Origin of the sequence: Corynebacterium sp. HMSC055D05 (genome assembly GCF_001810365.1) — a bacterium.
In the GTDB taxonomy this organism is placed as follows: domain Bacteria; phylum Actinomycetota; class Actinomycetes; order Mycobacteriales; family Mycobacteriaceae; genus Corynebacterium; species Corynebacterium coyleae.
Window position 1 is genome coordinate 210,169 of record NZ_KV801024.1, and the last position, 50,988, is coordinate 261,156.

The window sequence follows — 50,988 nt, forward strand, 5'->3', positions numbered from 1 at the left end:
CCGAAAGATATAGAAAGATATCGGAACAATTCGCTGACCTGGGGAAACGTCTGTAGATGCCTGCCCCGCAAGCCCGCTATATCTTTTCTATATCTTTCAAATCCCAAAAACGGCCCCGAAAACAATTCCCTGGGGAAATGTACAATCGCACCATGGTTACAGAATCTGCCTGGGATGATCTTCTCCCAAACGTGCGTGATGCGCTTCAGGCGATCAATGACGGGGCAACGGCGGACTCGCAGGAGTCGCTCATCTTGGAGTTCAAGGAGGATCCCGCCGCTCGAGGGGGAGGACAGGCGGAGAGGGAGCGGTTCGTCGACAAGTTGGTGGATGAGGCCGTCTGCATGGCGAACGGGGAAGCAGCCATGGGGTACATCGTGGTGGGTGTCGCCGACAAGGTTCCCGGGAGGGAAGCGTTTACGGGTACCAAACTGGATGAAGAAAAGATCACTCACCGGATCTTCGTCAAGACCAATCCCAACATGAACGTCCAGGTCACGACGTTGGATGCGTGGGGCGCAAGGCTCGTTGTTATTCACGTCCCTGAAGCGCGGGCGTTGTACACGCGTAGCGACGGCGCCGCGAAGAAGCGCACCGCAGACGGCCAATTTTCCTGCAAGGAGATGACGGAAGAGGAGCGTCGCGCTATCGACGCGGCACGTCGCAACCCGGACTACTCAAACGGTCCAGCCGATATCTCGATAGACGACTTGCCGTTAGCGGTAGTTGAAGAAGCGCGCAGGATGCTCCGCGAACACCGCAGGACGCGCGGCCTCGATGCTGCCGTCCCTCAGACCACAGCAGGACTGTTGCGGGAACTTGGGCTTTTGCGTGACGACGGCAAACTTAAACGTGCCGGCGAAATTCTCCTGGCCAGTCCAGAACCAACGGACGTTGTTGTGCGCCACCTTTGGCGGACGTTGCCGGGTGAGGAACCCCGGGCGACGTTGATTTCAGACCCGGTCCTGCTGGCACTGCCCCGCCTTCGCCGACTGATCACCGAAAACGGTGACACTGAGATTGAACGGGTCCAGTTTGACGACGGTGAAGAGGTTGCCATCAGCCGTTTTCCCGAGCAGGCCGTTGATGAAGTTGTTGCGAATGCATTCATTCACCGCGACTGGCGACTGCCCGGCCCGGTGGTTGTCGAGCAGTCCAATCGAACGCTTAAAGTCACCTCCCCTGGCCCACTCCCGCCAGGTGTGACCCGGGACAAACTCCTATCTACGTCCTCGGTTCCGCGGAACAACCGGCTGATGGCGGCAATGCGCACGCTCGGCTTGGCCGAAGAAAGCTCTCGTGGTTTTGACCGTATGTGGGCGACCATGCTCCGAACCGGACGCAGTGAGCCGGAGGTTATCGCAACCGATGTGAACGTCCAAGTGATTCTGGCTGCACAAAAACCGGACGTGGACTTCATCAAGGGGCTGAGGCGGCTGTCGAAGCGTTACGGGGAGGTTGTCGTCGATAGTGTGGCGTCCTTGATTGTGTTGTGGCACCTCAACTCCGCAGCACTCATCACGGCAACGACCGCAGTGCAGAAAACCCAGCTCACTTCGCTTGAAGTTAGGGAGCTCATGGACGACCTTGTGGAGCGCGGCCTCCTCGATTCCGTAGCCGACGCAAACGAATGGACACTCAGCGGCGAGGCTCGGAAACTTCTCAACTTGGGCCAGGCTGGCGAACTGGCAACGGTAAGTATTCAGGAATGGATCGAAGCAAAGCTTCTCGACGGCGAAACCCTCCGGTCCGCCGACATCGCCGATCAAACTGGCGTCAGCGTTGCAGAGGCGGGCAGAATCCTGCGACACCTTCGAAGCCTCGGTAGGGCAAAGATTGATCCGGAAGGTCCCCCTCGTGGGCGTGGCACCCGCTGGATTCGCGCGTGAAACTGCGCAGAAAACAATTCCGAAAGATATAGAAAGATATCGGAACAATTCGCGGACCTGCGGCAACTGGCAAAACGGCTCGTCCAAACGCCCGCTATATCTTTTCTATATCTTTCAAATCCTAAAAACGGACCAGAAAACAATTCCCTGGGGAAATGGCGTTCGGGGCGGAGGTCGCAGATAAACAATGCCTGTTCACTACACTGCATAACCATGACTGAGGCGACCCCGCACCGCTATACGGCCGAGCTGGCCAATGAGATCGAGAAGAAGTGGCAGGCGTACTGGCGTGACAACCACACGTTTTACGCACCGAACCCGGTTGGTGATCTTGCTCCGCAAGCGTCGCAAGACCAGGTCGAGCTGCCCAAGGACAAACTCAACGTTCAGGACATGTTCCCCTACCCATCGGGTGCGGGGCTGCACGTCGGCCACCCGCTGAGTTACATCGCGACGGATGTGTACGCGCGCTACAACCGCATGCTGGGCAAGAACGTGCTGCACACCCTGGGTTATGACGCGTTTGGTCTGCCGGCGGAGCAGTACGCCATCCAGACCGGCACCCACCCGCGCACGACCACTGAGGCGAACATTGCCAACATGCGCCGCCAGCTGGCCATGTTGGGCCTCGGCCACGACCCGCGCCGCTCCGTTGCCACCACGGACCCGGAGTTTTATCGCTGGACGCAGTGGATCTTCCTGCAGATCTACAACGCCTGGTTCGACGAGGAGCAGCAGAAGGCCCGCCCGATTGAGGACCTCGTGCGTGACCTCATGTCCGGCGCTCGCCAGACCAAGGACGGCCGCAACTTCCGCGACCTGACCACCGAAGAGAAGCACAAGGCTATCGACGAGTTCCGCCTCGTCTACCTCTCCGACTCCATGGTCAACTGGTGCCCGGGCCTGGGCACCGTGCTGGCGAATGAGGAAGTCACCGCCGAGGGCCGCTCCGAGCGCGGCAACTACCCGGTCTTCCGCAAGCGTCTGCGCCAGTGGATGATGCGCATCACCGACTACTCCGACCGCCTGCTCGACGACCTTGACCTGCTCGAATGGCCGGAAAAGGTCAAGAGCATGCAGCGCAACTGGATCGGCCGTTCCCGCGGCGCGGACGTCGTGTTCGAATCGCCCGCCGGCGACATCACCGTCTTCACCACCCGCCCCGACACCTTGTTCGGCGCCTCCTACGTGGTGCTCGCGCCCGAGCATTCGCTTGTCGACGACCTCGTGGCCGACTCCTACCCCACCGACGTCGACACCCGCTGGATCAACGGCGAAGCCACCCCGCGCGCAGCCGTCGACGCCTACCTGCGCTCCATCGCCGCCAAGTCCGATGTGGAACGCCAGGAAAACAAGGAAAAGACCGGCGTGTTCCTGGGCACCTACGCGGTCAACCCGGTCAACGGCGAGCAGGTCCCGATCTTCATCGCCGACTACGTGCTCACCGGCTACGGCACCGGCGCCATCATGGCGGTCCCGGCCCACGACGAGCGCGACTACGAGTTCGCCACCGTCTTCGGCCTGCCGATTACGCCTGTTCTGGACGGCGACGTGTCCGAAGCCGCCTTCACCGGCGACGCCACCCACATCAACTCCGCCAACGAATCCGGCCTGGACCTCAACGGTATGGGTAAGGATGAGGCGATTGAAGCGGCCCTTGGGTGGGTCGTCGATAAGCAAAAGGGCTCCGAGAAAATCCAGTACAAACTGCGCGACTGGCTGTTTGCTCGCCAGCGCTACTGGGGCGAGCCATTCCCCATCGTGTACGACGAAAACGGCCAGGCGCACGGCCTGCCCGAGGACATGCTGCCGGTCGAATTGCCGCAGGTAGAGGACTACAACCCCGTCGCCTTCGACCCCGAAGACGCCGACTCCGAACCCGCCCCGCCACTGGCCAAGGCCACCGACTGGGTCGAGGTCGAACTGGACCTGGGCCACGGCAAGCAGAAGTACTGGCGCGACACCAACGTCATGCCACAGTGGGCCGGCTCCTCCTGGTACCAACTGCGCTACATCGACCCGACCAACACGGATGCGCTGGTGGATATCGAGAACGAGCGTTACTGGACCGGCCCGCGCCCCGAGGAGCACGGCGCCAACGACCCCGGCGGCGTTGACCTGTACGTCGGCGGCGTCGAACACGCCGTGCTGCACCTGCTCTACGCGCGCTTCTGGCACAAGGTGCTTTACGACCTCGGCTTTGTCACCTCCAAGGAGCCCTACCGCCGCCTGTTCAACCAGGGTTACATCCAGGCCTACGCCTACACCGACTCCCGCGGCGTCTACGTCCCCGCGGCCGAGGTCGAGGAGAAGGACGGCAAGTTCTTCTACCAGGGCGAAGAGGTCAACCGCGAGTACGGCAAGATGGGCAAGTCCCTGAAGAACTCTGTCGCACCCGACGAGGTTGTCGAGGACTACGGCGCCGACACCCTGCGCGTTTACGAAATGTCCATGGGCCCGCTCGACACCTCCCGCCCGTGGGCAACCAAGGACGTCGTCGGCGCACAACGCTTCCTGCAGCGCCTCTGGCGCCTGGTCGTGGATGAGGCCACCGGCGAGGTCACCGTGGTGGACGCTTCGTTGACGGAAGACGACCTCAAAGCCCTCCACCGCACCATCGCCGGCGTACGCGACGACTACGCCCACCTTCGCGACAACACCGTCGCCGCGAAACTCATCGAGTACGTCAACTACCTGACCAAGACCTACCCGTCGGGTGCGCCTCGCGACGCCGTCGAGCCGCTGGTACAGATGGTCTCGCCGCTGGCCCCGCACATCGCCGAAGAACTCTGGTCCCTGCTCGGCCACCCCGAGACCATCACGTTCGAGCCGTTCCCGGAGTTCGCCGAGCAATGGCTTACCGACGACACCGTCGAGGTCCCCGTCCAAATCAACGGCAAAGTCAAGGCCCGCATCGACGTGGCCACCGATGCCTCCAAGGAGGACCTCGAAGCCGCCGCCCTTGCCGACGACCGCGTCGCCGCCTTGGTGGACGGCAAGACCGTAGTCAAGGTGATCGCGATCCCGGGCCGCATGGTCAACCTCGTGGTCAAGTAAGGGTTTCTGCTCGGGTTCTGCTGCCCTACCCTTTCTCATACCCTTCCCAAAAAAGTTCCCCGGTTCGGCCGAATCCGGGGAACTTTTTTGTGCCCGCGCCGATCTGTCCTGGGCGTAGTGAATTTTCTTAGCCCGCCGGACGAAGAAAGTTCCCCGCCCGGGAACTATTTTGCCGGTGATGCCCAAAATGCCCGGCCTGCCTCACCCCGGGCGCCCCGCCGCCTCACCCCGACCCGCGGGCCCGGCCCCACCGCCCCCACCGCCCCGTCCGGCTGACAGATCACGGCGGAATCTGTCAGGCGCCGGTAAACGTGCAGGTCAGAAAACGTTCCTGACAGATTTTGCAGAGTTTGTCAGGAGGCGGCCCGGGCAGCGCCAACGTTCCGGCCCGGCGTCCCACCGCGCAGGGTTGTTAAACTCGGCTGGGCAAAACTGATACCTATCCGATGAAGGAATACATCAATGTCCACTCCGAACAATGACGGCTTCGAGCCGTATCCGCAGCATCCGCAAGGAAGCCACCCGGAGAACGATGGTGGTTACCCGAGCTACGACAGTTACGCCGACCCCGCCGACGCCGGCAACTACGCCGACCAAGCCGGCAACTACCAAAACGGCTACAGCGACTACAGCGCGTTTGAGGTCAATTCGGCGGCGTCGATGGCGGGCAACACGGCGTTGCGGTTCCATGGCCAGCAGTTGACGGACAACGTTCCGGGCGATGGTGTGAGCCCGCACCCGATTAACGACCCGGCGAATAACGGCTGGTCGCATGTGAAGGGCACCGGCAAGCTGAACATTTTGGAGGCGATCGGCTGGGGCTTCAAGACCGTGTTTGGCAACCCGAAGCTGTGGCTGCCGCTTGGCGTGGTTTACCTGCTGCTGAGTGTGGCGGTGCAGTTTGTGCCGACGGTGGGCACCTGGATTCAGGTGGGCGGCACGACGGTGTTCGGCCCGTGGATGATTGGTGCGGCGTTGCAGGCGACGTTGGCGCGCAACCTGAACTTCGGGGATGTGAAGTCGCCGACGTTTGGTAAGACGCTGGGCATGTCGGTGTTGTTGTCGGTCATCGCCATGCTTGGCATGACGGTGCTGCTGACGGCGCTGGGCATTGGTGCGTTTTCGGCGATCGATCCGACGATGATCCCGGAGAACCCGGAGGCGATCATGGATGACCCGGAGACGTTCTTTGCGGTGATGGGCCCGGTGATGGCGGCATTCGGCATTGGTTTGTTGGTGATGCTGCTGATCAGCCCGCTGTTTATGCTGCAGCCGTGGTTCGCGGGTGACAACAATGGCACGTTTGGCCAGGCGTTCACCGGCGGTTTCAAGGCGGGTGCGCGTAACTATGGCCGTCTGTTGGGCTTCGCGGTGTTGGCTGGTTTGATCAACCTCATTGGTGCGATCCCGTTTGGTCTTGGTTTGATTGTGACCTTGCCGGCGACGATGCTCGCGTTGGCGTACGGCTACCGGCAGATTTCGGCTGGTCCGGTGCCGCAGGAGCCTACAGCTTAACGACGACCCTTCCACCGCCCCGGCCCTCCAACAGGGCCTGGCCGGCTTCGATGACGCCATCCAATCCGATTGTTTCGGTGCGGATGGCGTTTGTGTTGAGGGAGGTGTCGAGGAGTGCCCAGGCTTCGTCGCGAAGGTCGTTGGGGGTGTCGACGGAGTTCACGCCGATCAGTTGGGTACCGCGCAGGATGAACGGCAGGACGGAGGCGGGCAGGTCGTTGCCGGCGGCCATGCCGCATGCGGTGGCGACGCCGCCCCAGCGCAGTTGGGCGAGCGCGTTGGCCAGGATGTCGGAGCCGACGGTGTCGATCACGCCGCCGAGGCGCGCCTTCTGCAGCGGTTTGCCTTTGCCGGTGAAGTCGGCGCGGTCGAGGATTTCGGTGGCGCCGAGTTCGCGCAGCCAGGTGCTGTGTTCGTCGATACGCCCGGTGAGCGCCCAGACCTCGTGGCCGCGCTCGGCGAGCAGTGATACGGCGATGGAACCGACGCCGCCGGTCGCTCCGGTGACCAGGATGGGTCCGTCCACGGAGTAGGAGGCGCGCTCGAACGCCGCGACGGAGAGCGCTGCGGTGTAGCCGGCGGTGCCGATGGCGGCGGCATCGTCGGCGGTGAAGCGGGATGGGATGCGGGTGATGTGGGTGTCGTCGATACGCACTTGCGGGGTGTAGCCGCCGTGACGGCGCTCCCCCAACCCACGGCCGTTCACCGTGACCAGCGTGCCGTCTTCGAGGGTGCCCACCGCGTCGATGCCGGGGACGCGCGGCAGTTCGCGCAGGACACCGCGGTTGCCGGACAGTGCCATTGCGTCTTTGTAGTTCAGCGACGAGTGCGAGACGTTGATCAGCGTGTCGCCTTCGCCGGCGTATTCATCGCGGGTTTCTACGATCTCGGGGCCATTGTCAGTAACCAGCAAGGTGCTATTCATGGTCGCCAGCCTAACGTGCGTCTACCGTGGGGCGGGTGAATACGACCAGAAGTACACCGGCAACGGTCGCCGCGGCAGTGGTGACTGTCGTTGTCGTGCTTGCGTTTACGGTGGGTAAGGCTTTCGTGTCGATCCCGGGAGTGTGGGCGGCGGAGTCGCACCAGATCAGTCAGATCCGGCTGAATCCGTTGCAGACGTTCACGTATGCGCGTGTGTGGTGGGGTCCGTGGTTGAACTTGTTCGGCAACATTGCGCTGTTCATTCCGGTGGGGTTCGTGGCGTATCGGGGCTCGATCGTGAGGGCGCTCGCGGCAGGCACGCTGTTCAGCCTGGGCATCGAGACGGCGCAGTACCTCGGCGGGTGGGGGTATAGCGATACGGACGATGTCATCTGCAACACGGCGGGTGCGTTGTTGGGGGCGGTGTGGGCGAGGGTGTCGTCGCAAAGAAACACGATTTTGTGGGTGATCGCTGCGGTTGGGGTGGTTCTCCTGACGGTGTATGCGGCGCTAGGGTTGAGCGCATGAGTGAGCGTGGTTGGTTTACCCGGCGGGTGTTTCCGGATGGCAACGAGCCGGATCCGCGTTTCACCTTGGCTAACGAGCGCACATTCCTCGCGTGGACGCGTACTGCGCTTGCGTTTTTGGCGGGCGGGATTGCGTTGGAGGCGTTTGAGCTTCCGCGTATCGACGACACCGTGCGCTCCATCGCCGCCGCCACCATCATCGTGATCTCAATGGCTATTTCTGCAGGTGCTGCGGTGCGTTGGGTACGGATCGAACGCGCCTTGCGCCACGGCAAACCAATCCCGGCGCCGGCGATCGTGCCGATTCTGGGCATCGGTGTGTTCGTCGCCGCAGTGGTGGTCGGGGTGAGCCTGCTGTGAGCATCGTCGTTGCGGACCCCGGCCTGCAGCCGGAGCGCACCGCGATGAGTTGGACGCGCACCGGCCTTGCCATGCTGGTGTGTGCGGCGACGCTGTTGCGCTGGGCGGATGCCTACCCGGAGTTAATTGTGTTCGCGGTGTGCGCGTTGTCGCTTGGCGCGGTGGCGATCGGGCTGCTGAACCGCCGGCTGTACAGGCGCGACGCATTTGCTCTTGCCGACGAGCGCAGCGCCCCGAACACCGCCCCCATCGCCATTCTCACCGCGATGATGCTGGGCATTGCCGTGGTGGGGCTCTACCTGGTGCTCGCCTGAGTTAACCGGGCGGGGCCAACCGGGCGGGGTCTAGACCTAGCCTTCGTAGTAGGCGCGGTGGAGGTGCATCATGGCGCGGCCTTCGTCGGAAAGCCCGGAGCGGCCCGGTTCGTACTCTTCGACGACGCAGAAGCCGTAAAGCCACGGGATGTAGTCGTCGATGTCGGGGTTGGGCTGGGGCTCGCCGATGAACCAGTCGACGGTGGCGCGCCACAGGTCTGCGCCCATGACGGATTCGAAGAAGCGGCGCAGGTTGTCGGCGTTGGCGGCGACGGCGTCGTCGCTGCTGAGGAAGGTCAGGCCCGCTTTGGTGGGGGTGAGGATTTCGTGGCGTTTCTTTAACAGGCCGGCGTCGAGAAGAAAATCGACGACGGTACCCGGGAACGGCAGCGCTGTGATGTCGCGGATCTCGCGGGATACCTCGGGGGTTAGCTCGCCCACGTTGTAGGGCACGCTGGCGATGAACAGGCTGATCAGGTCGCCGAACACCAAGGTCAGGGAGTTGGGGGCTTCGAGGTCATCGGTGTCGTCGAGAAGCCCTTCGAGCCCTTCGAGCCCTTCGAGCCCTGGCAGGCCGGCGAAGCCGGGCAGGCTGGCCAGTTCGGCGAGTTCGGGGAAATCGGTGCCTTCGCCGAGGACGGAGTTGAAGAAGTCGGTCACGGCCGAGATCATCGCCGGGTTGCGCTCCGGGTGGGGGTCCACGTCCAGGATTTCGCGCAGGCCGGGCTGGGAGTTGATGAAGTTGTCAAAGCGCTCCGCCAGGCCTAGACCCTCGGATTCGGCGGCGGCCATCTCGTCGAAAAACTGCTCCTCGGCGACGTTGGCCATGCGGGAGGCGACCGTGACCGGGTCGGCGAAGGTCAGCCGGTCCAGCATGCGCTCCGGCGGCATGACCGGCAGGAAGCTAAACAGCAAGGTGACGGTGTCCACGTCGGGTTCGATACCGGCGGCGAGCAGGCGGGCCTGGCGGCGGAACTCGGTCATCATGGCGGGGCCGTTGCAGGCTTCGATGACGTCGGGGCCGGCGGCGTCGACAAGCATCGGCGTTGGCGCATCGATGTGGGAGGGGCCGAGGACTTCGACGTGGATGGACCAGTCGGCCGCCGCGTCGTAAATGTAGGTCATCGGCTCCATCTCAGCGACCGTGATGGTGTCTTCGTGCTGCTCACCCGCACCGGGGCTTTCGGCGTATACCTCACGTTGCGTGCCGTGCTTGCCCACGAACAGGTGCGAGGACGCGCCGGAGAACCCGAGGGATGCGTCGATGACCTCGGCGAGCGCGCCGAGCGTCATGTCGGGGTCAACGTTGAAGCAACGTGAGATTTCCGGCGAAGAGTCTTCGACGGTGATCAGCACTGAGACAGTCATACCGGAAACAATACGGACTTTTGCTACACGACGAACAACAGCGCGCACACCACCGACGTGACCATGCCCGCTGCCAACGGCACGAGGGTGCGGCGCACCACGTCAACCGGGTTCACGTTCAGTGCGCCAGCGACGATAAGCACCGCAGCGTTGACCGGGGAAGCCTGGCGCATGGTGTTGGAGGCGGCCCAAATGGAGGTGAGCATCTGCGGGGCGGACACGGCGGAGTCGGCCGCGATGCCCGGCACCATTTCGGAGAACGCGAAGTACGGGGCCACGCCGGAGCCGGTGAGCATTGCCATGACAGAGGTGGCGATGACGAACACCAGCACCATCAGGATCGCAGCACCCGAGGACGCCTGGGCGAGGCTGGTCAGGCCCTCGATAACGCCCATCTGGGTGATGCCTTCCACCAGGATGGCGGCGGCGACGATCAGGGACACCACGCCTGCGGCGCCCTCGCCGAGGCCTTTGAAGAAGTCCTGGAGGGAATCCGCGGCGTAGTTCACGTCGCGCAGGCGGATGGCCTCGATGATCATGGTCAGCATGAGCGACACGACGGTCACGGGGAGAATGCCGGCCTCGAAACCGACGATGTCCAGGCGGTTCAGGATTGCGGAGACGATGATCAGCAGCAGCGGCATCAACGGCAAGATGGCGTAGAAGCCCGGCAGGCCCTCGGCGCGCTCCATGGCTTCGTGGATGCGGCGGTCGGACTCTTCGTGCTTCGCGGCCTCCAGGTCGGCCTCGCCTGCGGCGGCACCGGCTTTGACCAGGTCCTTCTTGTCGCAGCGGTGCTGCCACCACATGTGCACAAACGCGATGACGATCAGGCCCGGGATGGTGGCCTTAGCCACGTTGCCGAAGGTGAACTCGGTGACCGTCATGCCGGTCAGGTCAGCGGCCTGAATCAGGCCCGCCTCCAGCGGGGACGGGGCAATAGTGGAGGCCGTAGCGACGATCGCACCCACCGTCAGCGGAGTCAGCCCGGCAGCGATCAACGCCGGCATGAGCGTGGCCACGAGCAACAGCGCCAACGCACTGGCAGAGGGCACCACGAACGACAGCAGCGTCGCCACCAAGTAGCCGATGGGTACGAGCCAGTAGGAGCCGTTGAAGCGACGCAGCGGGCTAGACAGTGCCACTACGGTCTTTGCGTCGGCGCCGATGTGGCGCATGTAGCCGACGAAACCGAACAGCACCATAATTGCCATGCCGGTGCCGGCGAAACGGGACTTGAACAGGGCCTCGATGATGAGCAACTCGTCGTAGAACGCGTTGCCGGAAGATTCGAACTCGGTTGAGGCGTAGTCGATGCGGCCGGTTGCGGCGGCGATCATGAGCAGCAGCACACCCACCGCGAAGATGGCGGATGCGGCGTGGACTTTTTTGTAAATGAAGTAGCCGACGGCAGCGACGGCCAAGACAGCAATCAGAATATATAGCACTATCCGATTATTGCGCTGTTACCGCATGTCTGCACGGTAAGTGGTCTATATGTGGGCAAGATCTCCCCGGTTCGTGTTACTCGGGAAGACCACCCAACACCAGCACGTGGGTGAAATGCTCGGAACGGTTCTCCAAACCGAGCGTGCGCTCACCCGGACCAATGAGCATGTGGGAGTGAGAGACCACCGAGGAGCGGTTGACCTCGATATCGCCGTCGCAGGCAATGATGGCGTACTCGAAGTCAGGGTTGAGCGTCATCGCAAGTTCAGCGTCCGTGGCAAGCGTCATCTGCGCTGCGACACACGGCGTGAGCGTCTCAATTTCTCCTTTGCGGCCGAACATTTCACCGATGAACACGTACGCCTCGCCGGCGGTTCGAGTGGTCACGGTACGCAGCGGAAACGCCTCAGGTTCGGCGATTTGCTGGCGGGCGGGCAACGCATCTGCCTCGATGAACATCTGCCCTTGAGGGCGGTCCAAATCGTCGCCGGTACGCAGCGAGCCGTTATGGCGCCAGGTCAGGCTGGCCAAGCCAACTGGCGCGTCATGCGGGCCGCTGAGCCCCAGCAAGCAGGTACTGGCGCGCCAGGGCCCAGTATGCAGCTCGATGAAAGTCATACGGGACACACTAGATGATGCGACGCTGCCGAGCTTGCTCTACGGCAGCTGTTCTGTTGTCAACCCCCAGTTTTGAATAGATGTGGATCAGGTGGGTTTTCACCGTGGCTTGGGAGATGAAGAGCTGTTCGGCGATCTCCCGGTTCGACGCGCCCGTCTGCAGTGCGCGAAGCAGTTCAATCTCGCGGGCGGACAGAGCCTCGTCGGGGTTGACCAGACGGTCTGCCAGCACATTCGCCACTTGCGGAGAGAGCACGCGCTTGCGTTTCGACGCCTGCACCACCGCGTCATGCAATTCATCCTCCGGCGCGTCTTTGAGCAGGTAGCCCATCGCGCCGGACTCCACCGCCGCGACCACGTCGGCCTGCGTGTCGTAGGTGGTCAGGATGAGCACCGGCGGCCCGCCCGCCTTGACCAAACGGCGGGTCAGGTCGATTCCGGACGCGCCGGGCATCTGAATGTCGGAGACCACTACGTCCACGCCTTCGGGCACGTCGGCGTCGCCGTCGGCGGCTTCAGCCACCACTTCCATGTCGCCGAACGAGTTGAGAACGGCGCGAAGGCCGGCGCGGACGACCGGGTGGTCGTCGATAAGCATTACGCGCAGCGTCATTGCTCCTCCACAGGCAGTGTCGCGGCGAGGACGTTGCCCTCCACCGAAAGTTCCCCACCGATCTCCTCCACGCGGGCGCGCAGGCCCTTGAGCCCGTAGCCCTCCTTGCCGGAGATGCCGCGGCCGTTGTCAAAGACGTCGATGGTTGCGGTCGCGCCCAGCTTATCCACCGTGATCACCGCCTTAGATGCGCCCGCGTGGCGCACGATGTTGCTTAAGCCCTCGCGCACCATGCGCTCAGCTACCGACGCCGCCGGCTCCGGCAAATCCACCGCGTTGACCTGCACCTCCAGTGGCTCGCCGAGCGCGCGCTGGCGGTCCGACGCTGCCCGGGCAAGGCGCTCCAACCGCACCGGCAACGCCACACGCTGGGGTTTGTCTTCAACCGAGACCGTGTCCGCCGAATTGGCCTTGACAAAACGACGCGCCTCCGCCAGGTTGTCCGCAGCCGTCGAGCGAATCACGTCCAGGGTCTCGCGCGCCGCGGCGTCGTCGCCGAGCTGCTTATCCAGCGCGCGGCCGAGTAGCACGATCGAACTGAGCCCCTGCGCCATCGTGTCGTGCACCTCGCGCGCCAGGCGTGCTCGCTCCTGCGCCACGCCCGCCGCATGCTCCGCCGCGGCGCGCTCCCGCTGGGCCGAGCGCAGATCCTCCGCCATCTGCTTGTAGTGGTCGGCCTCCGCACGCAGCGCCCGGTACGCGTGCACGATGAACACCGCGAGCACCGTGCCTATCGACGGCCCCACCACCGCACCGATATTTCCACCCGGCGCTGCCACCGCCACCAGGGACACACACAGTAAGCCGGCCGCAGCGACCAATTCCCACCATCGCGGCAGGATCACACACGCCAACATGACCAGCGGAAACTCCAGCCACACGAAGTCCGCGGAAACCTGCACCAGCCCCACCCACAGCGCGGCCACAACCCCCAGCCACGCGTACGGCGCCCAACTTGGATAGGCCCGGCCCTCGTAGTGCCACACCGTGCCCGCCATGTACACAGCGGCGAAGACGGTGGAGAGAACGAGGCCGGGCAGGGGGTCGTCGATACGCAATTGCCCCATAAGACCCACCGCTAGCAATACGGCGACCAGCACGTGCAAGCTCACGCGTAACAAATCCAGAATCCGGGTCGTGGACAACATAGGACTGAGCGTAGATCAACCGATCGGTTGATTGGGATTTCAACCGCCCGCCCGATGTGGAACAGTGCAGGTCAAAGCCATAATCGGAGTCATGTTCGTAGGTTTGAGAGAAATGAAGTCGGCCAAGGGGCGCTTCGGGCTGATCGTGGGCACGGTCACCCTGATCACCCTGCTGGTGGTTGTGCTGACCGGCCTGACCGCAGGCTTGGGCAAGCAGAACACCTCAGCACTTGAAGCGCTCGAGCCGGAATCCGTTGTCTTCCAGGACCCGGAAGACCTGTCGTTTACCACCTCGCGTGTGGAGGCTCGCGACGGCATGACCCCGCTTGGCACCAGCCAAATGCTGCTGACCAAGGCAAACGGCGAAGACGCCGCAGTGTCCATCCTGTCCCTGCCGGAAGGCACCGTGCTGCCGGGCGGCCAGACGCTGGGCAAGGACGCGGTTGCCGCGCCGGGCCTTGAACTCAAGCAGGGCGAGGAGATCACCGTCGCCGGCAAGGCCATCACCGTCGGTGCAATCGGCGAGGACCTGGCGTTCTCCCACTCCCCTGTCCTGTGGGTGCCCACGGACTTTTGGAAAGAGATCATGCACACCGACGCCGACGGCACCGTGCTGCTCGCCGACCACGAGGTCGGCGGCGGTGTGTCGTTGAAGGAGTCCTTCGAGGGCCTGCCCGCGTACTCCTCTGAGCAGGGCTCCCTGAAGCTCATCCAGGGCTTCCTCTACGCCATCGCCGCGCTGGTGATCGTCGCGTTCCTCACGGTGTGGACGATGCAGCGCGGCCGCGACCTAGCCATCCTGAAGGCCATCGGCGCATCGAACAAGTACCTGCTCAAGGACGCACTCGGCCAGTCCGCGGTGCTGCTCGGCGCAGGTGCGCTAATCGGAGGCGTGGTCGCCTTCGGCCTCGGGCTGGCGATGCAGGGCGCTGCACCGTTCTCCCTGACCGCACTCACCGCCGTCGCCCCGCCAGTTGCCATCTGGGCGCTCGGCATGGTCGGCGCGCTGATTGCCACCCGCTCCATTACAAAAGTTAACCCGCAGCAGGCCCTTGGAGGTGCCGCATAATGCTTGAACTGAAAAATGTCACCGTCGCCTTCCAGGACGGCCAGGAAATGCGAACCGTGCTGGACAACATGAACTTCACCGCCAAGCCCGGCGAGCTGACCTTCATTGTTGGCGAGTCCGGCTCCGGAAAATCCACCATGCTTTCCGTCGCCGCGGGCCTGATCACACCGGATTCCGGCACCGCCACCCTCAACGGCGTTGAGGTGAACAACGATGTGCGCCGCGACAAGATCGGCATGATCTTCCAGCAGGCCAACCTGATCGCCGCGCTCAACGTTCGCGACCAGCTGCTGGTCACCGACGACATCCGCGGGATCAAGCCGCGCCCCGACCGTGCCGACGAGCTCCTGGCCAAGGTCGGCCTCGAGGGTCTTGGCGATCGCCGTATGGGCGAACTCTCCGGCGGTCAGCGCCAGCGCGTCGGCATCGCCCGCGCGTTGATGGGTGAGCCAGAGCTTTTGCTTGCCGACGAGCCCACCGCCGCCCTCGACCACGACCGCTCCCAAGAGATTGTGAAATTGCTGCGTGACCTGGTTGAAGAGCGCAACATTGCCTGCGGGTTTGTCACCCACGACCGCTCGCTGATCAATCCGCGAGACGAGGTCTTCGAGGTTGGCGTCAACGCACGCACCCCGGTCTACGCATAAGACTGCGCTTATATGTCTGGGGTTTGTATGTCTGGTGCTTCAATCGCTGGCGCTAGCGCAGGAGCGTGCGCGACCACAGCGCCAGCACCGTAAACGCCAGCGCGCCGAGCACGCCGGTAGAGATCAGGGTGCCGGACAAGTAGCCCGCATCCACCACCGCAGCACCAACCGCGGAACCGGATGCGATGCCGACCTGGAAGGTGACCACGTACACCGAACTTGCCAGGTCCTGGTTGCGCTGGCCTGCGTGCAAGAAGATGGTGGTGGCCACCGTGGGCAGCGCACCGGCGGCCATGCCGAACACGGCGATCACCGCGAACATGCCTAGGCCGCTTCCGGCACCGAGCGCGAGCAAACCTGCGATGGCGGACACCACCATCACGGCAGCGGCCAGGGCATTGAGCCGGATCATTCGGCTATCCACCCTCCGGCCGGCGATCGTGATGCCGACCAAGCCCGCGATGCCGTACAGGGACACGCCGAACGGCACATACGCGTGGCCGGCGGTGCCCTCCACCAGCAGCGCCAAGTACGTAAAGGTGGAGAAGATACCCGTCACCGCGAGCAGCACGTACACCACAAGCGAAGGGATGGCGGACTTCGTGTTCGTCGCCTTCGCCCTGTTCGCCGGTGGCACCGCCGGCAGACTTGGCAGGGTGGCGATCAGGGTGACCAGCGCGCCGATCGTCGCTACGCCAAGCACCCACGTGGATGCCCGCCAGCCGATCATCGTGCCCAACGCAGTGGTCAGCGGCGAGCCAGCAACCAGCGACAAGGTAGAGCCGATGGACACCGCAGCCACCGCTTTACCTGTCTGCCCGGCGGGAGCGATGCGTGCCGCCATCGGGTTGACCAGCGACCAGAACACGCCGTGTGTAAATGCTGCGGTGACGCGCCCGGCCACCAGCATCCAGTAGTTGCTGGCTGTTGCCTGCAGCACGATCCCGCCGAGGAGAAACGCCAGAGTGGCGATAAGCAGCGGACGCCTATTGACGCTACGCGTGAAGTGGATCAGCGGGATGGTCACCACTGCGACCAAGCCCGCATAGACGCTCATGAGGAGGCCAATTTGGCCTTCGGAGACGCCGAGGTCTCGCGCCATCGGGGAGATGAGCCCCACCGAGAACATCTCGAAAGTGACATAAACAAAGGCGGCGAAACTCATCGCCGCCAGTGGTACGAAGGGGAATTGGCCCGGGGTTTTCTGGGGGGTTTTCGCGGTGTTGGACACCGCGCCAAATTACGCCTATCGCCCGCCCATGACAAATGCTGCCCCAGCGCCACCAATGATTGTCAACAGAGCGACGACGATGCCGATGATCGCACCGACAGGCATCGACGCTTGTGGTTCGTTCTTCTGGCGCTCAACCGAGGTGGAGAAGTCAACGCTGATGTTGGTGGTGGTCTTCGACTCAGTCGGTGTGGACGGCTCTGTGGTCTTGCCAGGCTTGTCCTTGCCGCGCTGTACCGGTGGCACGTCGTACGGAGTGGTCGGCTTGGGAGCGACGGGCAGGGTGACCGAGCCGCCACCATTGGCGCAGGCCTCGCGTGCCTTCTTGAAGGCATCGCGGAACTGTGCCGCATTGACCGAGCCGATGGCTTCCTTGGACGAGGCGTGCGCGTTTACCCACTTTTTGCGCTGGTCTGCCGGCATGTCTGCCAGAGCGCCCTCGAGAAGCCTGTCGCTAATTTCCTGTGGGAAAGCGGGGTAAATGTCGCGTGGGTCAGTGGCGCTGATGGTGCCACTTTCAAGGGCGTCATCCACAACGCGCCAGAACTCAACATGATCCAGCGCCAGTCCGTCTTCGCTGGATACCAGCACGCTGTTCATGATTTCGGTGAAGTACCACTTTGCGCCTGCCGGATCTACATTTGCGGCAGTAGCGATGCGGTCTTCCCAACGGGCGGTTTCAGCGTTGCGGTTGGCATGGAACTGCCTGAAGTATGGGCCGTTGAATGCTTCGAGGAATTCTTGTGCGATGGGCGCAGCTTCCGGGAACGCTACCTCGAAGGCGTTGGTCCACTGCTGTTTTTGCTGCGCTTGGGGGCTCCTAAGGTCTCGCGGCAATGCTGCGGCGAAATCCTTTTCTGCAATGCTCATTTGCAATGAGCACACGCCGTTAATGGGCTTGCCTACAGTGGCCGCGTCGGCGGAGGGCACGGCAGTGGCAGCCGCTGCTGTAGTAGCTGTCAGGGCAAGCGCTGCGATCCTCCGTTTATTTAACACATAAGTAAGCGTAGCGCAGATGTCCAACTATTCACCCTTCGTGAGTAGGGTGACCTGCGTCTCAAGTACGGGCCAGTCCGTGCTTAATTAACGTACGTGCTGGTTGGAGAAAGCTGAGTTAGTGCTACTCAGGAAACTCTCATGTAACGAAAAGGTGAATGTATCCCCGAAAAGGGCTATTTTTCCACGTCAAGGCCTAAATAACACCTATGTAATTTTGTCGAAGCGTGCTTACCTGCGACGGTGTGCGCCAACAGAATCGGCGATCCGAGCCGCAATATCGCGGGCAAACGGGCTCACCCCTCGAATCGTTCCGGCACCCGGTCCGTTGATGTTGTCAAACCCCAACACGTACAAACCAGGCGTGTCCCGGGGCAGCCCGCGGATAGGCCCGAGGGCCGGACGAAACCCGGTTGCCCAGATGATCACGTCGGCGTTCACCTCGTCGAGCGAACCCACCATCGGACGCGCCTGAAGCAGGCCGGCGTCGCGCGCTCGGCGCACCTCCGGTACGACGACGATCTCTCCGCCGAAGTCCACCCCGCCCGGATCTGGCTCCCCCTTCGCAATCGCAGTGAGGCGCTCACGATTGCGGCGAAACAGCGTGGAACCGTCCACGTCGTCCGGCATGAAACCCGGTGCAGAACGTGTCAGCCACTGCGCCTCCACCCCATTGAGCACGAGGTCTGCTGTGATCTGCGCACCCGAGTTACCGCCACCGACGACCGCGACGCGCTGGCCTGCGAAATCTCCCGGTCGCGTGTAGTGCGCCGAGTGCAACTGCCTGCCCGAGAACTCACCCGGCACAAACGGCACGAACGGCGCCGACCAGATCCCGGTTGCAACCACCACGTTGCGGGCGTGGAGGTTTTGGGGGCGGATGGTGAAGCCAGTGTCGTCGATAAGCACACGCTCCACACGCTGCCCACGGCGAATGGGAAGGTCGTAGCGGGCCTCGTAGCGCGTTAAATAATCGACGACATGATCACGCGGCGGATACCCATCAAACGAAGGCATCGGCCAACCCGGCAGGTTGGAAAACTCCGCGCGCGAAAACAGCGTCAGCGAGTCCCAGTAGTTCGGCCACGCCCCACCGGGAACGTCGGCGGCGTCCAGAACCGTGAAGTTCACGCCATATCTGCGCAGGTAATACGACACGGCAAGGCCGGACTGGCCGCCGCCGATCACGACCGCATCAAGCATCATTTCGCATCTTCGCGGTTGCGGGACGGATGAACTCGGCGATCCGGCTCGCTGGCGCCGTCGCGTCACCGTACGCAGTAGCAGCGGCCAGTTTCGCAGCCAAAGCGTGCACGGCCACCGCGCCGGCGAGTGCGACCTCCTCCCATAGCCGCTTGGCATGCATAAGCGCCAGATGTGCCCCCGCGATGCCCGCGAGCACATCGCCCGATCCCGGAGTCGCCGCCCAGGAATGCCCCGCGTCGATCGCGTACGCCGTGTACGGGTCGCCCTCGTGCGCAATCACCGTCACCCGCCCCTTGCGTACCACCGTGCACTGCAGCGCGGCGGCCAGGGCGATGGTCTCCGCCATGCGATCGCTCTCCCCCACGTCGGCGGCTTCACACAGCCGGGCGAACTCGCCGTCGTGCGGGGTCAGCACGGTCATCTGTTCGCGCTTGGCCACCTGTTCGCGCAGGTTGGGGTGTTGGGTGAGGAGGGTCAGGCCGTCGGCGTCGATAAGCACTGGCACCTCTTGGCCGAGCACCCACCGCAACTCCGCCGCCGCAGCCTCGTCGGTGCCCGCGCCCGGCCCAAACACCCACGCCTGCACCCGGCCAGCATCCTGGAGCGTGTGCGTAGCGACGACCTCCGGATGCGCCCGCACCACCTCCACCGCCTGCGGGCCGGCGTAGCGCACCATCGCCGGTGTGGCGTTCACCGCGCCCGCAGTAGACAGGATAGCCGCGCCGGGATACCCATCGCTGCCTGCGCGGATGCCGACCACACCGCCGGTGTACTTGTCGTCCTCAGGCCCCGGCGCGACGTCTTGCAGCGGTGGCTGCCACAGGGTCTGTATCCCGTCGGGCCACTTCTGCTCCGGCAGCACCGCCCGGTTTGCAATCAACAGCGGCGGGCCATCCTCTGCCCACAAGGTGAGTTGGTCGCCGAGCGTTTCGTGCAGGCGCTTGCCCGGCAATCCGATGTCGGCGAGCAACTGCACCCCGCACGCTGGCGACAGCCCGTGGGCGCGGCGCAACCCGCCGAAGGTGACCGTCACATCGGCGTTGACGTGGCACTGCCCTGCCCAGCCGGTGTCGGCCTCCACGCCGGTGGGCACGTCCACGGCCAGCACTTGGGCGTTGAGTGCGTTGGCTAACTCGACTGCGGGGCGAAGGTTCTCGCGTACCTCGCCGGTCGCGCCGATGCCCGTCATCGCATCGATAACCAAGGCGTAGTCCTGCCATTGTTCCGGGAGGTCCTCCAGCACTACCCCGCCGGCTGCCGTGAACGCCTGCAGGGCACGCTCCTGCGCCGAGCCTGTGGGCAACACCGCATCCACCCGGTGGCCTGCCAGCAACAACTCCGCGCCGGCGTAGAGGCCGTCTCCCCCGTTGCCGCCAGGCCCTGCAAGCACGAGCACCCGGGCGCGTGCCTCAGTACCTTCAGCGAGCATCACGTTGGCTACCTCCGCCACGGCGTGGGCAGCGGATTGCATCAACTGGTCTTCGAACTCCTGCGCCGCAAGCAGGGGTGCTTCCGCAGCTCGGATCTGGTCGGCGGTAAACGTGGAGGAAAACATGCCTGCCACCGTAGCGCTACCACCGTGTGGAGGTAGCGGGGTGCGTGGTGTCGCAGCAAAGCAATAGAATTGCGCGCATGCCGTACACGACCGGTTTTGACCGCGAAAAATACATTGCAATGCAGTCCGAGCACATCCAAGCGCGGAGAGCCGAGGTAGGCGGCAAACTCTACCTGGAGATGGGTGGGAAGCTTTTCGACGACAACCACGCCTCCCGTGTTCTCCCCGGATTCACTCCGGATAACAAAATCGCCATGCTTGACCGCATCAAGGACGAAGTGGAAATTGTCATCTGCTTCAACGCTGGTGATGTCATCCGCCAAAAAGTGCGCGCTGACCTGGGTATTACATACGAAGATGACGTGCTGCGTCTTGTGGATGTGTTCCGCGACCGCGGATTCCTCGTCGAAAATGTGGTGTGCACCCAACTCGACGGCCACAACCGCACCGTGGAGGCGTTCCTCGAGCGTCTTTCCCGCCTTGGCCTGAAGGTGTCGCGCCACTACATGATCCCTGGCTACCCCAACGACACCGCCAAGGTGGTCAGCGAGGAAGGGTTTGGCCGCAACGACTATGTGGAAACCTCCCGCGACCTGATTGTCATGACCGCGCCGGGACCTGGCTCCGGCAAACTGGCCACCTGCCTGTCGCAGGTCTACCACGAGAACCAGCGAGGCATTGCCGCAGGTTACGCCAAGTTTGAGACGTTCCCCATCTGGAACCTGCCACTCTCCCACCCGGTGAACCTAGCCTACGAGGCGGCCACCGCGGACCTGGACGATATCAACGTGATCGACCAGTACCACCTCGACGCCTACGGGGAGAAGGTCACCTCCTACAACCGCGACATTGAGGTCTTCCCGCTGCTGAAGACGCTGCTGCGTGAGGTTACGGGCACCGAGCCGTACCAGTCCCCGACCGATATGGGTGTCAACATGGCGGGCTATTGCATTTCCGACGACGAGGCCTGCCGCCACGCCGCCCAGCAGGAAATCATTCGCCGTTACTTTGCATCGCGTGTCGATGAACGCCGCATCGGCTCCGACTCCTCCATCTCTGACCGTGTGATGAACGTGATGCGCAAGGCGGATCTCTCTGTGCAGGACCGCGTTGTGGTTGCCCCTGCGCTCGACGTCGCGGAGGCGACCGGCAAGCCGGGTGCGGCACTTGAGTTGCCAGACGGCCGCATTGTCACCGGTAAGACTTCTGACCTGCTCGGACCTTCGGCTGCGGTGCTGCTCAATGCCCTGAAGCAGCTCGCGGGTATCGACGACGATGTGCACCTGCTCTCCCCCGACTCCATCGAGCCGATCCAGTCGCTGAAGACCCGCCATCTGGGTTCGGTCAACCCGCGCCTGCACACCGACGAGGTACTGATTGCCTTGTCCGTGTCGGCGGCGTCGAACCCGGACGCGGCGCTCGCGTTGGATCATCTGAAGTCGCTTCGTGGTTGCGATGCTCACATCACGGCGATCCTTGGTTCTGTGGACGAGGGCATTTTCCGCAATCTTGGCGTGCTTGCAACGTCTGAGCCGCAGTACTGGCGAAAAGGGCTGTACCACAAACGCTAAGAAAATCTTAGATTTCTTCTTTAAAACGGCTCCGCTCGTTGTATTTGTGGTTTATGGTCGCCTGTATGCCTGTACAACAACCGCCGGTGGAGACCGCGTTGGCTCAGCTCAACGACGGCATTGCTGCCGCCCGAGCTGACCAGCGTGAGGAAGTCACGCTACCCAAACAGACCGCTGCCTGGATCCGTGATCTGCTCGAGGATCTTGCGGAGGGGCGCCTCATGCGCCCACCCAGCCCCGAAGATGAAATGACCACCCAGCAGGTAGCTGACCTGCTCAACGTGTCTCGTCCTTACGTGGTCAAGCTTATCGACGAAGGCACACTGCCCGGCCACAGAGTCGGTACACACCGCCGCGTGTACACGCGCGACGTATACGCCTACAAAGAACGGACCCGCTCGACGTAGACTGCCAGGCATGACCAGCAAAATCCTGCTCTACTACAAGTTCCAGCCCATCGCCGACCCGGACGCGGTGCGTCTGTGGCAACGCGACCTGTGCGAAGGGCTCGGCCTGACCGGCAGGATTATCGTCTCCGAACACGGCATTAACGGCACCGTCGGCGGCGACATCCGCGCCTGCAAAACCTACGCGAAGAAGACCAAAGAGTACTTCAAAGGCATCGAGTTCAAGTGGTCCGAAGGCGGTGCCGAAGACTTTCCGAAACTCAGCGTCAAAGCCCGCGACGAGATCGTGGCGTTTGGCGCACCGGGGGAGCTGAAGGTTGATGAAAACGGTGTGATCGGCGGCGGAAAACACCTCACTCCGCAGCAGGTCAACGAGTTCGTGGAGGCCAACCCGGACGTGGTCTTCTTCGACGGGCGCAACACCCGCGAGGCCGAGATCGGACGGTTTAAAAACGCGGTGGTGCCAGATGTGGAAACCACTCACGACTTCATCAAAGAGCTCGAGTCCGGCAAGTACGACTGGATGAAGGACAAGCCGGTCATCTCGTACTGCACCGGCGGCATTCGCTGCGAGGTGCTGTCCAGCCTGATGATCAACCGCGGGTTCGAAGAGGTCTACCAAATCGACGGCGGCATCGTCCGCTACGGCGAAGCCTTCGGCAACTCCGGCCTGTGGGAGGGCTCCCTCTACGTGTTCGACGACCGCATGCACACCGAATTCGGTTCCGCGGACGACCCGGACTACGTCCAGCTCGGCCACTGCGTGCACTGCGGGGAGGCGACCAACCAGTTCTACAACTGCGCCAACGAGCCGGAGTGCCGCCAGCAGTACTTAAGCTGCGAGGCCTGCCGGGAGAAGAACCCGTACTGTGCGCAGTGCGCAACTACATCGTCGCCAGCATCCCAATAGTCAGAATTAGCCACGCCATGGTGAACGGCACGAGCGGGATCCAGAACACGCCCATCCACGGGATCCAGCGCTCGTAGCGGTTGAGTTTGCGCACCATGATCACCGCGCAGCCGATCAGGCCGGCGATCGGTGGGAGAGAGGTGACTACAGCCCAGGTGGTGCGCCAGGTTGGGGTGCACAGCCAGGTGGCGTCGCCGTCGCTGCACAGCGGCCCGCCCTGCAGGCGGGCGACCAGGCCTAACACAAACGCCAACAGGAACGTCACCCCAACGGTGCCCAGCGCCCACGTGATCGCCTGACGGGTGGAGCGCTTATTGCGCCGGTCTACCTCCAGCGGATCCGGGGCATCCGCCAACTCATCAAAGGAACGGGGCTCCGGGCGAACGCGGGAAAAGCGGTCGGCGGGGGAGTGCAGGTCGTTTTCAGGATGGTCGCGCATACGCCCTAACCTACTTCGCTGCCTCCGGACAGACGATGACGGGCACAGGCGCGTAGCGGATGAACTCGCCTTCGAGCGTGCCCAAAAACACCGTGCGCAGATTCGGCGACGGCTGCGAACCCAGGCACATGATGTCGCCCTTGCGCCACTTCACCGAGTCAATTGAGCGCTTCCAGCTCTTGCCGGTGGACACGGAGCTGGTCACGTCGAAATGGTCGAGGCGGTCGGGGGAGAGTTCGCATGCGTACTCCCAGGCTCGGTCGCGGGCGTGGTCAAGCATGCCAAGGGTGCGTTCGTACCATTTCGGGCCGTGCTCGTCGTAACTTGTCGGGGAGAACGCGATGATGCGCAGCGGCAGGTGCAGCGCGCACGCGAGGGCGGTGGCGTAGTCCAGGCCGTAAAACTCGGGTTCTTTCTTCCCGTCGGTGTCCACCACGGCGTAGGTCACGCGCGTGATGCCCTTCTTAGACAGCTTCACTCCGCGCGGTGCCAGCCCGAGGGGGATGGGGGAGGAGTAGAGCATTTCGTCCGTAACGCTGGACGGGCGTAGTCGGCCCTTGGGTGATTTTGCGCGGGAGCCCATGACGATGAGGTCAGCGTTGAACTCTAAGGCGTTGTCGAGAAGCGAGCGGACGGTATCTTTGCCGTCCTTGAGCGTGGCTACCTCTTTGGACCACTGCGATTTCGGGATCTGCCCGTCGAGTTCATCGACCACGCGTTTGTGGAACTCTTCGCGCATCTTCTTCAGCTGCTTCTTGCGGCTCTTCGCCGAGGTTGTCAGCGCCTGGATCGGCGGCAGTTGCGCAGATGCCATGACCTGCACCTTCATCGGCAGGGAGCGGCCGAGCCAGGTGGCAAACTCGACGGCTTCGCCGCTTGTGGTGTCCCAGCCAACCGCAACGCGGAGAGGAGCATCCGAATCGACAGTGTTCGGTAGGCGTGCAGACTCGGGGGATACAGCGTGGTGGCTCACGTCGTGGCTCCTCGAAGTGGCAGTGTCGCTAGCAAACGTTTGAACATCAACATCATATGTGGCGTCGGCGACGCACCGAAAACGGCGTTACCATTGCGCAGATGTTTGTGTATGAGGGTGAGGTGTCGCACGAGTGGCGTCGTCGCCACGCATTGCGCGAGCTCAACGCAGGGCGCATGCGTATCGACGACGCCTGCGACGCCGACTTCATCCTCCGCGCCGCCGCCGAACACCACGGCACCGCATCCCCACGGCCCTGCCCCATCTGTGGCGCCGAACTGCGGGAGATTACCTGGGTGTACAGCGAAAAACTCGGCCGACGCACCGGCACCGCCCGCAGCGCAGAAGAAATCGACCGCATGGTGCACGAGGTCGGCCCCATCACCGTCCACTTCGTGGAGGTTTGCCGCGACTGCAAGTGGAACCATCTGTTAAAGGAAGTCACTGCAGTACCAGTAGTGTGATTTCGCGTTGGCCGGGTAGGGTGTGCATAGAAAACGAGTAGGTAGCTCGCGGTTTCGCCCTCCCCGCGGGGGCCGCGAGTCAAATTGCGCAGGGAAAAACGAGTGTCAGATAAAGACAACGGCGGCGACACGACCGCCAAAAAGAAAAGCAACGGCTCAACGACCGTCACAACCAAGAAACGGTCGCGCGCATGGCAGTGGTTTATCGCGTTCTTGCTGTTCTTGGCCATGATTGCGGCGATCCCGCTGGCGTGGTTCTTCTGGAGCTACGCACGCGCCGAGGTGCCCGAGCCGGGCAAAATTGAAACGGCGCAGATCTCCAACATCTTCTACCGCGACGGCGACAAGGAACTCGCCCGCATCGTCCCGCCGGAAGGCAACCGTAAGCAGATCCCGCTTGACCAGGTGCCCGAAGACGTCCAAAACGCGGTGCTTGCGGCAGAAGACCGTGACTTCTGGACCAACTCCGGCTTCTCCCCGACAGGCTTCGCTCGCGCCGCCATCGGGCAGCTCACCGGCAACGCATCCGCAGGTGGCGGCTCCACCATCACCCAGCAGTACGTGAAGAACGCACTGGTGGGCAACGAGCACTCCTACGAGCGTAAAGCTAAAGAGCTCGTCTACTCGGTGAAGATGACCAACCAGTGGGAAAAGGCCGACATTCTGCGCGCCTACCTGAACACGGTCTACTTCGGCCGCAACGCCTACGGCATCGAAGCCGCAGCGCACGCCTACTTCAACAAACCAGCCTCCCAGCTCACACTGGAGGAGGGCGCAGTCCTGGCCGCGTCGATCCAGCTGCCGAGCCAGCTTGACCCGTGGACCAACCGCGAAGCCGCGGAAGGCCGCTGGAACTACGTCATGGACGGCATGGTGGAAACCGGCGCCATCACCCAGGAGCGTCGCGCGGCCGCCCACTACCCGGAGACCCGTGACCCGGCCACCTACTCGGCCTACACGGAAGCAACCGGCGCAAACGGCCTGATTAAGAACCAGGTTGTGGCGGAGTTGGCCACCATCGGCATCACCGAGGACGACCTGACCAACCGTGGCCTGCAGATCACCACCACGATCGATGCCGGCACCCAGCAAAACGTCGAAGAGATCACCCGTCAGCGCCTGTCCTACCTACAGGATGACGCCCGCTCCGGCGTCGTTGCCATCGAGCCGAGTACCGGTGCCGTGCGCGCCTACTACGGCGGCGACGACCCGTCTGGCTGGGACTACGCCAACGCGGGCCTGCAAACGGGTTCGACGTTCAAGATCTTCGCGCTCGCGGCCGCCCTGCAGCAGGGCATCCCGCTGACGTCCATGTTCGATTCTTCCCCGGTGACCCTGCCGGGCAACCACGTCGTGACCAACTGGGACGGCGGCGGAGGCGGAATGCTGTCCATGACTGAGGCCACCCGCGTGTCCTCCAACACCGCCTACATGCGCATTCAAGACGAACTGGACAACACCACGCAGGACACCGCCGACATGGCGCACGCCCTGGGCGTGGCCAAGTCCATCCCGGGCATCCCTGTAACGCTGCGTGAAAACGGCGGCCAGCCCTACGAAGGCATCGTGCTGGGCCAGTACCAGTCGCGCGTGCTCGACATGGCCGCCGCTGTGGCAACCCTGACCAACCGCGGTGCGATGCACCCGACCCACTTCGTGGAAAAGGTTGTGGATGCCAACGGTGAGGTCCTCTACGAAGTGGACCGCAACTACACCGAGCGTCGCGTCTCTGAGCAGGTGGCGGACAACGTGCTTGAAGCCATGCAGACCGTGCCGGCGTACTCCAACGCGGTGCTCGCTGGCGGTCGCCCGGCCGCAGCCAAGACCGGCACTGCCCAACTGGGCGACACTGGCCTGAACAAGGACGCCTGGATGGTCGGCTCCACCCCGCAGCTGTCTGTGGCCGTGTGGGTCGGTACCGCCGACAACACCTCCGCCATCTTCAACGAGTGGGGTGGCATCATGTGGGGCTCGAACACTCCGTCGCAGATCTGGAAGCAGGTCCTGGACACTGAGCTGGCAGACCAAGACTTTGAATACTTCGAGCCGGCCAGCCCGGTGTACTGGGGCGTCAACGCCTACAAGGGCGGCGTCGGACTGGGTGGCTACTACTCGGCCCCCGCAACCCAGAACACCGGCGGGGCGGCGCAGCCGGCCCAATCGGAATCGGCCGCACCAGATGAGCCGTCCGCGCCAGCACCGGCACCTGCCCCGGCTCCGGCGCCCGCACCAGCACCGGCACCCGCCCCGGCCCCAGCACCGGCGGCCCCTCCGGCGCAGGACCTACGTGATGCAGTCAACGATGTGATTGGACAAGTCCAGGGAGCGTTCCAGTAACAGCATGTCTCAAACTGATCAAACAACCGTCACCTGGCCAGACCCGGCCGATCGCGTCCAACCCGGCAAAACCGAGCCGATTGCCCGGGGCTGGGTGAACTACCTCGGCGGGCCAATGGGCCGCTTCGCCCAGATCGGCCGCGCCCGGTTCTGGACGCCGCTGCGCGCCATCATCGCCGTCGCATACATCTTCTTGTCCTTCGGCGCACTACAGAAGTCGCGCTGCGCTGGCGGCAAACTGGACGACAACGGCATCATGCAGCTCAACTGGGATGGCAACCGCCAGTTTGTTGCTGCCTGCTACAACGACATCCTCCCGCTCTATGGGGCGCGCGGGTTGGACCAGCCGGGCTTTGTCTACGCCTACTCGTGGGTCGAAGACGACCTGACCCGCTACATGGAATACCCGGTGCTCGCCGGCCTGTTCCAGCAGCTCAGCGCCTGGATCGCGCGCGGTACCTACTTCCTGACTGATAGCTTCCTGCCGGAATCCGGCTGGTACTTCTACGTCACCGCACTGCTGATGTCCATCATCTGGGTGATCACCATCCGCATGGTCGCGGAACTTGCCGGCAACCGCATCTGGGACACGCTGCTCGTCGCCGGTTCGCCGCTGCTGATCGTCCACGCGTTTACCAACTGGGACATCCCCTCGATCTTCTTCGCCGTCGCAGCGATGCTCGCGGCGCGCAACCGCAAGTGGTGGCTGGCCGGTGTGCTCGTCGGTTTGGGCACCGCGTTCAAACTGTGGCCGCTGTTCATCCTCGGCGCGTACCTCACTGTGGCGATCCGCAAGCGTGACCTCGTGCCGTTCTTCAAGATGGTCGGCGCCACCGCCATCACCTGGATCGCCGTCAACGCGCCGGTGTACCTGCGTTACCCAGACGCATGGAGCGAGTTCAACCGCCTCAACACCGACCGCGGCTGGGAGTGGACCACCATCTACGCGGTGCTCTCCCGCGAGTTCGGGTGGGCCGGCTTCGACTCCGGTGAGGGCGCCCCGGTGATCCTCAACGCCGTCACCCTGATCCTGTTCCTGCTCGGCTGCCTGTTCGTCCTCATCCTCGGCCTGCGTGCGCCGCAAACCCCGCGCATTGCGGAACTGATCGTGCTCATCGTCGGCTTCTTCCTGCTGTTTAACAAGGTATGGAGCCCGCAGTACTCTCTGTGGTTCGTGGTTCCCGCGGTCCTCGCACTGCCGTACTGGCGTCTGCTGCTGTCCTGGATGGTGGCGGACATGATGGTTTGGCCGGTGCTGATGTGGCACATGATGGGCGACGACAACATGGGTGTGCCGGGTTGGTTCCTGGACATCTTCATCCTGGCGCGCGATGCGTTTATCGTGGCGGTGATGGTGCTCGTCGTCAAGCAAATGCTCGGCAAGCGCCCGGACAAGGTCCGCGACGCGCACAACGGCCACGACCCGCTGATGTCGCTGCCTGCGCAGTGGAAAGAGCCTGTGCTTATCGACGAGCCCACGCCCGAGCCTGAGGTGGAGGCGGTGAGTACGCAACCATGACCACCGCAACGGTCCTCGGCATCGTCTCTATCCTGATCGCGTTTGCCCTGTTCGGCGCGTCGTTCTACATGGCAACGAAGGGCCGCAAGAAAGAGTCGATCATCTACGGCGCGGTTGCGTTTGTGTTCATGACGATCATCCCGGTGTCGCTCGCACTTTTCGTCGCGGTGCCAAACCCGACCTGATCTTCGTCGTTACAGTGGGGCCATGCTTACGAAGAAGATGGTTGCCCTGACAGTCGCCGCCACAGCAGGACTTGCCGTGGCGGCGTGTTCTGATTCTGGCGAGACTGCGCCCGAAACAGTCACTGAAACCGTCGCGCCCGAAACGGTGACGGAAACGTCGAACGCTGGAGCCGCTGTGTCCGAGGATCTCCCAGCCGCTGTGACCGGCTACTCGGACGAGGCGCGCAAGGATCTTGTCGACGAAAACGTGACCGAAGCCGAAGTCCAAGACGTCTTAAAGGCCGCCCAGGATGGCAAGGCCAAAGTGGAGTGGGACGATGACGGCTACTTCGAGGTGGAGTTCGGCGAAATCGACATTGATATCGATAAGGACGGCCTCGTTTTAGACGTCGACCGCTAAGACCGAAGATTTTCGCGTTTCGCTGCGGGTTCTGCTCGGTGAAAATATCCTGAAAGCACCGTGTCCGATACCGGACTGCTGTTGCTAAAAAGGAGCCCGCGTTGAACCGTCGAATTATTACCCTGCCGCTCGCCGTATCGCTGGTCGCGGGCGGCCTTGCCCCAGCTGCAGTCGCCGCTACAGTCGGGCCGAATGAAGGGCCCATGGTGTTGGCGGCGAACGGGATCTGCATGTTAAAGCTGAACGACCGGGAAGCGGCAACCTACAGCGCTTGGGCCAACGTCAGCACACAAGAGGTGTACGCCAACGCTGCGGTGAAAGCATTTGAGGTGCTGTACCCCGGAACAGAGAACATCGTTCGGGAGTTCCGGGCAGAACCCTCGCTTGCAGAGCTTGTGGAGGCACAGAAGAATCTCGCGAGCAGGCTCGCAGACGCCAAAGAGGCTCAAAAGCGCACTGAGCAGCGGTACACGGAACGCCTCCAGCAGGTAGGCATGGAGCATGTGCTGGCACAACACCTCACCGAGGAACTTACAAAGGTCGAGGTGTGGGCGGTAAAGCCGAGCATCAAACAGGGCAGCATCTCGGAGCGGCCGGTCAGCGCACTTGGTGTTGAGGAGGCGAACCGTGTGCGGGGCAAGCGCGTGAACCGGCAGGACTTTGAAGACGTTGCCTGGAAGAGCTTCGTTGTGCAGGGCAACCTGTCCCAGTCCGATCTGAAGACTTTCCGGAAAACGTTCTTGGCCGCCGACGATGTCCAACTCGCCATCGGGGGAACGACGGCGTACCTCGAAGTGGATATGAACGCGCGGGTTGCCTGCGCAGACGGCGGCAACCGAGAGGTGAAGTACCCGACCAGCATTGACGAGGTTCGTAATTGGAACATCGACTCGCTGCGCGGTGAGGCGGGCTTGAGCAGTTTGAGTTCTCAGGGTGAGGTTGAGATATCCCCGCTCGCGATCGTGGGCCTTGTGGTCGGAGTTCTCGCAGCTTTGGGTATTGCGGTTGCGGCGGTCGGGCCGTCGTTGGGCATCCCGCTGCCGGCTCTGCCGAAGTTGCCGGGGTTGCCGTTCTAACGCCAGCCGTTGGTGCCTGCCAACGATTGGTTGCCGGCCAATTGTCCGCAATGCGGAGTCTTTCATGTCATCCCCGCGGCCAGGGTTTTGAGCAGTGCAAACCGTGGGGTAGTCTGTTCAGGTTGCTTGACGCAACGACCCTCCTGCCATGACCACAAGGGTTATGGCCGAACAGACTAAGACCATAGGAGGTGATGAGGTCCGTGCGTCACTACGAAGTAATGATCATCCTCGATCCGCAGCAGGATGAGCGCACCGTTGCCCCGTCCCTGGATAAGTTCCTGGAGACTGTCCGCAAGGACAACGGCAAGGTGGAGAACGTTGATGTGTGGGGCAAGAAGCGTCTTGCTTACCCGATCAACAAGAAGGAAGAGGGCATCTACGCCGTTGTGAACCTCGACTGCGAGGCTGACACGGTCAAGGAGCTCGACCGTCTGCTGAACCTGAACGACAACGTTCTTCGTACCAAGGTTCTGCGTACCGATAAGTAAGACCGGTAGGCTCTACAACCACACGATCAGCAGGTAGGAAGGTTCACGAAACATGGCTCAAGGCGATACCCCGATTACCGTTGTCGGCAACTTGGTTGCTGACCCGGAACTGCGTTTCATCCCGAGCGGTGCCGCGGTTGCGAACTTCCGCATCGCGTCCACCCCACGTACGTATAACCGGGAGACGAACCAGTTCGAGGATGGCGAAGCACTGTTTCTGACCTGTAACTGCTGGCGCCAGATGGCCGAGAACGTCGCAGAGTCCCTGACCAAGGGCATGCGCGTTGTGGTCACCGGCAAGCTCAAGCAGCGTTCCTACCAAACTAAAGAGGGCGAAAACCGCACTGTGTTCGAGGTCGAGGTCGATGAGGTCGGCCCGTCCCTGAAGTACGCCACGGCTAACGTCAACCGCAACCCGCGTGAGGGCGGGCAGGGCGGCTACGGCGGCGGCCAGGGCAACCAGGGTGGCGGCTTCGGCGGCCAGAACCAGCAGCAGGGCGGCTTTAACCAGGGCGGCTTCGGCGGCGGCCAAGGTAACCAGGGTGGCGGCTTCGGCGGCCAAACCCAGGGCCAGGGCCAAGGCGGCCAGAACCAGCCCCAGCAGCCTGCACATGATCCGTGGGGTTCCGCACCCGAGGCCGGTGGCTTCGGTGGCGCGGGCGATGAGCCACCGTTCTAAACGACAACCACACATCAAGCATTTTTCACCATAAGGAAGGTTAGGATTATGAAGCTGATCCTCACCGCTGCCGTCGAGAAGCTTGGCGAACCTGGCGAGGTCGTCGAGGTCAAGAACGGTTACGGACGCAACTTCCTGCTCCCGCGCGGCCTGGCTATCCCGGCTACCCGCGGCGCAGAGAAGCAGATTGAAGACATTAAGCGTGCTCAGGCTGAGCGCCAGGTCCGCGACCTGGATCACGCCAAGGAGCTGCGCGACCAGCTCGACCAGCTCACCGGCGTCAAGGTTGCCGTTCGCACTGCGAACAACGGCAAGCTCTTCGGCTCCGTGAAGGCTGCCGACATCGCCGACGCCGTCAAGGCTGCCGGCGGCCCGAACCTGGACAAGCGCCGCATCACCGTGCCTAAGGGCCTGGTGACCAAGACCGGTGGCTACCAGGTCAAGGTCAACCTCCACGACGACGTGGAGGGCAAGGTGAACTTCGAGGTCGTAAGCGCATAAGCACCGCTTGACGACGACTGCGCGTCAGAACAGCACGCAGCAGTCCAACGACAACAGCACTTGTAGCGCGGGTCCCACTTGTGAGGAGTGGGGCCCGCGCTTTTTGCATGCCTGAAGGTGTGGAAGAATCCTCGCCATGATCTCTTCCCGCCTGCGCCGGGTGCGCAACACCGTTTTGTCCCTCACCGTCGCAGCAGCGGGCGTGCTTGGCATGGCAGCCACCCCAGCCCAAGCACTGGCCATGTATGCGGGTGACAGCATTCGCATCGAGTACAGCGATGGGGAGAAGTACGGCTGCACGTTGAACTCCATCGCGTACCGGGGCGGTGTGATGTACGGCGTCACCGCCGGTCACTGCCTCGCCCCGATCGGTGGGGCGCACGCGGTGCGGGTGCTGGCGGCGGATGCGCGAACCCCGATCGCGAGCAACCTGCAGGATTCAGGTTTCGAGCTCGAGGGCGACAACACCCTTGGCGGCGAGTTGAAGGACGTCGCCTGGTTCCGCATGGACCGCCACGTCACCGATGCCCACGCGATGCGCGGCGGCTTCATCGATATTCCGTTCATCGGTGCGCTGCATGGTCTGAGCCAGTTCGCGCAGTTCATCAACCCCACGCGGCGTGTGGCGGGGCGCGCGCCGGTGACCTCGGTACGCGAAGGTCAGATCGTGTGCAAGGACGGCGCACGCACGTCCCGTACCTGCGGCCCGGTGCTCAACGTGAACCCGCGCACCGGAGAGATCGCGGTGATGATCCTGTCGCTGCAGGGCGATTCGGGCTCCCCGCTGTACACCGTGAACCCGGACGGCAGCACCAACATCGTCGGGATCATCTCCGGCGCGGCCTACGGGATCCTCGTCGCGGCGGATGCTGCAACGCCACTGCCAGCAGGTCTGCGGTAAAAGCTACTCTTGCCGGGCGCTTCATTGCGGGCTACGGTGTCAGAAATACGAAAGGGTTGACATGCCACACGCTGAACGCAATAGCACCGACACCGATTTTGCCAGTGTCATCGCGGAGCTGCGGAAATTTCAGCGTGAACACGGCTTATCTGCCGAGATTGTCGAGGTTGAAGACCTGCCAAACGGAGATGATGTCCCAGATCTAGACGACCCAAACTGGCGGTAGCCCCGTGTTTGTTACCCGCGTGCGAATCGATGCTCCTGTGGAGGGCTACGCGCGCGATCTTCCGGTGGTGCATTCCCTCCAGCGGTCGCCACTTGAGTTGGGGCAGGTCACGCTGCTGACCGGCGATAACGGGTCCGGAAAGTCCACGCTCGTCGAGGCGATCGCAGTAGCCATGGGCGTCAACGCCGCGGGCGGGTCGCGTCACGCGCGCTTCACCGCGGCCGACCACTCGGCTTTGCACCGCTCGCTCACGCTGATCCGCCGTGAAAATCCCCGCGACGTCTACTTCCTGCGCGGCGAGACATACCTTGACCTGGCCGAATACCACGAGAGCCTCGGCCCCGGCGACCCGCTCGTGGGGCTCACCCGACGCAGCCACGGCCAGGGCATCATGGACCTGGCGCGCACCCGCTTCGGCCCGGACTCGCTAATTCTTCTCGACGAGCCCGAGGACGGCCTCTCCACCTTCTCCCAACTCGAACTCCTCGGCCTGCTGACAGTGCTAGCGCGGCGTGGGGCACAGGTGGTCGTCGCAACGCATTCGCCCGTGCTCCTCGCCATCCCAGACGCCCGCATCCTGCATGTTCCCGACCTTGAGCCCATGCTTTACGACGACTGCGAGCCCGTCACCGCCACCCGCGAATTCATCAACGACCCGGCCGGCACCGCCCGCTACCTGGTGGGGCCATGATGTTCATCCAACGCGTCGACGTCGACGCCCAAGCCGCACCGCCGTGGGCTGTGGAGACCCCGGCCATCGCGCACGTCGCCGAGTTCGGGTTTGCCTTTAGGCGGCCAATCACGGTGATTACCGGCGGCAACGGGGTGGGCAAGTCCACGCTGTTGGAAGGCATGGCGCGTGCCTGGGGGTTCACGTTGGAAGGCGGCACGTGGGGTGTAGAAAAGGCCGGCGCCCACGACCCGCTGTACGGCGTGCTCACCCTGACCACCGGCCCGCGGGCGAAAGTCGGCTACTTCCTGCGCGGTGAAACCCATACGCGCATCACCGAATTCGGCGGGCGCTCCCACGGCGAATCGGTCCTCGAACTGACATCGCGGCTGATCCCCAACGCGCTCTATCTTCTCGACGAGCCCGAGTCCGGCCTTTCCCCCGTCGCCCAAATGGCCCTACTGGCGCAGTTGCATGCGTTGGGTGAAGTGGGGGCGCAGATAGTCGTCGTCACGCATTCGCCTATCGTGGCGGCGATCCCGGGCGCGGAGATCATCGAGATCAGCGACGACGGGGTGGAGCGCAACCTTGCGGTGGAGGACACGCTGGCGTTTCGGGCGACGCGCGACTTCCTTGCGGACCCGCACGGCATCGCCGAGTTCATGGCGGACTGGGCAGAGGGGGAGTTTGGTTAATACCCCGACATACGTTGTAGGCGTGAGGCGATCTCAGCAATATCCATGTTTTTAGCTGCGACTTCACAGACAAGATCGAATAAGGCGTTATCGCTAATAGCTGCATCGGAGACACCGTGGGACCTGAGAAAAAGCAAGGTCAAGAGAACTCCCACACGTTTATTTCCGTCCTGTAGCGGATGGCTTGACTCGATACTGTGCAAAAGGGCTGCTGCCTTCTTCCATACATCTGGATAGAGGTCGCGACCATCAAATCGCAGCCAAGGCCGTTCGATTGCGGAGGCAAGAAGTCCCATGTCTTTGACATGGAATCCCTCACGCGATAGCCATTCGGCGAGTATTTCAACACGGAAGACTGAACGTGGGTCGGTCATGCGTCTTTAAGCCGATCCATGAGTTCTGCGCGATCGGAAAAGATGCGGTCGAGTTCGCCATGAGCGAATCGCCGGGCGGCTTCTCGATCCCACTCTTGATGAATTAGCCGTAAGAGGGTTTGTTGCTTTGAAGTTCCGCTTTCCTCGGCAAGGTCGGACAGCATGCGGTCGTCTTCTGCAGTGAGTCGTAAATTGAGAGCCATATGCGAATAGTACCGATTTGGTACCAGAGATGTACAGGGTGATCAACTCTCTGTAACTCATGGCCGACTGGGCAGAAGGGGAGTAGCTGCAGGCCAGGGCCGTGTCGTGGCGGTGTTATAGGGTTGCGCCATGACAGCGACGCGCACACAAGCAGACGAACTTCTCAAAGGCATTGCGGGCCCCGAAGCCATGCTTCGCGACGACCAGTGGACCGCCATCGACGCGTTGGTGAATCAGCGCAAGCGCATGCTTGTCGTGCAGCGCACCGGTTGGGGTAAGTCGGCGGTGTACTTCATTGCGGCGAAGTTGCTGCGTGAGGAAGGGGCCGGGCCGTCGATTATTGTGTCGCCGCTGTTGGCGTTGATGCGTAACCAGGTGGAGTCGGCGGCGCGCGCAGGGATTCGCGCGGCGACGATCAACTCGGCGAACATGACCGAGTGGGACGAGATCCAGGCGCGCCTGAACGACTACGACCTGCTGCTGATCAGCCCGGAGCGCCTCAACGCGCCGGACTTTCGGGAGCAGGTGCTGCCGCAACTCGCGCGCTCCGCCGGGATGTTGGTGGTGGACGAGGCGCACTGTATTTCGGACTGGGGCCACGACTTCCGCCCTGATTACCGGCGTATTGCGGTGCTAATTAGCGACCTCCCGGAGGCCACGCCGGTCCTTGCCACGACAGCGACCGCGAACGACCGTGTGGTCGCGGACGTTGTGGCTCAACTCGGCGAGAACACCGGTGTGCTGCGTGGCGGGCTGGACCGCGAGTCGCTCGCGCTGAACGTGGTGCAGTTGCCGGACCCAACCCAGCGCGCGGCGTGGATCGCGCAGTACCTCGCCTATGTGAACGGCTCCGGCATCATCTACTGCCTGACCGTCGCCGCTGCGCACGACCTCGCCGAGGCACTCGAAAACGCTGGCTGGAACGTCGCCGCGTACACCGGACGCACCGAGGCGGAGGAGCGCGAACGCCTCGAGCGTGCCCTGATCGACAACGAGCTCAAAGCGCTCGCGGCTACGTCCGCGCTGGGCATGGGCTTCGACAAACCCGACCTGGGGTTTGTTGTGCACCTGGGGGCGCCGTCGTCGCCAGTGAGTTACTACCAGCAGATCGGCCGCGCCGGGCGTGCTACCGACCACGCTGAGGTCGTGTTGCTGCCCGGGCCTGAGGACGAGCGCGTGTGGGACTACTTCGCGTCCGTGTCCATGCCGGAGGAACACGTGGTGCATCAACTGCTGGGTGCGCTGAGCGAGGAACCGTTCTCCACACCTCGGCTGGAGAACTTCGTGGACCTCTCCCGTACGCGTATCGACCAGGCGTTGAAGGTCCTCGACGTCGACGGTGCCGTGCGTCGCGTGAAGGGCGGCTGGGTGTCCACCGGTGCTGCCTGGGAGTATGACCACGAGCGCTACGGCGGGCTCGCCGAAGCGCGTAAGCGCGAACAAGACCTGATGCTGGCTTACGAAGCCACGGACGGGTGCCGCATGGCGTTTCTACGTCGTGAACTCGACGACCCCACTCTCGCGCCCGATGAGCGTTGCGGGCGCTGCGACAACTGCACCGGCAATCACCTGCCAGTGGACGTGGACGCTGCGTTGGCGCAGCGTATGGACGAACAACTGCGCACCCCCGGCGTCCAAATCACCCAACGCAAAATGTGGCCGACCGGCTCCGCGCGCCGCGGCAAGATCAAGGGCGTGCTGCAAGGCAAAGCGTTGGGGCGCCTTAACGACGTCGCCCGCGGTCCCGCCCTGGCAGAGCTGCTGCGGGCGAACACCTACCGGCCGCTGAGCAACTGGCGTGAGGATGCCTGGCTGGGCCGGTTCGTCGCCGTGCTCGCGGACTGGGCCTGGGAGGAACGCCCCACCACTGTCGTCGCTTTGGGCGATGCTGATCCGGCACGAAACGAGATGATCGCCACCACCGCAGAAGCGCTGGCAAGGGTGGGGCAGATGCGGTTTGGTGGGGTCGTCGATACGCCATCGCGCGAGGTAGAAGCACGAAACTCGGCGTTTCGCGTCAACGGGCTTGACCGGTACTACGACTACACGGGCCTCGAGGTGGAGACAGGCCCCGTGCTGCTGCTGACCGGGGAGGTGGATTCCGGTTGGTCGGTCACGGTTGCGGCAGCCGACCTTGCGGAACGGTACGGGGTGGAGGTGCTACCGCTGGCGTTTGCTTCGCGCGCGTGATGCGGACTCGGCGATGGCGGCGGCGAAGACAAGCACCGTGCCGACTGGGATGAGGAGCATGAACAAGTTGATGATCGGCAACGCCATGTCGGCCTGGTACTCCTCCCAATGCGCAACGGCCATCGAGCCCCAGCCGACGACGAGGCAGGCGGTTGCGAGCCACACCGTGACCAGTGCGCCTATTTTCTTGCGACCGCGCGCCGCGGCGGTGAACCACGTGGCACCACCCAGCGCGAGCAATGTGGTCGCGGCCTCGAAGGTGCCGAAGAGCGCCGTGGCAGTCCGAAACTCCCAGCCGCCGCCGATCAGGCGCAACAGGCTTATCCACGCCGCAGGGAACACCACCATTGCGATGGCGTAGATCCAAAGAATGCCTCGTGTTTCCATGTATGCACTGTAACTGCGGAACAGTTGTCATGGCGTGTGATTGATGTGGATAAGTGTGGATCCAAAGTGCCTGGGCACGTGGCTGCAGGGGCCAAAAAAGGGGTCCGAAACTGTTGAAATGTGCTTTGTCAAACCCCGTGGTGAGAAGTTATCCCCCGGCTACACCCGGAGCGTGGGGTTTGGATGAATAGCGTTTGACCTGCGCGTTTGGGATAAGTTCCTGCGGGTTTGGTGTCGCTGTACACAAGTTCTCCACAAGCTGGGTGGATGACTTGTGAATAACTACCCGCACAATGTCGAAAGATTTCACAGCCCCTGTGGATAACTCGTCTGGTGGGTCTAGAAAATGTCGGAGGAGAGGGTAGTGTCATAGCCACAGTGAAAGGGGAAAACATGGGTGCGAACGACAGCTTCGACGACTACGTACCACCACCGGAGCCGGTAGCGGACTACGGCGACTTTGGGGACTTCGCCGACTTCGAACAAAACACTGGCGGCTCCAACCGCTTCGCCGGCGGCGATAACTTCGGTGGCAACGGCAAGGGTGGCCAGAAGCGCTACAACAAGTACGGCAACAACCGTGGTGACGTCCAGCAGGAGTACCGCACCCCACCCCACGACGAGCGCGCGGAGCGTTCCGTCCTCGGCGCAATGCTGCTCAACCCGGACGTGATCCTGGACGTGGCCGACGGGCTGCGGCCGGATGACTTTTACCACCCGGCGCACCAGCTTATCTACCAGGCGATTCTGGACCTGTTCTCCCAGGGAAGCTCCGTCGACGTGCTCATTGTCGCGGCACGCTTGGACCGTCTCAACGAACTGGAGCGCGTCGGTGGCGCCCCGTATCTGCACACGCTGATCTCTGAGGTGCCGACGTCGGCGAACGCCGGCTACTACGCGGAGATCGTCGAAGAGAAGTCGATCCTGCGCCAGCTGGTTAACGCCGGCACCCAGGTGGTCCAGTTGGGCTACGAGGGCGAAGAGGGCATGGAGATCGAAGCGCTCGTCGACCATGCGCAGCAGAAGGTGTTCTCCATTTCCCGCAATAACGTGGGCGAGGATTACCGTCCGCTCTCGGAATTGCTCAAGCCAACTATCGACGAGCTGACCATGATCGCATCCGGCGGCGCCCTCGAAGCTGGTGTGCCGACTGGGTTTATCGACCTAGACAAGCTCACCAACGGCCTTCACGCCGGCCAGATGATCATCATCGCAGCACGTCCTGGTGTGGGTAAGTCGACACTAGCGCTGGACTTCATGCGCTCCTGCTCGATCCACCAGGGCAAAACCAGCGTGATCTTCTCGCTGGAAATGAGTGCCTCCGAGATCATCATGCGCATGCTCTCCGCCGAGACGGAGATCAAGCTCTCCGCAATGCGTTCCGGCCAGATGGAGGAGCGCGACTGGGAGAAGCTGACCAAGCGCCTCACGGAGATCCAGGATGCGCCGCTATTTATCGACGACTCCCCGAACCTCACCATGATGGAGATTCGCTCCAAGGCACGCCGCCTCAAGCAGCAGCACGGCCTGGACCTGGTTGTGGTGGACTACCTGCAGCTGATGAGCTCCGGCAAGCGCGTTGAGTCCCGCCAGCAGGAGGTCTCGGAGTTCTCCCGCCACCTCAAGCTGTTGGCCAAGGAGCTCGAGGTGCCGGTCATTGCGATTTCGCAGCTCAACCGTGGCCCCGAAGCACGTACCGACAAGCGCCCGCAGTTGGCTGACCTGCGTGAGTCGGGCTCGCTGGAGCAGGACGCCGACATGGTGTTCCTGCTGTACCGCCCGGACTCACAGGATCGTGACGACGAGCGCGCCGGCGAAGCCGACATCATCGTGGCCAAGCACCGTGGCGGCCCGATTGACACCATCCCGGTGGCGCACCAGCTGCACTACTCGCGCTTCGTCAACATGGCGCACGGTTAGTTAGTTGTGTGGGTACTCCCCAACGATGTTGATGCGCGGGTGCCACGTTGTGGTCATCTCGAGCTCGTAGGTCATGTACGGGTCGTTGTCCGGGCCGTAGCAGCTCATCGTCTGCCCTGAAGATCCGACAGCGCAGCGCAGGTCGTACGCACCGCCGGTGATGGGGCTGACCACACCGGAGATATTCGTGAACGGCACGGACGTCACGTTCGGCTTGTTGCTCCAGGCCCACGTTGCATTAATCGCATGCGGGTAGGCCGCTGCCGCGAGATCGCAGGAGGTGGTGTCGCCGACGGAAATCTTCGCGCCGTCGGGTGTCATGCCGCACTTGCCGCCGACCTGACCTTTGTACGCCGGGTCGAGTTCGAACGCTCCGGCTAGCGGGGCAGCGGGCTGCTCTGGTGCTGGTGCAGCCTCAGGTTCCGGCGCCGGTGCGGGCTCCTCCTCCGGCGCCGATTCAGGTGCCGGTGCGTCGACGACTTCGGTCGACGTGACCACGATGGTCTCCGGCTCGCCGGTCCCACCCGCGCAACCGGCGAGCAACAAGGCGGTCAGCAGAGACAAGGGGGCGAGTACGCGACGCATGGCAATCCTTAACACGGGAACGGGGGATGAGTGCGATGGTACGTGGTGTCGTCGCTAGGCAAGCGCAACTCCCTTTTGCTCCGGCAACGTAAACGCAGCGACGCACGCCAGCAGGAACGCTGCGGCAAACACGCCGAACACTGCGGTCGAGCCGCCGAACGCCAGCACCGGCGGGACCACGAGCGGGGCGAGGATCGAACCGATGCGGCCGAACGCGGCACCCGCGCCGGTGCCGGTCGCGCGGATCGCGGTGGGGTAGAGCTCCGGGCCGATCGCGTACAACGCGCCCCATGCGCCGAGATTGAAGAACGACAGCAGGCAGCCCGCGAGGATGATCTGCCACTCGGCACTCGCCATGCCGAAGCCGAACGCGGAGACCGCAGACCCTGCGAGGAACACGGACAGGGTCGTCCTGCGCCCCCAGACCTCGATGAGCCAGGCGGCAACCGCGTAGCCCGGCAACTGCGCAAGCGTGATAATCAGCGTGAACGTGAATGACCGCACGAGCGAGAAACCCTGCTCCACCAGCAGGGATGGGATCCAGATGAAGGCGCCGTAGTAGGACAGCGACACGCAGAACCAGACGGTCCAGAAGGCGGCGGTGCGTCGTCGCAAAGCAGCGCCCCAGATGCCACCTTGGATCGGCTCCTCCTGTGCAGGGACAGTGGTGTCGTAGTTGGCGGGGTCGGCCTCAGCCTCGAAGGAACGCACGATCTCCTCAGCCTCGTCGTGGCGGCCCTTGGATTCCAGGAAGCGCACCGATTCCGGCAGGCCCAGGCGCACCACGATCGCGTACAGGGCGGGTAGCGCGCCGATGGCGAAGCCCCAGCGCCAACCGGTCTCGCCATTAGCGACGACAAACGTGCCGATCACCGCCGCCAGAATCCAACCCACCGCCCAAAACGCTTCGAGCAGCACCACCATGCGCCCGCGCACCTTACGTGGAGAAAACTCGCTGACCAGTGTGGACGCAACGGGAAGTTCCGCGCCGAGGCCCAAGCCCACCAGGAAGCGGAACACGATCAGCGACGCGACCGACCACGCCAGCGCCGACGCGCCCGTGGCCAACCCGTAGAGCAGCAGCGTCGCGGCGAACACCTGGCGGCGTCCGATCTTGTCGGCGAGCAACCCGCCGAGCGACGCGCCGATCGCCATACCGATAAACCCAACCGACGCGATCCAACTCGTCGTGGTCTTGTCTAGATCCCAGTGGATGGCGAGTGCTGCGATGATGAACGACACCAAGCCGATGTCCATCGCGTCCAGCGCCCAGCCAATGCCGGAGCCGACAAGCAGGCGTTTGTGTTTCGGGGTGACAGGAAGGCGGTCGAGGCGCTCAGTGCGCGTGAGCTGTTGATCAGTGTTCATGCAGGGGGAGTTTAGGCCGTGGCCTGCGAAAACTCGGAACTTAATATTCAGCTGAGTGTGCTTGAGCTTCCCAGCCGTCGAGTAGCGTGTCGATCATTTTGTGCGTCATGCTATCCCAGCGGATGACGTCAGGCGCTGGGGCAGGCAGCGGTCGGCTCACAATGCCAAGCGAGAAGTGCAACTCCAACGGATCCAGGTCTGCGGGACAGAGCTTGGCTCGCTTCGCGGGAGCGAGGAGCCCGTCGTAGATCTCCCGCACTTCCGCAGCACGCTTTTCGGCGGATCCCTGAGCGATAGCCGCAAGCCCTAGGTTGCCGATTGCATGGGTGGTGTCGCGCCAAGCCTTTCGCGTATCTACCGTGAATTCGACGGAGTGATCGTCGAGGATCTGAACAATGTCGTTCAAGGTTTGTTCGCTCACGGCGTCGTACAGGTCCGTGCGCTCCGGGAAGTGGCGCGTCACGGTTGCCACGCCGACTTTGGCGGCTTTGGCGATGGTACGCATGGACACGTCCGGTCCTTCGCTTAGAAGCAACTGTCTGGCTGCGGTGACGATGGCGTATCGGTTGTCGGCGGCGTCGCGTCTCTCGTCTGAAAAGATATCAAGTCGAACGTAATGTTTCACTTAATAAGTCGAACACCTTGTTGCATGTACTGTATTTCAGCAGGTAGTCGCACTTCACTATTCCGACTTGAACGCGCGCAGGCGCAGCGAGTTGGACACCACAAATACTGACGAGAAGGCCATCGCAATTCCGGCAAGCATCGGGTCCAAGAAGCCCAGCGCAGCCACCGGAATGAGCAGCACGTTGTAGGCGAACGCCCAGAACAGGTTGCCCTTGATGGTCTTCAACGTTTTGCGCGACAGGCGGATTGCGTCCACGGCGGAACGTAGCGACGAATGCATCAACGTAATGTCGGACGCCTCAATGGCCACGTCGGTGCCGGCTCCCATCGCCATACCAAGGTCCGCTTGGGCGAGGGCGGCGGCGTCGTTGACACCGTCGCCGATCATCGCCACCCGGTGACCCGAGTCCTGCAGCCGTTTGACCACGTTGACCTTGTCCTCCGGCAGCACGCCAGCGGTGACGTTTGCGGGATCGATCCCCACCTCAGCCGCCACCGCCTCCGCTGCGCCCTGGTTGTCGCCAGTGAGCAGGTGAGGGGTCATCCCCAAGTCGCGCAGGCGTGCGACGGCATCGCGCGAGTCCTCCTTCACCGTGTCGCGCACCGCGATCACACCGGCCACAACACCGTCGACCTCCACGGCGACGGCGGTCGCGCCGCGCTGCTCGGCCTCAGTGAACGCATCCGCCAGGGCACCAAGGTCCCCGGTGGGGCGGCCGACGCGGACAAGGCGGTCGTCGATACGCGCGGAAGCGCCCTGGCCTGGAAGATTCTCAAAGCCGGTCGCTTCGGGGACATCGTCGGCGGCCTCAACAATCGCCTGTGCGATCGGGTGCTCGGAGCCAGCCTCCACACCGGCAGCCAGGCGCAGCACCTCCTCGGTTTCGTAGCCCGGACCAGGCAGCACCTCGGCCACACCCATCTGGCCGGTAGTCACCGTGCCGGTCTTATCCATCACCACCGTGTCCACCTGGCGAGTCGATTCGAGCACCTCCGGGCCCTTAATCAACAACCCCATCTGGGCGCCACGACCGGTACCCACCAAGATCGCCGTCGGCGTGGCCAGGCCCAGCGCGCACGGGCACGCGATGATCAGCACCGCCACCGCAGCCGTGAACGCGTCCTCCACCGCATGGCCAACCAACAGGTGTCCCACCAGCGTGATCAGGGAAATCACAACAACCGTCGGCACAAACACCTGAGAGATCCGGTCCACGAGGCGCTCCACCGGCGCCTTGCCAGCCTGCGCGTCCTTGACCAGCTGCCCCATCTGCGCCAGCGTCGTCTCCGACCCAACGCGGGTGGCCTCCACCACCAGTCGCCCCGACGTGTTCAGGGTCGCGCCGGTGACCATCGAGCCCTCGCCGACCTCCACCGGGACGGACTCGCCGGTCAGCATGGATTCGTCGATAGCTGAATGCCCCGAGATCACACGCCCATCCGTGGCCACCTTCTCACCAGGGCGAACCACGAAACGATCCCCCACAACTACCTGCGAGATCGGCACCCGGACCTCTTTATCCCCGCGGATCACCGCCGCATCCTTGGCGCCCATGCTCAGCAGTTCGCGCAGCGCTTCCGAGGACTGCCCTTTCGCGCGCGTCTCAAACCACCTACCCAAGAGCAGGAACGTGATCACGACACACGCGGTCTCCAGGTACACCGGCTCACCAGGGCCACCAACAAACAGCGCCCAAATCGACCACAGGTACGCCGCCGACGTACCCAGCGTGATCAGCGTGTCCATCGTCATCGCGCCGTGCTTCAGATTCACCCACGTCGCACGGTGGAACACACTGCCCGCGGCGAAAAACACGAGCGTCGTAGCCGCCAGCGCCGCAAACTCCCAATTAGGAAACTGCAGCCCGTGAATCATGCTCACTAGCATCACCGGCAGCGACACCAGCGCCGACCAAATCGTCGTGCGCTTCAGCTGCTCCGCTTCATTGTCGCGCGCCTCATCGAGAGCATTGCTTGTCGACGAACCCCCGTCCCCACCAGGTTCCCCACCGTTTTCGTCACCCATTTCAAAGGCGTCGTAGCCGGCGGCGCGGACTTCGTCGATAAGCAACTGCGTCGACGTCGACGACGGGTCAAACGAAACAGTCGCAGTCTCCGTGGAGTAATTTACCGACGCATCCACGCCGTCGAGCTTGTTTAACTTGCGCTGAATACGCGAAGAGCACGACGAACAGGTCATCCCTGTTACGCCGAGCTCGATCTGTTGTAGTGCCACAGGAGGTTGAGTCATGCCCCCACCATATATCCGTGGCAAAATCCCCCGATTAAGCCAGCTTGTAGCCCGCTTCCTCAACAGCAGCAGCAATATCCGCGTCGGAGTAGCCCTCGCCCTCCACAACAACATTGCCGGACTTGTGATCAGCCTTTACGCCGGTGACGCCAGCGATCTCGCCGACCTCTTCCTGCACGCTCAATTCACAATGTCCGCAGGTCATGCCATCAACCTGGAACGTACGCTCAGCCATCGCAGCCTCCTCATGCAGTTTCAAACGGTTACAAATGTAAATCGTAGCCCGCGTTCACCGCCGCCAGCCGGACATCCTCATCGGTGAACAAGAACCCGACAACCGTCAGGACCCCATCCTCCATATTGATGTCCACCTCATGCGCGCCCTCCACCATCGAAAGTTCATCTGCAAGTGAAGCAACAGCAACTTCATCATCAGGACCAGAAATCTTGTAGGTCTTGGTCATGACTGGTGAGCGCCTCCTTAAAGCGGCCCAACACGGGTTGGAATACGACAAAACTCATCGCGTTGTACTTTGCACAACGTCCAAGAGAATAACCTAACGCAATAAGGAGCGAAACGTTGAGCACCATTGATGTAACTGAGGACACGTTTGAGCAAACCGTCACTCAGGACGGCATCGTCTTTGTCGACGCATGGGCCTCCTGGTGCGGCCCCTGTCGCCAGTTCGCCCCAACCTACGAAAAGGCATCCGAGACCCACACCGACGTGACGTTTGCCAAACTCGACACCGAGGCGAACCAGCAGCTCGCAGCCGCACTTGAAATTCAGGCAATTCCTACCCTGATGGCATTCCGTGACGGAATCATGATTTGGCAGCAAGCGGGCGCCCTTCCGCCGGCCGCCTTCGAAGACGTGATTAGCCAGGTCAAGGCCCTCGATATGGACGAGGTTCGCCGTCAGATCGCAGCCCAAAACACCGAGGAAAACTAGACCTCAGCAACCAAGCGCCCGCCTGCCGGGCGCTTTTTTCATGCGTACACTTGCCTAACGACGACGCACCCAAACCGACAAACACCGAAAGGACCCAACCATGGCGAACCCGTTTACCAAAGGCTGGAAGTACCTTATGCAGTCTTTCGACACCAAGATCGACGAGAATGCCGACCCGAAGGTGCAAATCCAACAGGCCATCGCAGCCGCGAAGAAGCAGCACCAAGACATCACCCAGCAGGCCGCGAACATCATCGGCAACCGCAACCAGCTGCAGATGAAACTCGACCGTCTGATTAAGTCCCAGGACGACCTGCAGGCCAAGGCACGCACCGCCCTCCAGGCTGCCGACAAGGCCACCGCCGCCGGCGACACCGAAAAGGCCCAACAGTTCAACTCCACCGCCGAGGTCATCGCCACCCAACTGGTGTCCGTCGAGCAGGAACTTGAGCAAACCAAGCAGTCCTACGCCTCCGCCGACCACGCCGCCAAGGAAGCACAGCAAAAGCAGAAGCAGTCCGAGGCCCGCCTGCAGGAGCAACTGGCCCAGGTTTCCCAACTCGAGTCCCAGCTCAACCAGGCCAAAATGCAGGAGCACACGGCCCGCACCATGGACACGATGAACCAGTTCAATACTGACGACGTGCCCACCCTCGACGGCGTACGCGACAAAATCGAACGGCGCTACGCCAACGCACTTGGCCAGCAGGAGTTGATGAAGGACTCCATGAACGATCGCATCGCCGAAATCGAGTCCGGCTCTTCCGATGCGGCCGCCTCCAACCGTCTCGCCGAGATCCGTGCCTCCATGGGCGGCGAGCTCGAGGCCGGGTCGGGTGCTTCTGCTTCCGCAGCCGACCGCCAGCTCGAAGCCGGCTCCGAGGGGGACGCTGCCGATTCTGCTGAGACTGCCGACACTGGCGTTGCCGACGCTGCTGAGGCCAGCACTGCCGACGACACCATCGCCGACGCCGAGGCCTACCTCCGCGACGCTGGGTCGGATGCTGACACCGACACCGACGCCGAGCGCTAGGCCCTTCCTGACACATTCCGCCGTAATCTGTCAGCCACCGGTATCTGGCCTGGACAGAAATCCGGCCTGACAAATTTTGCAATATTTGTCAGTGCCAGGGGCAGCCGCAAAATAGTTCCCGGGTTTACACTGAATCCGGGAACTATTTTGTCCGACCACGGGTGTCTAGAACTGCCGACCTGGGAAAATGTCGCCCTGAAGGCGCCGGAAACCGAAGAAAGTTCCCGCGCGGGGAACTATTTCGAGAAAGGGGGGCAGACGGGGAGGCGCCGGAAGCAGAAGAGAAGCGCAGGGCAACCAACACAAAAACGGGGCCGCAAGGTGGTTGGCGGCCCCGGTGTCGTCGTAAAGCGACTAGTTGCGACGGATGTTGATCAGGACACCGCGGATGCCGGAGTGGAACCCGTCGCGAAGATTGACGCGCTGGGTTTCGCTCAGCGTGTACTCGTGGAGGGTTTCGCAGGCGAACTGCAGCAGTGGCCTGTCGATCTCCGGTGGCAGACCGCCACCCGACAGCAGATGTGCACTGTCGCGCTGCTCCATGGTGGCGGCGTTTTCAAACCACCATGACGCGTACTGTTGTCCCACGTCGTAGGGGGTTTGGAAGCCGGCGGACGTCCACACCTCCTCCGGGAGCGGGACGTAGCGGGAGCGAAGCTTGCGGCGCGGCGCCATCATCGACGGCTTCGGTGCCGGCTTCGGGCCCTGCTGCGGCGCGGAATCCTCCGCCTTGGTTGAGTCGGCGGACGAGTCGGTATCCGAAGGGCTTGTCTTCGCGGCCGGCGTCGGCGCCGGAGTGGCAGCCGGGCGTTGTTCGCTGGAGACCTGCTTGTTGCCGGGTTTGTTGGACTCGTTGTTGGCCTCGACCTGTGCCTCGGAAGGCTCGTCGAGTTCCGGCTCGTCGGGTTCGTGCGTGCGCTGCTGGGCAACCGGAGCACCGACAATGTCGGAGGGCTTCGGCGCTGCAGGTGCAGCAGACGAGGCGGGTGCAGCAGGCTTGGCTTCGGTGGCCTCGGCCTCAGAGGTCTTGGAGCCCTCCGCCGAACCCTGCGACGCATCAGCACCGGCATCAGCACCGGCACCCGAACCATCGCCAGCACCCGTCTTCTCTTCCTGTTTCTCTGCTTCGGCGTTGGCGCATTCGGCGCTGAGCGGCTCGGGGCCAAGGCCTGGGACGGAGGTCGGGCCGTCGGCTTCGTCGAGGGGCGCGGCGTCGTTAAGCGGGCGCTCCCGGATGGTCGGCGGCAGGGGGCCTTCGAGGACTTGCAGGCGCATGGCGTTGGAGAAGTCCTCGCGCGGGTCGAGAATGGTGGTGCTGTCGCATGCGTGGCGCAGTGCGGAGGACATGGAGTCCCACCCGAATCCGTAGAGGTGTACGCGGGTGCCGGTGCGGGTGACTTCTTCGACGCCGGGGATCATGTCTGCGTCGCCGGAGACGAGGACGAAGTCGGTGAATTTTTCGCTCAGGCCGTTGACCACGAGGTCGGCGACGAGGCGGGTGTCAACGCCTTTTTGGGTGCGTCGTTCGCCCCATTCGATGAGTTGGCCGGTGCGGAGTTGCACGCCGTCGCAGGTGCGCAGTGCGCGTTGGTAGCGGTGGGGCCCGGAGTCGGGGATGCCGTCGTACCAGAGTTGCCTATGGATGGGTTGATGGAGTTGGTCGGTGATCATGTTCCCGAGGGCGTTGACTACCTCGGGGAGATCGATTTCTAGTTGGGCTCTTGCGCCGATTTCCCACGAATTGTAAAAGCTCGCGAGCAGGTAAGACGTGTCGACGAACACCAGTGTGCGTTCAAGCATGGCTCCTAAATTCCGATTCTTTTCGTTGCTAAGTTGATTTTCACGGCCCATCTTGCCTGATTTTGCGCGGGTTCTCCATGTTCTTTTTCTGTTTTTTGGTTGCACTCCACCTGAACCCGTGTTAGTTAGTTGGTTACTCGAGTAACTAACCAATGAGGCGAATGGAGGCGTCGTGAATACTGATGCGGAGCCGTTATTCGTGCAGATCGCCAGTTTCGTGGAGGACCTCATCGTCGACGGCTCCCTCAAGCCCGGCGATCAGGCCCCATCGACGAATCAGTTGGCGCAGTTCCACGAAATCAACCCCGCTACAGCGCGCAAGGGGCTGACGCTGCTTGTCGACGACAACGTGTTGGAAAAGCGCCGCGGCCTCGGCATGTTCGTCACCGACGGCGCCCGCGAGCGCATCCTGGCCACTCGCCGCGAGGCGTTTGCGGGCCAGTACATCGCACCGCTTATCGACGAAGCCGTCCACCTCGGCTACTCCCGCGCCGACCTCCACGACCTCATCGACCGCGTCGCAGAAAGCAGAGGACTGTACCGATGACAATCCACACCGCTGGCCTCACGCATCGCTTCGGCAGCACGCACGTGCTCAACGGCGTCGACCTGGACCTCGGCCCCGGTATCCACGGCTTGCTCGGCCGCAACGGCGTGGGCAAATCCACCCTGCTGCGCATCCTTGCCGGCCAGCTGAAACCCACGGACGGCACCGTTGAGGTCTTCGGGCAGCGCCCCTTCGACAACGTCCGGGTGATGGACAACACGTGCCTGACCGGCGTCGATACCGCCTACCCCGGCTGGTGGTCCGCCGCCGACGTGATCAAGGGCGCGCGCCTGCGCTTCCGCACGTGGAACCAAACCGTCGCAGATCAACTCATCGCCGACTTCGCCTTGGACCCCGCCCTAGGCACCCGTTACGAGAAACTCTCCCGTGGTCAGCGTGCCATGGTCTCTATCGTCATCGGCCTGGCCTCCAGCACCGAGCTTTTGCTTCTCGACGAGCCCTACGTCGGCCTCGACACCCACAACACCCAGGTTTTCTACCGCCACCTGTTGGCGCAGGCGGACTCGAAGCGCACGATCGTCATGGCCACACACCACATCGATGACGCCGCGAAAGTGCTGGACAGTGCGGTGATTCTGGGGCGTGATGGGGTCGTCGCAAAGCAATGTGTTCCGGAGGATGCGGACGCGTTCGCTGTGGCGGGACCGGAGCTTGTGCCTCTCGACGACGCCCCGCGCCACGCCCGCGCCGCAAAGTTCGACGACCTTATCGAGCACGTGCTGGAGGTGTCGTAGATGAACACCACGCTTCTCGGGTTCTTTCGCCACCAGTTTGTTGCCTCGCCGCTGAAGCGGCTGCTGTGGATGGTGCCGTTGATCGCCGTCATGGCGTTTGGACCGTTTGTTGTGGATAGTGCGCTTTCTGCCACATTCCTCCCCAGCATGGTCACGGTGCTTGTACTTGTCGCGTTGCAGCAGGAGGAGACTGCCTATACCGCGTTCGGTGTGCCGCGCTCGCGCGCTGTGAAACTTGCGGCCTTTGGGGTGGTGCCGGCGGTGTTGTGCGGGGTTGGCGTGGCGCTGGCGGCGCGGCCCGACTGGGTTGGGCTGCTCGGCGCGCTCTTTGCGGTGGTCGCTGGCCTGCTGATAGGCACGCGCTACGTCGAGGCGACTAACGACGAGGATCGGCGCGCGGTGCGTGGCCGAATCGGCCGGGGAGGGTTCATCTTCGAGGTGATTTTCAAGCCACAACTGTTGTGGGCAGCAGGTATCGCGGTTGCGCATAGCCTTTTGCTCTACCTTGCCGGAGTGGTGAGCAGCGAGCCTCTCGCCCAGTTCCTCGTGAGCCTGCCAATCCTCGTCTGGGCCATGGTCTATTGCAGCGCCGGCACAGGCATTCTCGGGGCGACGTCGATGACGAGTTTCGGCGTTCCACGCCGCCGCTGGTTGGTGCTGTATTGGGGCGCCGCCCTGGCATCGGTTGCGCTCTATATGGCGGTGTTGCTGCTGGTCACGCCAATCGGACCGCAGGTGGTTCTTGCTCTGGGCGCGGCGGTTTTCGCCAGCGCTGTGCTCGGCGCCGCGTTGAAGGTGTGGCGCGCAAGCCTTGGTCTTTTTCCTGCAATGCTCCTGTTCTTCGCGATCAAAGACGCATTGCTTATCGACGACCCCCACCCCGCCCAAGTCGCATACGCGCTGGCCATCGCGGGTTTGATGTTCTTGATCGGCCTGGTTTTGCAGGCGTTGTTCGTTTTTGGCGTGATTAACCCAAAACAAGGATTTAAAGACGCTTAGAAAACACGCTCTACGCTGGCGATTTGTGTTGTTGTTTGGGTGTGTGTAACTTAATCCCAGTCAGCG

Annotated in this window: 52 protein-coding genes; 30 read left to right on the plus strand and 22 right to left on the minus strand. The window is 62.9% G+C overall.

Going from position 1 to position 50,988, the window contains the following annotated elements; all coding sequences use genetic code 11:
* Nucleotides 1-152: 152 nt before the first annotated feature.
* The 3 genes from HMPREF2734_RS00935 to HMPREF2734_RS00945 all read left to right on the plus strand — a co-directional run bounded on the left by HMPREF2734_RS00935 (nucleotide 153) and on the right by HMPREF2734_RS00945 (nucleotide 6,461).
* Nucleotides 153-1,889, plus strand: coding sequence for an ATP-binding protein (locus HMPREF2734_RS00935; RefSeq protein WP_070568504.1), 1,737 nt, complete (start codon nucleotides 153-155; stop codon nucleotides 1,887-1,889).
* Nucleotides 1,890-2,102: 213 nt separating this feature from the next.
* On the plus strand, nucleotides 2,103-4,946 hold the full coding sequence (gene leuS, locus HMPREF2734_RS00940) for a leucine--tRNA ligase (RefSeq protein WP_070568373.1): 2,844 nt from the start codon (nucleotides 2,103-2,105) through the stop codon (nucleotides 4,944-4,946).
* Nucleotides 4,947-5,408: 462 nt separating this feature from the next.
* A complete protein-coding gene (locus HMPREF2734_RS00945; RefSeq protein ID WP_070568375.1) occupies nucleotides 5,409-6,461 on the plus strand; it encodes a DUF2189 domain-containing protein in 1,053 nt (350 codons plus the stop codon).
* Here HMPREF2734_RS00945 and HMPREF2734_RS00950 read toward each other — a convergent pair.
* Nucleotides 6,451-7,386, minus strand: coding sequence for an acrylyl-CoA reductase family protein (locus HMPREF2734_RS00950; protein ID WP_070568378.1), 936 nt, complete (start codon nucleotides 7,384-7,386; stop codon nucleotides 6,451-6,453). The two genes, HMPREF2734_RS00945 and HMPREF2734_RS00950, sit on opposite strands and share 11 nt — an antisense overlap.
* A 35-nt stretch (nucleotides 7,387-7,421) precedes the next feature.
* Here HMPREF2734_RS00950 and HMPREF2734_RS00955 point away from each other — a divergent pair, with 35 nt between their 5' ends.
* The 3 genes from HMPREF2734_RS00955 to HMPREF2734_RS00965 are packed head-to-tail and all read left to right on the plus strand — an operon-like array spanning nucleotide 7,422 to nucleotide 8,586.
* Nucleotides 7,422-7,913 carry a VanZ family protein gene (locus HMPREF2734_RS00955; RefSeq protein WP_070568509.1) on the plus strand — a complete coding sequence of 164 codons (492 nt, stop codon included), beginning with the start codon at nucleotides 7,422-7,424 and terminating at the stop codon, nucleotides 7,911-7,913.
* Nucleotides 7,910-8,272, plus strand: a complete 363-nt coding sequence (locus HMPREF2734_RS00960; protein WP_070452871.1) for a YidH family protein — start codon at nucleotides 7,910-7,912, stop codon at nucleotides 8,270-8,272. The genes HMPREF2734_RS00955 and HMPREF2734_RS00960 overlap by 4 nt, the downstream gene beginning before the upstream one ends.
* Nucleotides 8,269-8,586: a DUF202 domain-containing protein gene (locus HMPREF2734_RS00965; protein ID WP_246816750.1), complete on the plus strand. Its 318-nt coding sequence runs from the start codon at nucleotides 8,269-8,271 to the stop codon at nucleotides 8,584-8,586. The genes HMPREF2734_RS00960 and HMPREF2734_RS00965 overlap by 4 nt, the downstream gene beginning before the upstream one ends.
* A 36-nt stretch (nucleotides 8,587-8,622) precedes the next feature.
* Here the strand turns inward: HMPREF2734_RS00965 and HMPREF2734_RS00970 are convergent, their stop codons facing one another.
* The 5 genes from HMPREF2734_RS00970 to HMPREF2734_RS00990 form a co-directional block, all read right to left on the minus strand.
* On the minus strand, nucleotides 8,623-9,954 hold the full coding sequence (locus tag HMPREF2734_RS00970) for an IS1096 element passenger TnpR family protein (protein ID WP_070568381.1): 1,332 nt from the start codon (nucleotides 9,952-9,954) through the stop codon (nucleotides 8,623-8,625).
* Between the two features lie 23 nt (nucleotides 9,955-9,977).
* A complete protein-coding gene (dcuC, locus tag HMPREF2734_RS00975) occupies nucleotides 9,978-11,402 on the minus strand; it encodes a C4-dicarboxylate transporter DcuC (RefSeq protein WP_070422071.1) in 1,425 nt (474 codons plus the stop codon).
* A gap of 76 nt (nucleotides 11,403-11,478) precedes the next feature.
* Nucleotides 11,479-12,021 (minus strand): pirin-like C-terminal cupin domain-containing protein, encoded by a 543-nt coding sequence (locus HMPREF2734_RS00980; RefSeq protein WP_070484586.1) that lies wholly within the window; start codon nucleotides 12,019-12,021, stop codon nucleotides 11,479-11,481.
* 10 nt (nucleotides 12,022-12,031) lie between these two features.
* Nucleotides 12,032-12,634, minus strand: coding sequence for a response regulator (locus HMPREF2734_RS00985; protein WP_070568387.1), 603 nt, complete (start codon nucleotides 12,632-12,634; stop codon nucleotides 12,032-12,034).
* Nucleotides 12,631-13,782, minus strand: a complete 1,152-nt coding sequence (locus HMPREF2734_RS00990) for a sensor histidine kinase (protein WP_070568390.1) — start codon at nucleotides 13,780-13,782, stop codon at nucleotides 12,631-12,633. Before HMPREF2734_RS00990 ends, HMPREF2734_RS00985 begins: the two co-directional genes overlap by 4 nt.
* Nucleotides 13,783-13,894: 112 nt before the next feature.
* Here HMPREF2734_RS00990 and HMPREF2734_RS00995 point away from each other — a divergent pair, with 112 nt between their 5' ends.
* Both HMPREF2734_RS00995 and HMPREF2734_RS01000 read left to right on the plus strand, forming a co-directional pair.
* Complete coding sequence (locus HMPREF2734_RS00995; RefSeq protein ID WP_371440402.1) at nucleotides 13,895-14,851, plus strand: ABC transporter permease; 957 nt, start codon at nucleotides 13,895-13,897, stop codon at nucleotides 14,849-14,851.
* Nucleotides 14,851-15,498: an ABC transporter ATP-binding protein gene (locus tag HMPREF2734_RS01000; RefSeq protein ID WP_070450720.1), complete on the plus strand. Its 648-nt coding sequence runs from the start codon at nucleotides 14,851-14,853 to the stop codon at nucleotides 15,496-15,498. The genes HMPREF2734_RS00995 and HMPREF2734_RS01000 overlap by 1 nt, the downstream gene beginning before the upstream one ends.
* A 52-nt stretch (nucleotides 15,499-15,550) precedes the next feature.
* On the opposite strand, the gene HMPREF2734_RS01005 is transcribed toward HMPREF2734_RS01000, so the two are convergent.
* The 4 genes from HMPREF2734_RS01005 to HMPREF2734_RS01020 all read right to left on the minus strand — a co-directional run bounded on the left by HMPREF2734_RS01005 (nucleotide 15,551) and on the right by HMPREF2734_RS01020 (nucleotide 20,486).
* Nucleotides 15,551-16,663, minus strand: a complete 1,113-nt coding sequence (locus HMPREF2734_RS01005; protein WP_070568511.1) for an MFS transporter — start codon at nucleotides 16,661-16,663, stop codon at nucleotides 15,551-15,553.
* Between the two features lie 81 nt (nucleotides 16,664-16,744).
* On the minus strand, nucleotides 16,745-17,599 hold the full coding sequence (locus HMPREF2734_RS01010; RefSeq protein WP_070422066.1) for a hypothetical protein: 855 nt from the start codon (nucleotides 17,597-17,599) through the stop codon (nucleotides 16,745-16,747).
* A 357-nt stretch (nucleotides 17,600-17,956) separates the two neighbouring features.
* Complete coding sequence (locus tag HMPREF2734_RS01015; protein WP_070568513.1) at nucleotides 17,957-18,928, minus strand: NAD(P)-binding domain-containing protein; 972 nt, start codon at nucleotides 18,926-18,928, stop codon at nucleotides 17,957-17,959.
* The gene (locus tag HMPREF2734_RS01020; protein ID WP_070568395.1) at nucleotides 18,921-20,486 is read right to left on the minus strand and encodes an NAD(P)H-hydrate epimerase; all 1,566 of its coding nucleotides are present in this window, start codon (nucleotides 20,484-20,486) and stop codon (nucleotides 18,921-18,923) included. Before HMPREF2734_RS01020 ends, HMPREF2734_RS01015 begins: the two co-directional genes overlap by 8 nt.
* Nucleotides 20,487-20,563: 77 nt before the next feature.
* On the opposite strand from HMPREF2734_RS01020, the gene HMPREF2734_RS01025 reads away from it, so the two are divergent.
* The 3 genes from HMPREF2734_RS01025 to HMPREF2734_RS01035 all read left to right on the plus strand — a co-directional run bounded on the left by HMPREF2734_RS01025 (nucleotide 20,564) and on the right by HMPREF2734_RS01035 (nucleotide 23,374).
* On the plus strand, nucleotides 20,564-22,057 hold the full coding sequence (locus HMPREF2734_RS01025) for a DUF1846 domain-containing protein (protein WP_070422064.1): 1,494 nt from the start codon (nucleotides 20,564-20,566) through the stop codon (nucleotides 22,055-22,057).
* Between the two features lie 65 nt (nucleotides 22,058-22,122).
* Nucleotides 22,123-22,464 carry a helix-turn-helix domain-containing protein gene (locus HMPREF2734_RS01030; RefSeq protein ID WP_070450708.1) on the plus strand — a complete coding sequence of 114 codons (342 nt, stop codon included), beginning with the start codon at nucleotides 22,123-22,125 and terminating at the stop codon, nucleotides 22,462-22,464.
* 10 nt (nucleotides 22,465-22,474) lie between these two features.
* Nucleotides 22,475-23,374, plus strand: coding sequence for an oxygen-dependent tRNA uridine(34) hydroxylase TrhO (locus HMPREF2734_RS01035; protein ID WP_070568400.1), 900 nt, complete (start codon nucleotides 22,475-22,477; stop codon nucleotides 23,372-23,374).
* Here HMPREF2734_RS01035 and HMPREF2734_RS01040 read toward each other — a convergent pair.
* A complete protein-coding gene (locus tag HMPREF2734_RS01040; RefSeq protein ID WP_070422061.1) occupies nucleotides 23,349-23,813 on the minus strand; it encodes a hypothetical protein in 465 nt (154 codons plus the stop codon). The genes HMPREF2734_RS01035 and HMPREF2734_RS01040 overlap by 26 nt on opposite strands.
* A gap of 10 nt (nucleotides 23,814-23,823) precedes the next feature.
* The gene (locus HMPREF2734_RS01045; protein WP_070568403.1) at nucleotides 23,824-24,786 is read right to left on the minus strand and encodes a universal stress protein; all 963 of its coding nucleotides are present in this window, start codon (nucleotides 24,784-24,786) and stop codon (nucleotides 23,824-23,826) included.
* A gap of 101 nt (nucleotides 24,787-24,887) precedes the next feature.
* Between HMPREF2734_RS01045 and HMPREF2734_RS01050 the strand changes: the two genes are divergently transcribed.
* From HMPREF2734_RS01050 to HMPREF2734_RS01105, 12 genes are all read left to right on the plus strand, one after another.
* On the plus strand, nucleotides 24,888-25,250 hold the full coding sequence (locus tag HMPREF2734_RS01050; RefSeq protein WP_070422103.1) for a DUF5318 family protein: 363 nt from the start codon (nucleotides 24,888-24,890) through the stop codon (nucleotides 25,248-25,250).
* Nucleotides 25,251-25,352: 102 nt separating this feature from the next.
* Nucleotides 25,353-27,587, plus strand: a complete 2,235-nt coding sequence (locus tag HMPREF2734_RS01055) for a transglycosylase domain-containing protein (protein ID WP_070568407.1) — start codon at nucleotides 25,353-25,355, stop codon at nucleotides 27,585-27,587.
* A gap of 4 nt (nucleotides 27,588-27,591) precedes the next feature.
* Entirely contained in the window at nucleotides 27,592-29,106 is a 1,515-nt protein-coding gene (locus tag HMPREF2734_RS01060; RefSeq protein WP_083308003.1) for a glycosyltransferase family 87 protein, read from the plus strand.
* Nucleotides 29,103-29,291 (plus strand): hypothetical protein, encoded by a 189-nt coding sequence (locus HMPREF2734_RS01065; RefSeq protein ID WP_070422058.1) that lies wholly within the window; start codon nucleotides 29,103-29,105, stop codon nucleotides 29,289-29,291. The genes HMPREF2734_RS01060 and HMPREF2734_RS01065 overlap by 4 nt, the downstream gene beginning before the upstream one ends.
* 22 nt (nucleotides 29,292-29,313) lie before the next feature.
* Nucleotides 29,314-29,691: a hypothetical protein gene (locus HMPREF2734_RS01070; RefSeq protein WP_070450698.1), complete on the plus strand. Its 378-nt coding sequence runs from the start codon at nucleotides 29,314-29,316 to the stop codon at nucleotides 29,689-29,691.
* Nucleotides 29,692-29,792: 101 nt separating this feature from the next.
* Nucleotides 29,793-30,767: a hypothetical protein gene (locus HMPREF2734_RS01075; RefSeq protein WP_141750386.1), complete on the plus strand. Its 975-nt coding sequence runs from the start codon at nucleotides 29,793-29,795 to the stop codon at nucleotides 30,765-30,767.
* Between the two features lie 194 nt (nucleotides 30,768-30,961).
* Nucleotides 30,962-31,258 carry a 30S ribosomal protein S6 gene (rpsF, locus tag HMPREF2734_RS01080; RefSeq protein WP_070422055.1) on the plus strand — a complete coding sequence of 99 codons (297 nt, stop codon included), beginning with the start codon at nucleotides 30,962-30,964 and terminating at the stop codon, nucleotides 31,256-31,258.
* A 52-nt stretch (nucleotides 31,259-31,310) separates the two neighbouring features.
* Nucleotides 31,311-31,937 carry a single-stranded DNA-binding protein gene (locus tag HMPREF2734_RS01085; protein ID WP_070422054.1) on the plus strand — a complete coding sequence of 209 codons (627 nt, stop codon included), beginning with the start codon at nucleotides 31,311-31,313 and terminating at the stop codon, nucleotides 31,935-31,937.
* Between the two features lie 48 nt (nucleotides 31,938-31,985).
* The gene (gene rplI / locus HMPREF2734_RS01090; RefSeq protein ID WP_070422053.1) at nucleotides 31,986-32,438 is read left to right on the plus strand and encodes a 50S ribosomal protein L9; all 453 of its coding nucleotides are present in this window, start codon (nucleotides 31,986-31,988) and stop codon (nucleotides 32,436-32,438) included.
* Between the two features lie 136 nt (nucleotides 32,439-32,574).
* Entirely contained in the window at nucleotides 32,575-33,339 is a 765-nt protein-coding gene (locus HMPREF2734_RS01095) for a chymotrypsin family serine protease (RefSeq protein WP_070568413.1), read from the plus strand.
* Nucleotides 33,340-33,569: 230 nt separating this feature from the next.
* Nucleotides 33,570-34,256 carry an AAA family ATPase gene (locus HMPREF2734_RS01100; protein WP_070568416.1) on the plus strand — a complete coding sequence of 229 codons (687 nt, stop codon included), beginning with the start codon at nucleotides 33,570-33,572 and terminating at the stop codon, nucleotides 34,254-34,256.
* Complete coding sequence (locus tag HMPREF2734_RS01105) at nucleotides 34,253-34,930, plus strand: AAA family ATPase (protein ID WP_083308004.1); 678 nt, start codon at nucleotides 34,253-34,255, stop codon at nucleotides 34,928-34,930. Before HMPREF2734_RS01100 ends, HMPREF2734_RS01105 begins: the two co-directional genes overlap by 4 nt.
* On the opposite strand, the gene HMPREF2734_RS01110 is transcribed toward HMPREF2734_RS01105, so the two are convergent.
* The gene (locus HMPREF2734_RS01110; RefSeq protein WP_070568419.1) at nucleotides 34,927-35,304 is read right to left on the minus strand and encodes a type II toxin-antitoxin system death-on-curing family toxin; all 378 of its coding nucleotides are present in this window, start codon (nucleotides 35,302-35,304) and stop codon (nucleotides 34,927-34,929) included. The two genes, HMPREF2734_RS01105 and HMPREF2734_RS01110, sit on opposite strands and share 4 nt — an antisense overlap.
* A complete protein-coding gene (locus tag HMPREF2734_RS11715) occupies nucleotides 35,301-35,507 on the minus strand; it encodes a CopG family transcriptional regulator (RefSeq protein WP_141750387.1) in 207 nt (68 codons plus the stop codon). Before HMPREF2734_RS11715 ends, HMPREF2734_RS01110 begins: the two co-directional genes overlap by 4 nt.
* A 130-nt stretch (nucleotides 35,508-35,637) precedes the next feature.
* Between HMPREF2734_RS11715 and HMPREF2734_RS01115 the strand changes: the two genes are divergently transcribed.
* Entirely contained in the window at nucleotides 35,638-37,698 is a 2,061-nt protein-coding gene (locus HMPREF2734_RS01115) for a RecQ family ATP-dependent DNA helicase (RefSeq protein WP_070568423.1), read from the plus strand.
* Here HMPREF2734_RS01115 and HMPREF2734_RS01120 read toward each other — a convergent pair.
* On the minus strand, nucleotides 37,669-38,085 hold the full coding sequence (locus HMPREF2734_RS01120; RefSeq protein WP_070422048.1) for a hypothetical protein: 417 nt from the start codon (nucleotides 38,083-38,085) through the stop codon (nucleotides 37,669-37,671). The genes HMPREF2734_RS01115 and HMPREF2734_RS01120 overlap by 30 nt on opposite strands.
* 393 nt (nucleotides 38,086-38,478) lie before the next feature.
* On the opposite strand from HMPREF2734_RS01120, the gene dnaB reads away from it, so the two are divergent.
* Nucleotides 38,479-40,005: a replicative DNA helicase gene (gene dnaB / locus HMPREF2734_RS01125; protein WP_070450684.1), complete on the plus strand. Its 1,527-nt coding sequence runs from the start codon at nucleotides 38,479-38,481 to the stop codon at nucleotides 40,003-40,005.
* On the opposite strand, the gene HMPREF2734_RS01130 is transcribed toward dnaB, so the two are convergent.
* Genes HMPREF2734_RS01130 through HMPREF2734_RS01155 form a run of 6 tightly spaced genes read right to left on the minus strand, consistent with a single transcriptional unit; the run spans nucleotide 40,006 to nucleotide 45,300 of the window.
* Nucleotides 40,006-40,590: a hypothetical protein gene (locus tag HMPREF2734_RS01130; RefSeq protein WP_070568427.1), complete on the minus strand. Its 585-nt coding sequence runs from the start codon at nucleotides 40,588-40,590 to the stop codon at nucleotides 40,006-40,008.
* A 54-nt stretch (nucleotides 40,591-40,644) separates the two neighbouring features.
* Nucleotides 40,645-41,958, minus strand: coding sequence for an MFS transporter (locus HMPREF2734_RS01135; RefSeq protein WP_070484985.1), 1,314 nt, complete (start codon nucleotides 41,956-41,958; stop codon nucleotides 40,645-40,647).
* A 40-nt stretch (nucleotides 41,959-41,998) separates the two neighbouring features.
* Nucleotides 41,999-42,583 (minus strand): TetR/AcrR family transcriptional regulator, encoded by a 585-nt coding sequence (locus HMPREF2734_RS01140; RefSeq protein WP_083308005.1) that lies wholly within the window; start codon nucleotides 42,581-42,583, stop codon nucleotides 41,999-42,001.
* A gap of 57 nt (nucleotides 42,584-42,640) precedes the next feature.
* Nucleotides 42,641-44,836: a heavy metal translocating P-type ATPase gene (locus HMPREF2734_RS01145; protein ID WP_070568430.1), complete on the minus strand. Its 2,196-nt coding sequence runs from the start codon at nucleotides 44,834-44,836 to the stop codon at nucleotides 42,641-42,643.
* A 34-nt stretch (nucleotides 44,837-44,870) separates the two neighbouring features.
* The gene (locus HMPREF2734_RS01150) at nucleotides 44,871-45,071 is read right to left on the minus strand and encodes a heavy-metal-associated domain-containing protein (protein ID WP_070422040.1); all 201 of its coding nucleotides are present in this window, start codon (nucleotides 45,069-45,071) and stop codon (nucleotides 44,871-44,873) included.
* A 28-nt stretch (nucleotides 45,072-45,099) separates the two neighbouring features.
* Nucleotides 45,100-45,300: a hypothetical protein gene (locus HMPREF2734_RS01155; protein ID WP_070422039.1), complete on the minus strand. Its 201-nt coding sequence runs from the start codon at nucleotides 45,298-45,300 to the stop codon at nucleotides 45,100-45,102.
* Between the two features lie 116 nt (nucleotides 45,301-45,416).
* On the opposite strand from HMPREF2734_RS01155, the gene trxA reads away from it, so the two are divergent.
* Both trxA and HMPREF2734_RS01165 read left to right on the plus strand, forming a co-directional pair.
* Entirely contained in the window at nucleotides 45,417-45,788 is a 372-nt protein-coding gene (gene trxA / locus HMPREF2734_RS01160; protein ID WP_070568433.1) for a thioredoxin, read from the plus strand.
* A 100-nt stretch (nucleotides 45,789-45,888) separates the two neighbouring features.
* Nucleotides 45,889-46,821, plus strand: coding sequence for a PspA/IM30 family protein (locus HMPREF2734_RS01165; protein WP_070568435.1), 933 nt, complete (start codon nucleotides 45,889-45,891; stop codon nucleotides 46,819-46,821).
* A 354-nt stretch (nucleotides 46,822-47,175) separates the two neighbouring features.
* Here HMPREF2734_RS01165 and HMPREF2734_RS01170 read toward each other — a convergent pair whose 3' ends face one another.
* A complete protein-coding gene (locus tag HMPREF2734_RS01170; protein WP_070568438.1) occupies nucleotides 47,176-48,621 on the minus strand; it encodes an NYN domain-containing protein in 1,446 nt (481 codons plus the stop codon).
* Between the two features lie 172 nt (nucleotides 48,622-48,793).
* Between HMPREF2734_RS01170 and HMPREF2734_RS01175 the strand changes: the two genes are divergently transcribed.
* The 3 genes from HMPREF2734_RS01175 to HMPREF2734_RS01185 are packed head-to-tail and all read left to right on the plus strand — an operon-like array spanning nucleotide 48,794 to nucleotide 50,922.
* Nucleotides 48,794-49,168 (plus strand): GntR family transcriptional regulator, encoded by a 375-nt coding sequence (locus tag HMPREF2734_RS01175; protein ID WP_070568441.1) that lies wholly within the window; start codon nucleotides 48,794-48,796, stop codon nucleotides 49,166-49,168.
* Nucleotides 49,165-49,923 carry an ATP-binding cassette domain-containing protein gene (locus HMPREF2734_RS01180; protein WP_070568444.1) on the plus strand — a complete coding sequence of 253 codons (759 nt, stop codon included), beginning with the start codon at nucleotides 49,165-49,167 and terminating at the stop codon, nucleotides 49,921-49,923. Before HMPREF2734_RS01175 ends, HMPREF2734_RS01180 begins: the two co-directional genes overlap by 4 nt.
* Complete coding sequence (locus HMPREF2734_RS01185) at nucleotides 49,924-50,922, plus strand: hypothetical protein (protein ID WP_070568447.1); 999 nt, start codon at nucleotides 49,924-49,926, stop codon at nucleotides 50,920-50,922.
* Nucleotides 50,923-50,988: the final 66 nt, after the last annotated feature.

Excerpts from the sequence above, each read along its gene's own strand:
- HMPREF2734_RS00935 (WP_070568504.1), top strand. The coding sequence starts at position 153 with ATGGTTACAGAATCTGCCTGGGATGATCTTCTCCCAAACGTGCGTGAT.
- leuS (WP_070568373.1), top strand. The coding sequence starts at position 2,103 with ATGACTGAGGCGACCCCGCACCGCTATACGGCCGAGCTGGCCAATGAG.
- HMPREF2734_RS00945 (WP_070568375.1), top strand. The coding sequence starts at position 5,409 with ATGTCCACTCCGAACAATGACGGCTTCGAGCCGTATCCGCAGCATCCG.
- HMPREF2734_RS00950 (WP_070568378.1), bottom strand. The coding sequence starts at position 7,386 with ATGAATAGCACCTTGCTGGTTACTGACAATGGCCCCGAGATCGTAGAA.
- HMPREF2734_RS00960 (WP_070452871.1), top strand. The coding sequence starts at position 7,910 with ATGAGTGAGCGTGGTTGGTTTACCCGGCGGGTGTTTCCGGATGGCAAC.
- HMPREF2734_RS00970 (WP_070568381.1), bottom strand. The coding sequence starts at position 9,954 with ATGACTGTCTCAGTGCTGATCACCGTCGAAGACTCTTCGCCGGAAATC.
- HMPREF2734_RS00980 (WP_070484586.1), bottom strand. The coding sequence starts at position 12,021 with ATGACTTTCATCGAGCTGCATACTGGGCCCTGGCGCGCCAGTACCTGC.
- HMPREF2734_RS00985 (WP_070568387.1), bottom strand. The coding sequence starts at position 12,634 with ATGACGCTGCGCGTAATGCTTATCGACGACCACCCGGTCGTCCGCGCC.
- HMPREF2734_RS00990 (WP_070568390.1), bottom strand. The coding sequence starts at position 13,782 with ATGTTGTCCACGACCCGGATTCTGGATTTGTTACGCGTGAGCTTGCAC.
- HMPREF2734_RS00995 (WP_371440402.1), top strand. The coding sequence starts at position 13,895 with ATGAAGTCGGCCAAGGGGCGCTTCGGGCTGATCGTGGGCACGGTCACC.
- HMPREF2734_RS01000 (WP_070450720.1), top strand. The coding sequence starts at position 14,851 with ATGCTTGAACTGAAAAATGTCACCGTCGCCTTCCAGGACGGCCAGGAA.
- HMPREF2734_RS01005 (WP_070568511.1), bottom strand. The coding sequence starts at position 16,663 with ATGAGTTTCGCCGCCTTTGTTTATGTCACTTTCGAGATGTTCTCGGTG.
- HMPREF2734_RS01010 (WP_070422066.1), bottom strand. The coding sequence starts at position 17,599 with ATGAGCATTGCAGAAAAGGATTTCGCCGCAGCATTGCCGCGAGACCTT.
- HMPREF2734_RS01015 (WP_070568513.1), bottom strand. The coding sequence starts at position 18,928 with ATGCTTGATGCGGTCGTGATCGGCGGCGGCCAGTCCGGCCTTGCCGTG.
- HMPREF2734_RS01020 (WP_070568395.1), bottom strand. The coding sequence starts at position 20,486 with ATGTTTTCCTCCACGTTTACCGCCGACCAGATCCGAGCTGCGGAAGCA.
- HMPREF2734_RS01025 (WP_070422064.1), top strand. The coding sequence starts at position 20,564 with ATGCCGTACACGACCGGTTTTGACCGCGAAAAATACATTGCAATGCAG.
- HMPREF2734_RS01030 (WP_070450708.1), top strand. The coding sequence starts at position 22,123 with ATGCCTGTACAACAACCGCCGGTGGAGACCGCGTTGGCTCAGCTCAAC.
- HMPREF2734_RS01035 (WP_070568400.1), top strand. The coding sequence starts at position 22,475 with ATGACCAGCAAAATCCTGCTCTACTACAAGTTCCAGCCCATCGCCGAC.
- HMPREF2734_RS01040 (WP_070422061.1), bottom strand. The coding sequence starts at position 23,813 with ATGCGCGACCATCCTGAAAACGACCTGCACTCCCCCGCCGACCGCTTT.
- HMPREF2734_RS01050 (WP_070422103.1), top strand. The coding sequence starts at position 24,888 with ATGTTTGTGTATGAGGGTGAGGTGTCGCACGAGTGGCGTCGTCGCCAC.
- HMPREF2734_RS01060 (WP_083308003.1), top strand. The coding sequence starts at position 27,592 with ATGTCTCAAACTGATCAAACAACCGTCACCTGGCCAGACCCGGCCGAT.
- HMPREF2734_RS01065 (WP_070422058.1), top strand. The coding sequence starts at position 29,103 with ATGACCACCGCAACGGTCCTCGGCATCGTCTCTATCCTGATCGCGTTT.
- HMPREF2734_RS01070 (WP_070450698.1), top strand. The coding sequence starts at position 29,314 with ATGCTTACGAAGAAGATGGTTGCCCTGACAGTCGCCGCCACAGCAGGA.
- rpsF (WP_070422055.1), top strand. The coding sequence starts at position 30,962 with ATGAGGTCCGTGCGTCACTACGAAGTAATGATCATCCTCGATCCGCAG.
- HMPREF2734_RS01085 (WP_070422054.1), top strand. The coding sequence starts at position 31,311 with ATGGCTCAAGGCGATACCCCGATTACCGTTGTCGGCAACTTGGTTGCT.
- rplI (WP_070422053.1), top strand. The coding sequence starts at position 31,986 with ATGAAGCTGATCCTCACCGCTGCCGTCGAGAAGCTTGGCGAACCTGGC.
- HMPREF2734_RS01095 (WP_070568413.1), top strand. The coding sequence starts at position 32,575 with ATGATCTCTTCCCGCCTGCGCCGGGTGCGCAACACCGTTTTGTCCCTC.
- HMPREF2734_RS01105 (WP_083308004.1), top strand. The coding sequence starts at position 34,253 with ATGATGTTCATCCAACGCGTCGACGTCGACGCCCAAGCCGCACCGCCG.
- HMPREF2734_RS01110 (WP_070568419.1), bottom strand. The coding sequence starts at position 35,304 with ATGACCGACCCACGTTCAGTCTTCCGTGTTGAAATACTCGCCGAATGG.
- HMPREF2734_RS11715 (WP_141750387.1), bottom strand. The coding sequence starts at position 35,507 with ATGGCTCTCAATTTACGACTCACTGCAGAAGACGACCGCATGCTGTCC.
- HMPREF2734_RS01115 (WP_070568423.1), top strand. The coding sequence starts at position 35,638 with ATGACAGCGACGCGCACACAAGCAGACGAACTTCTCAAAGGCATTGCG.
- HMPREF2734_RS01120 (WP_070422048.1), bottom strand. The coding sequence starts at position 38,085 with ATGGAAACACGAGGCATTCTTTGGATCTACGCCATCGCAATGGTGGTG.
- dnaB (WP_070450684.1), top strand. The coding sequence starts at position 38,479 with ATGGGTGCGAACGACAGCTTCGACGACTACGTACCACCACCGGAGCCG.
- HMPREF2734_RS01130 (WP_070568427.1), bottom strand. The coding sequence starts at position 40,590 with ATGCGTCGCGTACTCGCCCCCTTGTCTCTGCTGACCGCCTTGTTGCTC.
- HMPREF2734_RS01135 (WP_070484985.1), bottom strand. The coding sequence starts at position 41,958 with ATGAACACTGATCAACAGCTCACGCGCACTGAGCGCCTCGACCGCCTT.
- HMPREF2734_RS01145 (WP_070568430.1), bottom strand. The coding sequence starts at position 44,836 with ATGACTCAACCTCCTGTGGCACTACAACAGATCGAGCTCGGCGTAACA.
- HMPREF2734_RS01150 (WP_070422040.1), bottom strand. The coding sequence starts at position 45,071 with ATGGCTGAGCGTACGTTCCAGGTTGATGGCATGACCTGCGGACATTGT.
- HMPREF2734_RS01155 (WP_070422039.1), bottom strand. The coding sequence starts at position 45,300 with ATGACCAAGACCTACAAGATTTCTGGTCCTGATGATGAAGTTGCTGTT.
- HMPREF2734_RS01165 (WP_070568435.1), top strand. The coding sequence starts at position 45,889 with ATGGCGAACCCGTTTACCAAAGGCTGGAAGTACCTTATGCAGTCTTTC.
- HMPREF2734_RS01170 (WP_070568438.1), bottom strand. The coding sequence starts at position 48,621 with ATGCTTGAACGCACACTGGTGTTCGTCGACACGTCTTACCTGCTCGCG.
- HMPREF2734_RS01180 (WP_070568444.1), top strand. The coding sequence starts at position 49,165 with ATGACAATCCACACCGCTGGCCTCACGCATCGCTTCGGCAGCACGCAC.
- HMPREF2734_RS01185 (WP_070568447.1), top strand. The coding sequence starts at position 49,924 with ATGAACACCACGCTTCTCGGGTTCTTTCGCCACCAGTTTGTTGCCTCG.